A 56,479-nucleotide genomic window follows, 5' to 3' on the forward strand; every position below is an offset into this window, starting at 1 on the left:
TCGGCACCGTCGCGATGCACGACTTCAGCCACGACGCCGTCCGGCGCATCACCGGCGACACCGCCTACCCGCCCATCGAGCTGGGCGAGGGCGTGCGCCTGGCCACCGGCGACTCCTTCATCGAGGACGGACTGACCCGCGGCCGCCTCGCCGCAGAGGCCGACCTGTGCGACATGGAGGGCTACGCCGTCGCCTTCGTCGCCCGCCGCTTCGGCGTGCCGGTGGAGCTGGTGAAGATCGTCAGCGACTCCGCCGACGAGGCCGCCGGCTCCCGCTGGACCGAGGCCGCCGCGTCGTGCTCCCGCATCCTCGCCGAGCACATCCGGTGAGCGCGGCATCGCCGGCCGCGTCCGCCGGCCCCTCGGGGGAGGCCCGCCGGCTGACCCGCGTCGCCCTGGGGCTGGCGCTGTTCACCATCGCCTACAACGTCGCCGAGGGCGCCCTGTCCGTCTGGTTCGGCCGCGGAGACGGCCTGTCCGTCATGGTCGGCTTCGGCTTGGACAGCTTCATCGAGTCGCTCTTCGCGGTCCTCGTCGCCCTGCGCCTGGCGGGGCGCCTGCGCGGCGACGGCGGCGGGGCCGGGGAGATCCGGGAGCGCCGCACCCTGCGCGCCGTCGCCGTCACCTTCTGGCTGCTCGCGGCGTGGCTGGTCTGGGAGGGCGTCTCCGGGCTCGTGGTCGGCGAGGTCCCGGAGCGGTCGTGGCCGTCCGTCGCGGTGCTCGTCGCGTCGCTCGCCGGCATGCCCGTCCTGTGGCGGGCGAAGGTCACGGTCGGCAGGCGCCTCGGCGGCGACCCGCTCATCCTGTCCGACGCGGCGGAGACGCGGATCTGCCTGCTCATGACCGGCTCGGCGCTGATCGGCATCGTCGCCTTCGAGCTCACGGGCTGGGGCGGCTTCGCGTCGCTGGCCTCGCTGGCCATCGCCGTCATCGCCGTGCAGGAGGGCCGGGAGGCCTGGGAGGGCGAGCTCGCCGAGGAGGACGGGGACGACGGCTGACCGCGCCCCGTCCCGGTGCCTCCGCAGCCGCGGCGGGGCCCGCCGGGGCGATCGCCGCGGCCGGACGGGCCGCCGCCCCGGGCCCCGTCAGGGCAGCGGCAGCAGCGCCGCCAGCTCCGGCGTCCAGCCGTCGACGACGACGCGCCCGCCGCCGTAGTCCGCCGTCTCCGGCGTCACCCGGTGGTGCTCCACGGGGAAGGGGCCCGAGTCGTCGACGCCGCCCACGCGGGCGTAGCCGCAGCGCCGGCCGACGGCGAGGGATGCCGCGTTGTCCGGGTGGGCGCTGAACCACAGCTCCTCCGCCCCGAGGTGGTCGAACGCCAGCGCCATCGCCGCCCGGCGCATCGCCGTGCCCAGGCCCCGGCCGTGGAACCCGGCGAGCAGGTAGGAGCCGGTCTCCAGGAACCGCCGGCCCCCGCGGGAGGCGACCCGCAGGTCGATGGCCCCGGCGACCTCCCCGCCGGTGACGGCGGCCAGGCCGAGCGTCCAGTCCGGGGTGCCGGGCGACGCCGCCATGGCGAGCATGTGCCGGGCCGACTGGGCGGCGGTGCCCTCCAGCCACGGGAACGCCCACGCCACGTCCGGATCCGGGAAGACCGTGGCGGTGCCGCGGGTGCGGCGGATGAGCTCGGCGCCGGTCTCCGGCGTCATCGGGGCCAGCCGCAGTGCGCCGGAGGCGATGGTCAGGCCGGACGGCGGCCAGATGTCGGAGGGCAGCATGCGGACAGCGTAGCGGCGCCCGGCTAGTCGGCCACCAGCGTCTCGAGCGTGAACTCCGGATGCTCTTTCTCGATGAAGGACAGCTTCCACTTGTCGCCGAACAGGGCGATGAGCGCCCCGTCGGAGCGGGTGAAGATCTCCACGCCGCGCTGCTTCGACAGCTCCGGCACCGACTCCGCGTCGGTGCGGCGGGCCACGGAGTACGGCACCGGCTCGGTCACCGTCTCGACGTTGTACTCGTTCTGCATCCGGGCCTGCATGACCTCGAACTGCATCGGGCCGACCGCCGCCATCACCGGGGCGGCGTCGCCGCGGGCGTCGTTGCGCAGCACCTGCACCACGCCCTCCGCGTCCAGCTGGTCGATGGCCTTGCGGAACTGCTTGTACTTGCCCAGCGACTTCGCCCGCAGCGTGCGGAAGTGCTCCGGCGCGAACGACGGCATCGGGCGGAACTGCACCTTGCGGCCCGCGTAGATGGTGTCGCCCGGCGCCAGCGACCCGGCGTTGACCAGGCCGACGATGTCGCCCGGGTACGCCGTCTCCACCGTCGAGCGGGTGCGGCCGAAGACCGTCAGCGCGTACTTCGTCGAGAAGCTGCGGCCCGACTGGGCGTGCGTGACCTGCATGCCGCGGTCGAACTCGCCGGAGACGACGCGCATGAACGCCAGCTTGTCGCGGTGGTGGGCGTCCATGCCCGCCTGGACCTTGAACACCACGCCGGAGAACGCGTCGGTGGGCTCGCGGACCTCGTCGATGGCCGTCGTGGACTCCTCCACCGCCTTCGGGTCGGACTCGCGGGCCGCCGGCGCCGGCGCCAGCGCGCACAGCGTGTCCAGGATCTGGTGGACGCCCCAGTTCAGCATCGCCGACGCGAAGATGACCGGGGAGGTGTCGCCCGCCAGGTACAGCTCCTGGTCGTGGTCGGCCGCGTCCGCGGACAGCAGCTCCGACTCCTCGACCGCCGTCTCCCACGCGTCGCCCTGCTCCGCCGCCGCGGCATCCGGATCCAGGTGCGTCTCCTCCGCGATGGTGGAGCCGCCGGCGGTGCGCTCGAAGCGGATGAACTCCTCCGCCGCCCCGTCCTCGCCGCGGCGCAGCAGGCCGCGGAAGTCGCCGGCCTCGCCGACCGGCCAGAACAGCGGCGTCGGCTGCAGGCCGATCTCCGAGACGATCTCGTCCATCAGCTCCAGCGGCGCCTTGCCCGGGCGGTCCCACTTGTTGATGACGGTGACGATCGGGATGCCGTTGGACTTGCACACGCGGAACAGCTTCAGCGTCTGCGGCTCCAGGCCCTTCGCGCCGTCGACCAGCATCACCGCCGCGTCGACGGCGGTGAGGACGCGGTAGGTGTCCTCCGAGAAGTCCGCGTGGCCGGGGGTGTCGACGAGGTTGATCATGTACGGCTCGCCGTCGTGGCCCTCCGGCGCGTACTCGAACTGCAGCGCCGACGACGCGATGGAGATGCCGCGGTCCTTCTCCATGTCCATCCAGTCGGACACGGTGGCCTTGCGGCCGGCCTTGCCGTGGACGGCGCCGGCCTCGGAGATGACGTGCGCGTGCAGCGCCAGCGCCTCCGTCAGCGTCGACTTGCCGGCGTCCGGGTGGGCGATGACGGCGAACGTGCGGCGGCGGGCGGCCTCGTCGGCGAGCGTGCTCATGGGGTCCTTACGGCTGCGGGGATGGTGCCGTCCAAGGATAGCCCCCGCGCCGGGCGGCCCCGCCTGCGCGTCCGGGGTCGCGCCGCGGGCGTTCCCCGCGCCGGGCCCCGCCGCCGCGCCGGGCCCGGGCGCCGTGCTGGCCGTCGCGGTCCGATCCGGTGCGCCGCACGTCACGGCGTCCGGTCCCGCGCGCGCCGCCGCGGGTAAGGGCATCCTGGGTACTCTCCGAAGGTATGGCAGATTTCGTCGACGAGCGCGGCATGGGGGAGGCCCGCGGCACCGTCGCCCGCAGGCTCCTGACGGCACTGGAGCTGGAGGGCCTGCTCCGTGAACCGCTTGACGACGCCTGGCGCGCCCGCGTCGCCGCCGACCCCGCCGCCGCGCTGCGCGACCTGGCCGGGGCGGGGATGCTCCGCGGCGATCTCGGCAACCTCGACCGCTGCGCCCGCGAAATCGCCGACGGGGTCGGGGGCCTTGCCCGCGCCCGGGCCGGGCTCCGCGCACGCTGGGCCGATGAGGTGGAGCGGCGCCCGTCGTCACGCGATGGGGCGGATGCGGACCGGCCCTTCGCCGCCCTCGTCGACCGCCTGCGCGCCCGCTGCGCGCCGGGCGACGGCGGTGCCCCCGCGCTGCTGTCGCGTTTCGAGCAGATCGTCTGCGAGGGCCACCCCGCGCACCCGTCGGCGAAGACGTCGCTGGGCCTCGGGGACTCCGCCCGCGACGTCCTGCCGGAGTGGACCGAGCGCTTCGACCTGCGATTCCTCGCCCTCGACCGGGAGCTGGCCGACGCCCGCGGCGACGACGTCCTCGACGCCCTGCGCGCCGAGTCCCCGGCGATGGGGGAGGCGCTGGCCGCGGAGCTCGCCCGCCGCGGCCTGGGCGGCCACGTCGTCGTGCCCGTCCACCCGTGGCAGCTGGAGCACGTCATCCGCGGCGAGTTCGGCGCCGAGCTTGCCGACGGCAGCCTCGTCGTCCTCGACGCGACCGCCCCCGCGGAACCCGGCATGTCCGTCCGCACGGTCCGCGCCACCGGCCCCGACGGCGCGTCCGTCCACGTGAAGCTGGCGCTGGAGGCGCAGCTGACCGGCGCGGTGCGCGGCATCTCCGCCGGCGCCGTCGCGGGTCCCGTCGTCGCCCGCGCGCTGGAGCGCATCCTCCGCGTCGACTCCGGCCTCGTGCCCCGCACCCCGGAGGACGCCCCGGCCTTCGCCGCCGCCGCGGACCTCGCCGCCGTGCGCTTCCGGGCGGACGACGGCATCCGCGCGCACTGCCTCGGCGCCGTCGTCCGCCGCGACCCCGCCGTGGGCCTGCCGGACGGCGACGTCGCCCTGCCGGCCGCCGCGCTGCAGGCCCGCGACCCGGTCACCGGCCGCATCGTGCTGGACATGGCGCTGGACGACGCGGCCGCCGCGGCGGTGGCCTCCGGCCTGCGCATGTCGCGTGACGACGTCGTCCGCGCCTGGTTCGACGCCCTCGCCGAGGTCCTCGTCGTCCCTGCGGTGTCACTGCTGGCGCGGTGGGGTGCGGCGCTGGAGCCGCACCCCCAGAACGTCGTACTCGTGCTGAGGGGCGGGGTGCCCGTCCGCGCCGTCGTCCGCGACTTCGGCGGCGCCCGCCTGCTGGACGACGGCCGCGCGATGACGTGGGCCGGCGCCGAGCCCGGCCTGGCCGATCTGCGGTCGACGGCGCTGGTGGCGCGGGACGTGGACGCCGTCGCCGACAAGACCTCCTACCCGCTGCTGGTGAACCTCCTCGGCGGTCTCGCGCGCGCCCTGTCGGCGGCGGAGGAGGACCGGGCGGCGGCCGCGGCGGGCGACCGGGCGGCGGGCTCCGCGGACGTGGCGGCGTCCGCGGCCGCCGGCGCGCCCGCACCCGGCCTGCGCGACGACGCCGGCGAGATTCCCGATCCCGATCCCCGCATCCTCGAACCCGTTGCCCTGCGCCTCGTCGCCGAGGCGGGCCGCTGCGGCCGCGACCGGCCGGACTCCGGCATCCCGGTCGCCGGCGCCGTCTTCGAGCGCGTCCTCCACCACGACCTGCCCCGCAAGCGCGTCCTGGCCATGCGCCTGTCCGGCGCCGTCACGGAGCAGGCCTACGTCCGCGTCCCCAACGTGCTGTCGCACGCCGCCGACCGGGCGCTGGCGGCCATCGCCGCCGAGATCGAGGTCGCCGCGCCGCGGGCGCTCGACGAGGTCCGCTCCCGCCTCGCGGAGGCCGCCGCCGCCGAGGACGTCTCCCGTGCCGAGGTCCACCTGCTCGAGGCGGATCTGAGGAACTCCGCGGGCAACCTGGCCAGGGCGGAGATCGTCGCAAAGCACCGCCTGGAGGCGATGCGGCGCCGCGCCGCGATCCTCGGCCTCGGCGCCGGCGCGTGGGACGTGCTGCGCCTCGCGCCGCGCGGGCTGGCCGCCGCGACCGCCGATTCGCTCGCCGTCGCCGGCCACAACATCCACCCGATGGCGAAGCTGCGGCGCGGCTTCGACGACGGCGACAACGCCGCCTGGGCGCCCGAATCCGGGCAGGTCGCGGAGCTGCGCCTCATCGGCGTCGCCCCCGGCCTGCTGGAGCGCTCCGGCGTCGGCGACCTCGCCGGCCGCTTCGCCGCCGCCTTCCCGGAGCACGTCTCCCTCGCCCGCGCCGAGCTCACCGCGGAGGTCGTCGCCGACGACGGCGCCCGCCTGCTGCCCGCCGCCGCGCCCTCCCCGGAGCCGGAGGACCCCGCCGACCGCGACTGGACCATCCTCGCCGTCCACCCCTGGCAGTACGACCACGTCATCGTCCCCGCCTTCGCCGCCGAGCTGCGCGAGGGCCTGCTGCGGCCCGTCCGCGACGTGACGCTCGCCGTGCGGCCCACGACGTCGCTGCGCACGATGGTGCCGCACGCCCCGTCGGCGGACGGCACCCGGCCGTTCGTGAAGGTGCCGCTCGACGTCACCGTCACCTCCACGCGGCGGTACATCTCTCGGCAGTCGGCGCTGGGCACCCCGGCGGTCGCGCGGCTGGTCGCCGAGCTCGTCGCCGACGGGCCCGCCGCCGGCCGCGTCGCCGTGCTGCCGGAGCTCGCCGGCACCACCTTCCGCACCGCCCCCGGCGAGTCCGACGAGCGCGCCCGCGGCCTCTGCCTGCTCATGCGCGCCGGCGCCGGCTCCGTGCTCGACGACGGCGACGTCGCCGTCGGCGCATCCGCCCTCCGCGGCCGCCCCGACGGCGCCGCGAGCCCGCTGGCGGACCTCGCCGGCGACGCCCCGGAGGCCTTCCTGCGCGCCTACGCCCGCGACCTGCTCGGCGCCGTGCTGCCGGTGCTGTGGGGCTCCGGCATCGCGCTGGAGGCGCACCTGCAGAACACCATGGTCCGCGTCGGGGGAGTGGCCGGGGCGTCCGGCCCCGGCGCCCGGCCGGTCTACCGCGGCCTGGTGCTGCGCGACTTCTCCGGGCTGCGCATCCACCGCGGCCGCCTCGCCGCCGCCGGTCGGGCGCTGCCGGCGCGGGAGGGCTCCGTCACCGTCACCGACGACGTCGGCGAGCTGCGCGACAAGGCCCACTACGCCTCGGTGTTCGGCAACCTCGACGGCATCGTCGAGGAGCTGGTGGCCGCCCGCGGCGTTGACCGCGGCCGCGCCCACCGCATCCTGCGTGAGGTGGCGGAGGAGATCATCGGCGGCTTCGGCGGGGGCATCCCCGACGGCGACGTCGACGCGCTGCTGGCGCCGACGCTGCACCGCAAGGCCTTCGTCGCCATGGCGGCCGCCGGCGGCGGCGACCGCTACGTCGACGTGCCGAACCCGCTGGCGGACCCGGCCCGCTAGCCCCCGTGGACCTGGTTCTGCGCGGCCTCCAGGCCGTGCAGGCCCAGCAGCTCCGCGGCGTCGGCGGCGTCGTCCACCCAGAACGGCAGGTCGTCGCGCCGCTCCTTCGCGCTGAAGTCCCGCAGCACGTAGTCCGCCGGGTCCTGCCGCCCCGGCGGCCGGCCGATGCCGACGCGAACCCGCAGGTAGTCCCGCGTCCCCAGCGACTTCGAGATGGACCGCAGCCCGTTGTGGCCGCCCTCCCCGCCGCCGCGCTTGAGGCGGATGACGCCGGGGTCGAGGTCCAGCTCGTCGTGCACCACGACGACGTCCTCCGGCTTCACGCCGAAGAACCTCGCCAGCCCCGCCACCGGCCCGCCGGAGACGTTCATGTACGTCCGCGGCTTCGCCAGGATGACCTGTCGCTCCCGGTCCCCGGACCCCCACCGGGTCTGCACGATCTCCGCGTTCGACCGCTTGTGGGCGGAGAACGTCGACGGCATCGGCAGCGTCCGGCCCGCCAGCTCGTCGACCACCATGTGGCCGATGTTGTGGCGGTTGCCGGCGTACTTCGGGCCCGGGTTGCCCAGGCCCACCACGAGGAGGGGGGATGCGCTCATGGCCCCCATCGTCGCACACCCCGGCCCGCCCGCCGCGCGCGCCGGGTGCGGCGGGCGCGTGCGGGGCGGGTCCCGTCGTCAGGCAACCCCGTGCGTGACGACGGCCCCCGCGCCCCGGGGTGACCGGGACGCGGGGGCCGCGCCGTGCACGTGGAGTGCGGGGGAGTGGACTACTCCTCGTCGTCGCCCTCGGTCTCCTCGTCCGGCAGCTCGTCCTCGCCCATGCCCTCGACGTCGGCGTCGACGTCGCCGGCCGGGTCCTCCTCCGGCTCGACCAGGTTGAAGACCAGCAGCTCGGCGTCGTCGGTGAGCTCGATGCCCTCCGGCAGGGTGATCTCGCCGGCGGTGATCTGGGTGCCCTGCTCCAGGCCCTCGACGGAGACCTCGATCTCCTCCGGGATGGACAGGACCGGCGCGAGCACCAGGATGGTGTCCGCGTCCTGCATGACCAGGGTCTCCGGGGCCGGCTCGCCGACGTGGACGACCGGGACCTCGACCTCGACCTTCTCGCCGCGCTTGATGGCCAGGAGGTCGACGTGGTCGAACTCCAGGGTCAGCGGGTTCTGGTCCAGCATCTTCACCATGGAGAGCTGCTTCTCACCCTCGATGGAGAACTCGATGATGGAGTTCACGCCGTGGTGGCGGATGATGGAGTTGAACTCCAGCTGGTCGACGGCGATGTGCAGCGGGGACTCGAGGTCGCCGCCGTAGATGACGGCCGGGATGAGGCCGGCGCGGCGGGCGCGGCGGGAGGCGCCCTTGCCGAACTCGGTGCGGACCTGGGCGTCCAGGGACTGGATGTTGGGCTTGGCCATTGTCTGACTCCTAGCTTTCGATGGTGTTCGGGAGTCGATCACGTGCCGTGGAATGTGGCGTCGCGTCGATAACGGGGCCGTTTCAGGCCACCCTCGCCGAGACATGACGGTCCGACGATACCCGGTCGGTGGCGTCGAGGGAAATCCCGGCTCGGCGGACGTCGAAGGGGCGCCCGCCACCGTTGGGGCCGGCACAAGGTTATGCGGGAGGGGTTAACGCGCTTTAGCGGGATCAACGCCACGAAATCGGTGCCAAAAGCCCAGGAGCCGTGTTGCGTTGATCCCGCTAAACCGCATTAACCCCCTGCTGGAGGCGCCTGCTGGAGGTTTGCGCTGGGGGCTGGGCGTGCGCCGGCCGGTCGGGTGATGGGTCTGGTGTGCGCCGGGATGGGCGGTCGCCGGATCGTCGCCGGGCTCGGATGGTGGGGGAAGTGGCGGGCCGGGAGGTTTTTGGGAGGGGGGGGAGCTCCGAGAAGTCGTCCGGAGCCGAGCCGGGTTCGCCGAAAGGTTATGCCGGAGGGGTTAACGCGCTTTAGCGGCCCGGATGCGACAAAAACCGCGGCAAAAGCCCAGGAAGCGGATCGCGTTTAGGCCGCTAAACTGCATTAACCTCTGTCATGGGCCCTTCAATCACGGCTGGAGGTGGGGGAGCCAGGGGGCCGCGGAGCCCCCGGACACGGGACGGCCCCCGTCGCGGCGGGGAGCCGCGACGGGGGGCCGTCGTCACGCCCGGTGCACCCCGGGGCGTTTCCGTGGCGCGGCGGCCGGGACCTCGGGCCCGGGGGACGCCGCGCGGAGAGCGCTACGCCTGGCCCTCGAAGAGGGTGGTGACGGAGCCGTTCTCGAAGATCTCGTGGATCGTCTGCGCCAGCAGCGGGGCGATGGGCAGCACCGTGAGGTTGTCCCAGCCCTCGGCGTCCTGCGGCAGCGTGTCGGTCGCGATGACCTCCTTCGCACCGCACTGCGACAGGCGCTCGCGGGCCGGGCCCGAGAACACGCCGTGCGTCGTGGCGATGATGACGTCCTTCGCGCCGGCCTCGCGCAGCACGCCGACCGCGCCGGCGATGGTGCCGCCGGTGTCGATCATGTCGTCGATGAGCACGCAGGTGCGGCCCTCGACGTCGCCGACGACGCGGTTGGCGACGACCTCGTTGGCGACGTCGACGCTGCGGGTCTTGTGCACGAACGCCATCGGGGCGTCACCCAGCGTGTTCGCGTACTTCTCGGCGACCTTCACGCGGCCGGCGTCCGGGGACACGACGCAGATGTCGTCCAGCGGGTAGTTGTCCCGGATGTGCTGCGTCAGGATCGGCATCGCGTGCATGTGATCCACCGGGCCGTCGAAGAAGCCCTGGATCTGATCCGTGTGCAGGTCGACGCTGACGATGCGGTCCGCGCCCGCGCACTTCAGCAGGTCGGCGACCAGGCGGGCGGAGATCGGCTCGCGGCCGCGGTGCTTCTTGTCCTGGCGCGCGTACGGGAAGAACGGCAGGATCGCCGTGATGCGCTTGGCGGAGCCGCGCTTCAGGGCGTCGATCATGATGAGCTGCTCCATCAGCCACTTGTTCAGCGGCTGCGGGTGGGACTGCAGCACGAAGGCGTCGCAGCCTCGCACCGACTCCTCGAAGCGGACGAAGATCTCGCCGTTCGCGAAGTCGCGGGCGGTCATCGGGGTCAGCTCGACGCCGAGCTCCCTCGCCACCGCCTCGCCCAGCTCCGGGTGCGCGCGCCCGGAGAAGAGCATGAGGTTCTTCTGGTTGTCGATCCACTCGCCGGTCATCGGTTGCCGTCGCCTTCCTCGTCGGTCGCCGTGTTCGCCGCTGCCGCCGCCTCGGCGGCCGCGGTGCCGGGCCGCTTGCGCTCGACCCAGCCCTCGATGTTCCGCTGCCGGCCCGCGCTGACGGCCAGCGCGCCCGGCGGAACGTCGTCCTTGATGACTGTACCCGCACCGGAGTACGCGCCATCACCGACGGTCACGGGGGCGATGAACATCGTGTCCGAGCCGGTGCGGCAGTGGCTGCCGATGGTGGTGCGGTGCTTGTTCACGCCGTCGTAGTTCACGAAGACGGAGGAGGCGCCGATGTTGGAGTGCTCGCCGACGGTCGCGTCGCCGATGTACGTCAGGTGCGGCACCTTCGAGCCGCGGCCGATCTCCGCGTTCTTCGCCTCGACGAAGCCGCCGAGCTTGCCGTCCTCGCCGAGCTTCGTGCCTGGTCGGATGTAGGTGAACGGGCCGACCTGAGCCCCGGCGCCGATCTCCGACTCCGAGCCGTGGGTGCGGACGACGGACGCGCCCTCGCCGACGGTCATGTCCGTCAGCGTGGTGTCCGGGCCGACGGTCGCGCCGTCGGCGATGCGGGTGCGGCCGAGCAGCTGCGTGCCCGGGAGGATGGTGACGTCGCGGCCGATCTCCACGTCGACGTCGATCCACGTGGTGGCCGGGTCGACGATGGTGGCGCCGCCGCGCATGTGCTTCTCCAGCACCCGGTCGTTGAGGACGCGGCCGAGGCGGGCCAGCTGCACGCGGTCGTTGACGCCGGCGACGCGCTCGGCGTCGGTGATGCGGTGGGCGCGGACGACGCGGTCGGCCTCACGGGCGATGCCGATGACGTCGGTCAGGTACAGCTCGCCCTGGGCGTTGTCGGACTTCAGCTGCGTCAGCGCGTGGCGCAGCGTGGCGGCGTCGAAGGCGTAGACGCCGGAGTTGACCTCCGTGATCTCCCGCTCGTCGTCGGTGGCGTCCTTCTCCTCGACGATGCGCAGCACCTCGCCGTCGGCGTTGCGGACGATGCGGCCGTAGCCGTGCGGGTCCTCCGCCGTGGAGGTCAGCACCGTCACCGCGGCGCGCGGCTTGCGGTCGTGCTCCTCGACGAGGTTCGCCAGCGTCTCCGCGTCCAGCAGCGGCACGTCGGAGGTCGTGACGACGACGGTGCCCTCGAACTCCGCCAGGGCCGGGTCGTCGAACGCGCACTGCACCGCGTGGCCGGTGCCGTTCTGCTCCTCCTGGTGGGCGATGATGACGCCGTCGGGCAGCGCCCCCTCGCCGTCGCGCTCGCCGACGCCGGAGACCCAGCCGGACACGGCGTCGATGACCTTCTCGCGCTGGTGACCGACGACGACGGCGATGTCGGCCGCGCCGAGGCCGTGCGCCGCGTGCAGCGCGTGCTCCAGCATCGTGCGGCCCCCGATGGCGTGCAGCATCTTCGGGGTCTCCGACTTCATGCGGGTTCCGGCGCCGGCGGCCAGGATGACGACCGCGGTGGCGGTGCCGTTGGTCATGGGGCAACTCCTCGTTCGGGTTCGGTTGCCCCGCACGTTACCCGTCCTCGCCCGCGCGGTCGGAGACCTCCGGCAGCGCCGCGGCGGCGAGGACGCCGGCGCCGCCCATGACGGCGAGCAGGAGCAGGGCCCATGCCGCGCCCAGCGTCGCCAGGGCGCCGGAGACGAGGCCGGTGACCAGCAGGATGCCGCCCATCGCCGTGTTGGCGACGGCGACGCGGTCGGTCCGGTCGTCGCCGGAGGCCATGTCGACGACGTAGGTCTTCCTGGCGACGCGCACCCCCGTGTGCGCGAGGGCGAGCAGGAAGTAGGCCGCGGGCAGCGCCCAGCCCGCCGCGCCCGGCGCCCACAGGGCGACGGCGAGCGCGGTGAGGATGATGGCGGAGCCGATGCCGGAGCCCCAGATCATGGTCCTGCGGGAGGAGACGTCGGAGAGCCTGCCGGAGACCTGGCCGCCGAGCAGCGCCGCGACGCCGGACGCGAGGATGAAGGAGCCGAGGCCGGACAGCGCGGAGGCCCCGGACTGCGCGGACAGGGTCACGAGGAACGCGGGGGCGAGGGCCGTGACCAGCAGCAGGGATCGGACCACGATGAAGCGGCGGAAGCCCCGGTCCCCGCGGATCATCCGCCATGTGTCGCGGGCCCATTCCCCGGCGGACTGGTCCTCCGGCTCCGCCGCGGGTTCGTCGACCGTGGCGAAGGCCCACGCTCCGAGCAGCCATGCGGCGCCGGCCGAGGCGAGGAGGATCTCCAAGGTCGATTCGGGCAGTTCGCCGCCCCCGAAGACGCGGATGGCGAGGCCGACGGTGACGGCGGCGATGCCGCCGAGCGTCGTCGACAGGCCCGTGACCCAGCCGCGGGAGCCCTTCGAGATGATGCGCCCCTGCACGTCCTTCGAGCTGATGGAGCACAGGGCCCTGCCGAGGGAGAACAGGGCGAGGGCCGCGAGGATCGCGACGCCTGCGGCGACGCCGTCGAGGAGCGCGGCCGCCGCCGCCATCGCGACGCACATGAGCGCCTGCGCGGCGGCGCCGGCGACCCAGACGGCGCGGCGGCGGGGCCGGCGCTTGATCCAGGGGGTCAGCGCGGCCTGCGGCAGCATCGATCCGGATTCGCGGATGGGCACGATCAGGCCGATGAGGAGACCCGGCACCCCGAGCTGGTGAAACAGCCAGGGCAGCACGGTCTTCGCGTTCACCATCTGGTCGCCGGCGTTCTGCAGGCCGTTGGCGGCCGCGATCCTCCACCGGTCGGCGCGCGAGTCCGTCATGCTCCCCCGCCAGGACTCGAACCTGGAATGCCTGAACCAAAATCAGGAGTGTTGCCATTACACCACGGGGGACCGGCCGCGGCGGCGGTCCCCGGGGCGGTGGGCCGCCGCTCCCGGCGCTCGCCGGACCAGTGCGCCATCCTAGTTCACGTGCGGGCGCGGACGGTGCGGCACTCGCCGTCGTTGCAGGTGCGCGCGGGCCCCCGGATACTGGCGTCATGTACCCGCCCCACGAGGACCCGGCCGCGCGGATGCGCCGGGAGGCCCGCCGCTCCGGGCAGCTGCTGTACCTCATCTGGGTGCTCGGGATGTGCGTGACGACGGCCGCCGCCCTCGCCGCGCGCATCGCCGGCGGCCAGACTGGCTGGATGATGGTCATCATCGTGATGACGTCGCCGCTCATCCTCGTCGGCGCCATCGTGCTGGGGCTGCCGCTGCTGGCGTCGACGCCGGCGACGGCCGCGGCGCCGCGGCGGGTGCGGCTGCCGATGTACGGGGCGTTCGCCGGGTGGTTCGTCGCGCTGTGGGTGCCGCCGGACTTCGGTGACGCGCCGCCGGCGCACTGGACGGAGGGCCGTATGCCGCTGCTGCGGGTCTTCGGCGACGACGGCTCCAACGTGGCGGCGCTGGTGCTGTTCGTCGCCGGTCTGGCGGCGTTCGCCGTCTGCTGGGCGGTGATGTGCTGGCGCGGCGCCGACGGCCCGGGCCGCATGGCGCGGGGGAGGGGGCCGGGGCCGGCCCCCGGTCCGCAGCAGGGGCCGGCCGGCCCGCCGCCAGGTCCGGCCCCCGGTCCGCAGCAGGGCCCGCCGGCCGGCCCGTGGCAGGGGCCGGGGCAGGGCGGCTAGGCGCCGCGGCCGCCCCGCCGCGGGGTCCCCGGGGGTCTTGCGGGGCCGCGCGGGCGCCCGGATACTGGCGGCATGAAGGCGCCCCACCCGGATCCCTCCGGGCAGCTGCGCCGGAGGGCCGGCCGCATCGGCCTTCTCATGTACGCCTTCTGGGTGCTCGGGGTGTGCCTCGCGTCGGCCGCCGCCGTCGTCCTGCGGATCCTCGACGGCTCCGCGGGCTTCGTCATGTTCATGTTCCTCCTGGTGTCGCCGTTCGTCCCGATTGGCGCCGTCGCGTTGGGGCTGCCGCTGCTGGGCATGACGCCGAGGTCCGCGTCCTCCCTGCACCGCGTGATCCTGGCGATGTGCACGTCGCTCCTGGGGTGGGGCCTCGCGCTCTGGGCGGTGCCGGACGGCGACCTCGCCCCGCCGCCGGACCATCGGGTCGAGCGGGTGGCTGTCCTGTGGCTGCTCAGCGAGGAAGACGCGGTCATGGCGACGGGGCTGGTCGTCCTCGTCGGCCTGGTGGCGTTCGCCGTCGGCTGGCTCGTGATGTGCTGGTTCGCCGTGGACATCCCGGGTCGCCGGGCGGAGCGGAGGAGGGCGGAGGCGGCCTGGAAGGGCGCGGGAGCGCAGCCCCGGCCGGACGGCCCCGGCGATTCCGCCGGCCCGTTCCCGTACACGCCGCCGGGCCCGTCCGCCTAGCCCCGCCGCCCCTCCCGTCCGGGCCGGCCGCGCCCGCCCCGGGGGCGGCCAACCCGGCCCGGCGCCGTGGCCGAACGGTTAGGCTCCGGAACATGGAACCGGGACAGGACACACGCCGGCGCCGGATGAGCGGACCGGCGCGCCGCCGCCAGCTCATGGACGTGGCCCGCTCGACGTTCGCGGAGCGCGGCTTCGAGGGCACGGCGATGGAGGAGATCGCGGCCCGGGCGGGGGTGTCGAAGCCGGTGGTGTACGAGCACTTCGGGACGAAGGACGCGCTGTACCGGGCGGTCGCCGACGAGGAGACGGCGCGGCTGGAGGCCATCATCGGCGAGTCGATGGAGGGGGCGAGGGCGCGGCTGCGCATCGAGAAGGCGGTGCTGGCGCTGCTGACGTACGTCGAGGAGCACGCGGACGGGTTCACGATCCTCGCCCGCGATCCGGTGACGGCGGGCGGGTACGCGACGCTGCTGGGCCTGGCGACGGGCCGGGTGTCGCACATCCTCGGCGCCGCCTTCGATCGCGCGGGGCTGGATCCGCGGGATGCGGAGCTGTACTCGAATGCGCTGGTGGGGATGGTGGCGCAGACGGCGCAGTGGTGGCTGGACGAGCGCGTCGCGGCCGCGGACGCCGGCGGCCCGGCCGACGAGGCGTCGGTCCAGCGCGACCGCGAGCAGGTCGCGGCGCACATCGTGAACCTGTGCTGGAACGGCCTGGCGGGGATGGAGCGGGAGCCGCGGCTGCGCGGCGTCGCGGCGGAGCGCCTGCCGGACGAGGGGGTGCGCCTCGGCGCGGGCAGCGCCGCGGATCCGGCGGACGACGCGCGCGTGGGCCGCTGACCGCGTCCGCGGCGCGGGTGCGCGCCGCGTCGCCGTCGTTCGCGTGACGACGGCCGCCGCCCCGGCCCGGCGCCCGTGTCGGGGGCGGCGATAGACTGCCCGGCGTGACTCCCCGAACCCCGGCCCCGCTCGCGGGCCTCGCCCAGGTCGTCGCCACGGATCCGCAGCTCCAGGGGGTGCTCGCCCACGTCGGCGAGCCCCATCTGGCCATGACGGGCGATGACCGGGTGCGGCCCTTCCTCGTCGCGACGCTGTCGGAGCGCGTCCCCGTGCTGGCGGTGACGGCGACGGGCCGCGAGGCGGAGGACCTGGCGGCGGAGCTGACCGGGATGCTGGGGGACAAGGTGGCGCTGTTCCCGTCGTGGGAGACGCTGCCGCACGAGCGGCTGTCGCCGGCGGTGGACACGGTGGCGCGGCGGCGCGAGGCGCTGGCGGGCGTCGCCGCGGGTCGGGTGCGCGTCGTCGTCGCGGCGACGCGATCGCTGGTGCAGCCGGTGCTGGCCGACGGGGTGGAGCCGATCGTGCTGGAGGTCGACGCGGAGACGCCGGACCTGCCGGCGCGGCTGGAGGCGTTCGGTTACTCGCACGTCGACATGGTCGGCCGGCGCGGCCAGTTCGCGGTGCGCGGCGGCATCGTCGACGTGTTCCCGGCGACGGCGGAGAACCCGGTGCGCGTGGAGCTGTGGGGCGACGAGGTGACGGATCTGCGCGCCTTCTCCGTCGGCGACCAGCGCACGATCGACGAGGTGGAGCTGGGGCGCGTCGAGGTGCACGCGGCGCGCGCCCTGCTGCTGGACGAGCCGGTGCGGAGGCGCGCGGCGGAGCTGGCGGCGGAGCGCTCCGGCGACGTGCAGGAGATGCTGGTGCGCATCTCGGAGGGGCAGTGGGTCGACGGCATGGAGGCCCTCATCCCGCTGCTGACGGACGTGCCGCTGCGGCCGCTGCCGGAGCTGATGCCGGAGGGCGCGCACACGGTGCTGTTCGGGCCGGAGCGCATCCGCTCCCGCGCGGCGGATCTCATCGTGACGGGCGAGGAGTTCATGTCGGCGGCGTGGGAGACGGCGGCGATGGGCGGCGCGGCCCCCATCCCGGCGGACGGGCTGGAGGCGTCGGCGTACCGGACGCTGGACGAGGTGCGGCATGAGCCGTGGTGGACCATCGCCCCGCCCGGCATGGTCGGCGCGGACGGCGCGGGCGACGTGCTGCCGCTGACGCACGAGCCGTGCCCGGCGCCGCGCGGCGACCTGAAGGCCATCGGCGCGATGATGGCGTCGCTGCGCGACTCGACGGTGGCGGGGGAGCGCATCGCCTACGTGGCGCCGACGCCGGCGGGCGTGCGCCGCCAGGCGGAGCGGTTCCGCGAGGCGGGCATCGCGTGCCGCACGGCGACGGGGCCGGAGCACCCGGAGCCGGGCCGCATCACCCTGTACCAGGGCGTCAACCACGGCGGCCTGGTGTTCCCGCGCGTGCCGGGCGGGCAGCTGACGGTCATCTCGGAGGCGGACGTCACGGGCAACCGCGTCGCCGACATCGGGGCGGGGCGCCGGAAGCCGGCGAAGCGCCGCAACCGCGTCGATCCGCTGGCGCTGCAGGCCGGCGACTACGTCGTGCACGACACCCACGGCATCGCGCGGTTCGTGAAGCTGACGGAGCGCACCATCGGCACGGGCGCCGACCAGGCGCGCCGCGAGTACGTGGTGCTGGAGTACGCGCCGTCGAAGCGCGGCGGCCCGCCGGATCAGCTGTTCGTGCCCATGGAGTCGCTGGACCAGCTGACCCGCTACGTCGGCGGGGAGACGCCGCACCTGTCGAAGATGGGCGGCTCCGACTGGAAGTCCACCAAGCGCAAGGCGCGGGGCGCGGTCCGGGAGATCGCGGAGGAGCTGGTGAAGCTGTACGCGGAGCGCCAGGCGTCTCCGGGCCACGCGTTCGCCGCCGACAGCCCGTGGCAGCACGAGATGGAGGACAACTTCCCGTACACGGAGACCGAGGACCAGCTGCGGGCCATCGACGAGGTGAAGGCCGACATGGAGTCGGCGACCCCGATGGACCGCGTGCTCATCGGCGACGTCGGCTACGGCAAGACCGAGGTCGCGGTGCGCGCTGCGTTCAAGGCCGTGCAGGACGGCCGGCAGGTGGCGGTGCTGGTGCCGACGACGCTGCTGGCGCAGCAGCACATGTCGACGTTCACCGAGCGCATGGACGGCTTCCCGGTCACCATCCGCAGCCTGTCGCGCTTCACGACGCGGGCGGAGGCGAAGGAGATCCTCCGGGGCCTGGCCGAGGGCGAGGTCGACATCGTCATCGGCACCCACCGCCTGCTGCAGACGGGCGTGCAGTGGCACATGCTCGGCCTGGTCATCGTCGACGAGGAGCAGCGCTTCGGCGTGGAGCACAAGGAGCACATCAAGGCGCTGCGCAACCACGTCGACGTGCTGACGATGTCGGCGACGCCGATCCCGCGCACGCTGGAGATGTCGATGGCGGGCATCCGCGAGATGAGCCAGATCCTCACCCCGCCGGAGGACCGCCACCCGGTGCTGACCTACGTCGGCGCGCAGGACGACAAGCAGGTCGCCGCGGCCATCCGCCGCGAGCTGCTGCGCGACGGCCAGGTGTTCTACCTGCACAACAGGGTCAAGAGCATCGACCGCGCCGCCGCGCGCATCCGCGACCTGGTGCCGGAGGCCCGCGTCGTCGTCGCGCACGGCCAGATGAACGAGGACCAGCTGGAGCGCACCGTCGCCGGCTTCTGGAACCGCGAGTACGACGTGCTGGTGTGCACGACCATCGTGGAGACGGGCCTGGACATCGCGAACGCGAACACCCTCATCGTGGAGGACGCGCACCACATGGGCCTGGCGCAGCTGCACCAGCTGCGCGGCCGCGTCGGCCGGTCCCGCGAGCGCGCCTACGCCTACTTCCTCTACCCGGCGGACCACACGCTGACGGAGAACTCCTACGACCGGCTGGCGACGATCGCGGCGAACAACGAGCTGGGCGCCGGCATGGCCGTCGCCATGAAGGACCTGGAGATGCGCGGCGCCGGCAACGTGCTGGGCGCGGAGCAGTCGGGCCACATCGCCGGCGTCGGCTTCGACATGTACGTCCGCCTCGTCGGCGAGGCCGTCGCGGCGCTGAAGTCCGCGGTCGACGGCGAGCCGGTCGACGGCGGCTCCGACGAGCCGAAGGAGGTCCGCATCGACCTGCCGGTCGACGCGAACATCCCGGCGTCCTACGTCTCCTCGGAGCGCCTGCGCCTGGAGGCGTACCGCAAGTTCGCGGAGGCCCGCGGCTTCGACGACGTCGACGCGGTGCTGGAGGAGCTCGTCGACCGCTACGGTGAGCCGCCCGTGGAGGTCGTACGCCTGGCGGCGATGAGCCGCCTGCGCCTCATCTGCCGCGAGTTCGGCGTCCGCGAGATCACGGCGACCGGCGCGAGCATCTCCGTCAAGCCGATGGAGCTCGCCGACTCCAAGCAGGTGCGCCTCAAGCGCCTGCATCCGGGGTCGACGTACCGCGCCGCGTCGGGGACGGTGTCGGTGCCCGCGCCGGGCGCCGGCCGCCGCATGGGCGCCAAGCCCGTGCGCGACGTGGAGCTGGTGCAGTGGGTCGCGGACTTCCTCACCGGCATGGCCGGCGTCCCGGTCATTGACGTCACGGCGGGCGCCGGGGATTCGGCGAAGGCCGGGGGCGCGGACGCGGGCGTGGCCGGGTCCGGGGCGGCCGCCGGCGCCGCCCGAGGGGCCTCCCGCGGCGCTTCCCGCGGCGGCTCCGGGCGTGCCCCGCGCGGCGGTTCGGGCGCCCGTTCGGGAGGGTCCCGCCGTCGCCGATAGGTTCGCCGTGGCAATCTAGGGGGAGGCCGGGCCGCCCGCCCGGCGCCTCATCCGGCGGAAAGGACGGACGGACGATGTCGATCATCCATCTCGACCCCAGGTTCCCCACGGCGATCCCCCTGGGCGCGGCGGGGCTGCTCACCGGCGACGTGAGCTACACCGAGGAGGTCCCCATCCGCGTGCGCTGGGCCATCGCCGACGCCGGCGGGCACAGCGTCTCCCGCGCCGAGGTGCTGATCACGACCGACCTGGACAACGACGACGTCGTCGACCGCCTCGACGCCGGCGAGGAGCTCATCTCCGTCGGCCTCGCCGACGCGCCGGACCCCGCGCCGGAGGAGCCGGCCGACACCCCCGCAGAGGCCGAGCCGGCCGCGGGCGCCTCCGCGGACACGTTCGCGGCCGTCGCGCCGGGCGCCGACGGCACCGCCCCGGCGGCCGCCGCGGAGCGTGACGACGCGACCCCCGCCGCCGCGGCCCCCGCGGCCGGCGGCGCCCTCCCGGAGCTGGAGGAGGCCGTCGAGCTGATGGCCCGCGCCCGCCGCCGCGGCGAGTGGGAGGCGAAGCAGACGCACCGCTCCCTGCTGCCGTACCTGCTGGAGGAGACCTTCGAGTTCGCCGACGCCGTCGAGGACGGGGGCGACGTCCTCGGCGAGCTGGCCGACCTGCTGCTGCAGGTCCTGTTCCACGCCGAGATCGCGGAGGGCTTCGACATCGGCGACGTCGCCCGCGCGTTCACGGACAAGCTCCGCGCCCGCTCGCCGTACCTGTTCGAACCGGAGGACTCCCGCAGCTGGCCGGTCCCCGCCGACGAGCAGGACGCCGCGTGGAACGCGGGCCGCACGGCGCCGCGATCCGCCCCGGCGCGCTCCCTGCCGGCGCTGGCGCTGGCGCAGGAGGTCATCGGCCGGGCCCGCGCCGCGGGCGTGCCCGACTCCCAGATCCCGGCCGACCTGATGTGCCCGACGCCGGGCCTGGAGCTCGGCGACTCCTGCGAGGCCCGCACCCGGGCCGTCGCCCGCGAGTTCCTGGCGCAGCTGGAGGAGGCGCAGCGCCTGGCCGCCGGCGACGTCGCCGACGGCGCGGACTACGACGACTACGGCGACGCCGCCGACGCGGCGGACCTCGCCGACGACGACGCGGGCTTCGCCCGCCCGGCCGGCGACGGCGCGGACGTCGGAGTCCGCCCGGGCGACGCCGACGACGCCCACGGCTTCGCGCTGGACGAGCCGTTCGACGACGACCGTCGTTAAGCGGCTCCTGCGCCGCCCGGCACCTTCCGGCACGCACCGTCACCTCCCGGTACCTTCCGGCACCCGCCCGGAGCCCGCATCTCCCGGCGCCGACCCGCCGGCGACCCGCCGCACCGGCGCGAATCGGAGCTGCGGCGGTCCTCCCGTAGGATGGGGCGCCATGCATGCGAGCCGACGCCCCCCGAACGCCCGACGACAGCCCACGTCGTCGGGCTGCGGCTGTCTGGCGACGACGGCGGTCGCGGTCATCGCGATCATCGTCCTCATCGGCGCTGCGGCCATGTTCGCGGGCCCGATCAGCTCGCCCTTCGACCGGCGCCCGATCCCCGACGACGTGCCGCCGGCCGCCGCGGAGCCGGCCCCGCGCGTCGACGTGAACGCCCCGGGCCGCCCCGCCGATCAGCTGGCGCAGTGGGCGGCGCCGATCGCGCAGTCGACGGGCATCCCGGAGCAGTCGGTCCGCGCCTACGGCCTCGCGGAGGTCATCGCGGAGCAGCGCCACCCGGGCTGCGGCCTGTCGTGGAACACGCTGGCGGGCATCGGCCACGTCGAGACGCGCCACGGCACCTACGGCGGCAACTGGCTGGACCGGCCGATGCTCGACGAGCGCGGCATCGCGACGCCGGCGATCACGGGCGTGCCGCTCGACGGCTCCCCGGGCCTGGCGGCGGTCAAGGACACCGACGGCGGCATCCTCGACGGCGACCGCGAGTGGGACCGCGCGGTCGGCCCCATGCAGTTCATCCCGGAGTCGTGGAACACCTACGGCATGGACGCCTCCGGCGACGGCGTCGCCGACCCGCACCAGATCGACGACGCGGCGGCCGCGGCGGCGAACCTGCTGTGCTCCGGTGGGCGGGATCTGCGGACGCCGGAGGGCTGGGCGACGGCCATCCGGTCCTACAACCAGTCCGACGAGTACCTGCGCGACGTCCGCGACGCGGCGGCGAACTACGCCCTGGGGCAGGGGGCCTGACGGGGACGGCGAAAACCGCGTCGCGCGGCCGGGCGGGCGACCGGCCGCCGTGCGCGCGGGCGCCTGACCGGCGGCGGCGCGGGCGGCGGCCCGGGGGGAGCGCCGCGGGGTTGCGCCGGCGGCGGCGAGGGCGGCGGAATCGTGCCACAATCGAGGGCAAGTGCGCCGGAAAGGTTCCGGCCGGAAAGGTGACGAATGGCTGCCCCCATCATCGGACTGAACGCCCTGGAGATCCTGGATTCCCGCGGCAACCCGACCGTCGAGGTCGAGGTCGCCCTGGAGGACGGCTCGATCGGCCGCGCCGCCGTGCCCTCCGGCGCGTCGACCGGCGAGCACGAGGCCTACGAGAAGCGCGACGGCGGCGACCGTTACCTGGGCAAGGGCGTCGAGGAGGCCGTGGAGAACGTCCTCGGCCCGATCCAGGACGAGCTGGTCGGCTCCTTCGCCGATGATCAGCGCCTGATCGACCGCGCGATGATCGATCTGGACGGCACCCCGAACAAGAAGAACCTCGGCGCGAACGCCATCCTGGGCGTCTCCATGGCCGTCGCGAAGGCCGCCGCGGCCTCCGCCGAGCTGGAGCTGTACCAGTACGTCGGCGGCCCGAACGCCCACGTCCTGCCGGTGCCGATGATGAACATCCTCAACGGCGGCGCGCACGCCGACTCCGGCGTCGACGTCCAGGAGTTCATGATCGCCCCGGTCGGCGCGGAGTCCTTCCGCGAGGCGCTGCGCATCGGCGCGGAGGTCTACCACTCCCTGAAGAAGGTCATCAAGGACAAGGGTCTGTCGACGGGCCTGGGCGACGAGGGCGGCTTCGCGCCGTCCGCCGAGTCCACCGAGGCCGCGCTGGACCTCATCGTCGAGGCCATCGAGGCGGCGGGCTACAAGCTGGGCGAGGAGGTCGCGCTGGCGCTCGACGTCGCGTCCTCCGAGTTCTACGAGGACGGCCACTACAACTTCGAGGGCGGCCAGCACACGCCGGAGGAGATGGCGGCGGTCTACGAGAAGCTCGTCGACAAGTACAACATCGTCTCCATCGAGGATCCGCTGGACGAGAACGACTGGGACGGCTGGGTCGAGCTGACCAAGCGCATCGGCGACAAGGTGCAGCTGGTCGGCGACGACTTCTTCGTCACCAACCCGGCCCGCCTGAAGGAGGGCATCGCGAAGGGCGCCGCGAACGCCCTGCTGGTGAAGGTCAACCAGATCGGCACCTTGTCCGAGACCTTCGAGGCCGTCGCCCTGGCGCACAACAACGGCTACAAGTCGATGATGTCCCACCGCTCCGGCGAGACCGAGGACACCACCATCGCCGACCTGGCCGTCGCCCTGAACTGCGGCCAGATCAAGACCGGCGCGCCGGCCCGCTCCGAGCGCGTCGCGAAGTACAACCGCCTGCTGCGCATCGAGGCGCAGCTGGGCGACGCCGCGGTCTACGCCGGCCGCGACGCCTTCCCGCGCATGAAGTAGCGCACCGCCGCCGGGCCCCGCGCCCGGCGCCGCCACGGGGCCGGGTCCGCCGCATCGCGCGTCGGGCCCGGCCCCTCCGCATGTCCGCGCACCGCGCACGCCCCGCGTGACGACGGCCGCCGCCCGGGTCCGCGCGCCGGGTGCGGCGCCGCGCGTTCCCGGCACCTCCGCGTGACGACGGCCGCCGCGCCCCGTCCGCGCGCCGGGTCGGGCGCGGTGCGCGCGGGGCTGTAGGATCCACGGTCATGGAGGACGGGAACGCGGGACGCGGACGGACGAGCGGGGCGGCGCAGCTGACGCCGGGCCAGATCGTCGTCATCGTGCTGCTGATGCTGTTCCTCGTCGTCACGCTCATCATCCCGCTGCGCGCCTGGTCCGAGCAGCGCACGCTGCTGGCGGAGTCGCAGGCGAACATCGCCCGGCTCGAGGGCCGGGAGCGGGATCTGACGCGGGAGATCGAGCAGGCGCACGACGAGGCGTGGGTGCGGGAGCAGGCCCGCGTCCGCCTCGGCGTCACGGAGCCGGGGGAGACCCCGTACCGGCTCATCGATCCGGGCATGGAGGGCTCCCGCCCCGACGTGCCGGGCGTGGCGGAGACCCCGGAGCCGGACCCGTGGTGGTCGCTGCTGTGGGAGTCCATCGCGCGCCCGCCGGAGCCCGTCGACTAGGCTTTCCGCGTCGACAGGCGGCGCATCCCGCCGCGCCGGCGGCGTCGGCCGACCCCGCGCCGGGGGAGGGCGCGCCGCCCCATCGCCCGCCCGCGTCCGCGCGGCGGGCGCACACCGCCGACCCAGCCACCCAGGAGGTGCCCGCACGTGACCGTCTCCGACGACGATCTCGCCGTCATCGCAGAGCAGCTCGGCCGCTCGCCCCGCGGCGTGCTCGCGATCCCGTACCGCTGCCCGGACGGCGCCCCCGGCGTCGTGAAGACGGCGCCGAAGCTGCCGGACGGCACGCCGTTCCCGACGCTGTACTACCTGACGGACCCGCGCCTGACGGCGGAGGCGTCCCGGCTGGAGGTCGCCGGCGTGATGCGCGCGATGACCCGCCGCCTGGAGGAGGACGGGGAGCTGTCCGCCGACTACCTCGCGGCGCACGAGCACTACCTGGCGCAGCGCAACGCCATCGAGGACCTGGGCACCGACTTCTCCGGCGGCGGCATGCCGGACCGGGTGAAGTGCCTGCACGTCCTCATGGCCTACGCGCTGGCGGAGGGCCCGGGCCGCTTCCGCCTGGGCACCGAGACCGTGGCGCTGGCGGCGGAGGGCACGGGCCTGCGCGGCACCGCCATCCCGGAGGACTGGCCGACGTGCGCCGACCTCGGCATCTCCCGGGAGGAGATGGAGGAGCGGCCGGAGGACGGCCGGTGACCCGGTACGCGGCGGTCGACTGCGGCACCAATTCGATCCGCCTGCTGGTCAGCGACGTCGCCGAGGTCGGCGGGGTCCTGGAGTTCACCGAGCTGCACCGCCTCATGGAGATCGTGCGCCTGGGGCAGGGCGTCGACGCCACCGGCGAGTTCGCCCCGGAGGCGCTGGAGCGCGTCCGCGGCGCCCTGGGCCGCTTCGTCGAGGTCATGAAGGCAGAGCGGGTGGAGGCCGTGCGCATGGTCGCGACGTCGGCGTCCCGCGACGCCGGCAACCGCGACGAGTTCTTCGCGCTGACGGAGGAGGCGCTGGCGCCGTGGGGCGCCCGCGCGGAGGTCATCGACGGCGCCGAGGAGGCGTCGCTGAGCTTCCGCGGCGCGGTCGACGATCTGCCGGCGGCGTCCGGCCCGTTCGCCGTCATCGACGTCGGCGGCGGTTCGACGGAGGTCATCGTCGGCGATCACGACGGCACGGTCCACGGCTCCCTGTCGGTGCCGATGGGCAGCGTCCGCCTGACGGAGCGGTTCCTGCGCTCCGACCCGGCGGCGCCGGAGGAGATCGACGCGGCCCGCGCGTACGTCGCGGAGCTGGAGGAGGCCATCCGGGCGGAGGTGCCGGTCGGCACGGCCCGTACGGTCGTCGGCTGCGCGGGCACGTTCACGACGCTGTCGGCGCTGGCGCAGGGCCTGGAGACCTACGACCCGTCGGCCATCCACCTGTCGACGCTGCGCTTCGACGCGCTGCGCTCGCTGGGCCGCTCCGTGCTGGAGACCGACGCCCATGCGCTGGCGGCCAACCCGGTCGTGCACTCCGGCCGCGCCGACGTGTTCGCCGGCGGCGTGGTGTGCGTGGAGGCGATGATGGACCTGTTCGGCGGCGTCGCCGAGGAGTTCCGCATCAGCGAGAAGGACATCCTCGACGGCATCGTCGCCGGCCTGGTCGACGCGCGGCGCCGCCGCTGACGGACCGCGCCCGGGTCGCCGCGGTCGCGCGTCCGCGTGACGACGGCACCCGCGCCGCGGCCGTCCGCGGGCCCCGGCCCGCGACCCCGCCCGGCATGGTCCGGGCACCCCGCCCGGCCCCGCCGGGCGCCGGCCCCCGTAGCCCAACTGGCAGAGGCGGCGGACTTAAAATCCGCGAGTTGCGAGTTCGACTCTCGCCGGGGGCGCCGAACGCGGCGACGGCCCCGCCCCCTTCGTCGGGGGCGGGGCCGTCGTCATGCGCGGCGGGCGCGGCCGCCGCGCGGGTCCCGTCGTCACGCGAACACGCGGGCACCTGCCCGCGGCGACGCGCGCGACCGCTACGGCAGGATGCCGAACTTCTTGCCCAGCGTCAGCGCGGTGCTGAACGTCTTGGCGTAGGTGGAGCGCTCCAGGAACGGGAAGGAGATGGGGGACAGGCGCTGGACGGCCACCGTCTGGGACTCGGTGTACTTCAGCAGGCCGTGCTCGCCCTGGCGGCGGCCGGCGCCGGACTTCTTGAAGCCGCCCATCGGCGCGTCGACGGACGCGAAGGACGCGGCGAAGCCGTCGTTGACGTTGACGGAGCCGGCCTCGATGCGCGGGGCGAGCTCGCGGGCGCGCTTCGGGGAGGTCCACAGGGAGGCGTTGAGGCCGTAGTCGGAGTCGTTGGCGCGCTCGATGCCCTCCTCCACGTCGCGGACGCGGTGCAGGACGACGACGGGGCCGAAGACCTCCTCGGTCAGCACCGGGGTGCCCTCCGGCACGTCGGCCAGGATGGTCGGCTCGTAGAACAGGGGGCCCAGGTCCGGGCGGGCGCGGCCGCCGGCCAGGACGGTGGCGCCGGCCTCGCGGGCGCCGTCGACGTAGCCGGCGACGACGTCGAACTGGCCCTTCGACTGCAGGCAGCCCATCTCGACGTCCCAGCCGTAGCCGGCGCCGAGCGTCATGGCCTTGGTGCGGTCGGTGAACTCCGCGGTGAACTCGTCCCACACGGCGTCGGCGACGTAGATGCGCTCGATGGACACGCACAGGTGGCCCGAGTTGGTGAACGACGCGATGATGGCGCCCTGCGCGGCCTTCTTCGGGTCGGCGTCCTCCGCGACGATGAGGGCGTTCTTGCCGCCGAGCTCAGCGGAGAAGTCGATGAGCCGCTCGCCGGCCTGCGACGCCAGCTGCGCTCCGGTCTCGGAGGAGCCGGTGAACATGAGGTAGTCGGCGTGGCCGACGATGCCCTGGCCGACGACGGCGCCCGGGCCGGGCACGACGCGGAACAGGTCGCGCGGCAGGCCCGCGCGGTACAGCAGCTCCACCGCGAGCAGCGCGGTGTACGGGGTGGTGGAGTCGGGCTTGGCGACGACGCCGTTGCCCGCCGCCAGCGCCGCCACCGCGTCGGAGACGGCGAGGGTCAGCGGGTAGTTCCACGGGCTGATGACGCCGACGACGCCCTTCGGGTGATGGTGCACCGTGGTGTGGGTGAGCACCGGCAGGGCGCCGTGGGCGCGCTTCGGGGCCAGCATCTTCTCCGCCTTGTTGCCGTAGTAGCGGGCGGTGATGGCGGTGTGGACGAGCTCCTCGAACGCGGAGGCGCGGGACTTGCCGGTCTCCGCCTGGATGACGTCGAGGACGAGGTCCTGGTGGGTCATCAGCAGGTTGTGGAAGCGGTGCAGGATCTCGCGGCGCTGCTTGTGCCCGACGCGGGCCCAGGACTTCTGGGCGCGGCGGGCCTCGGCGAAGGCGCGCTCGACGTCGTCGGCGTCGCCGACGGGGACGGTGCCGATGACTTCGCCGGTGAAGGGGCTGACGACGTCGCGGTCGCCGGCCGTGCCGGACACCGCCGCGAGGGCGTTGAGCCGCTCGGCGACGCCGCCGGCCAGGGGGTTGCGGATGGGGGCGGACGTGGGGGTCGCGGTGGTGGTCATGTGCGGCAGGCTACCGCAGGCGCGTGCGCCGTCGCCGCGGTTTTCCGGCGTTCGTTCCCCGGGAATAGTTTTCCCGGCATGCGCGTGCACCGGTTCGGGCCGGGGCGGCCCCCGGTTCGCGCCCGGTGCGGGCGCGGGGTCGCGCGCCGCGTGCGGGATTGCGGAGGGCGCGGGGCATCGCCGTCCGTGTGACGACGTCCCCGCCGCGGCCCTAGTCCGCCGACCAGCCCAGGCGCCGGTTGTGGTCGGGGTCGCCGGGGTGGGCGCGCCGGCCGTAGGCGTAGTCGTCGTCGCCCTCGTGGCCGTCGACGTCGCCGTAGCGCTGCTCGGGGTCGTCGCCCCACGGGCGGTCGTCGTCGACGCCGACGTCCGGCTTCTCCTCCGCCAGGCGCTCGTCGAGGCTGTCGTGCGGGTCGGCTCCGCGCCAGTGCTCCGGGGCGTCCATGACGTAGTTCTCGCCGTCGGAGGTGATGACGTCGCCGTCGAGGCCCTCGGAGCCGTCCAGGGTGGTCTCGTCGAAATCGCCGGTCGTGTCGGCGTCGTAGTCGCCGCTCATCGTCTCCTCCTCGGGGGCTGCGCCGGCACGCCGGCCAGCGTCGTCGTCAGGTCCCCTCCATCGTATGACCCGGCCCCGTGCGGGCGGAAAGGAACGCCGGGCGAGGGGCCCGCGGGTGCCTCGGACGGGGGAGGGCGGGGCCGTCGGGGCACGGATGGATGAAGGACCGCCGGCCGGGGAACAATCGGGCCGCGATCGCCGTTACAGTGTTGACGAGAGAAGAAACCACCCCGATCACGGCACGCGGAGGACGCGGACGCCGCCATGAAAGGACGACGAGACCGAGTGCGACAGAGCAGCAACCCGGCCTTCAGCTCGCTGACGCAGACCGTCGAGCGCGAGCGCCGCGCCGGCTACCAGGACCCCTACGCCGCCGAGTACGGCCAGTACGGCCAGCCCGCCCAGCAGGCCCCGGCCCGCCAGGAGCGCCCGATGACCGTCGACGACGTGGTGTCGAAGACCGGCATCACGCTCGCGGTCATCATCGTCGCGGCGGCGATCAACTTCTTCATCTACAACTCGGTGAGCCCGGGCCTCGGCGCCATCCTCACCATCGTCGGCGCCATCGGCGGCCTCATCACCGTGCTGGTGTCCGCCTTCGCCAAGAAGTACGGCTCCGCGCTGGTGACCCTGCTGTACGCGGCCTTCGAGGGCCTGTTCGTCGGCGGCGTCAGCTTCATGTTCGCGGGCACCCAGATCGGCGGCGCCGGCGGCTTCGGCCTCATCGTCCAGGCCGTCATCGGCACCCTGGGCGTCTTCGCCGGCATGCTGTTCGTCTACAAGACGGGCGCCATCAAGGTCACCGCGAAGTTCACCCGCTTCATGACCGCCGCGCTCATCGGCGTGATGGTGCTGGTCTTCGGCAACCTGCTGCTGTCGCTGTTCATGGGCATCAGCCCGCTGCGCGACGGAGGCCCGCTGGCCATCGTCTTCTCCCTGGTCTGCATCGCGCTGGCCGCGTTCAGCTTCCTGCTGGACTTCGACCAGGCCGACAAGCTGGTCCGCGCCCAGGCCCCGGCCAGCTACGCCTGGGGCGTCGCCCTCGGCCTGGCCGTCACCCTGGTCTGGCTCTACATCGAGATCCTGCGCCTGCTGTCCTACTTCAACCGCGACTGACGCGGGCGGCCCCGCGCATCCGCGGGGCCCGGGCCGGCCGACCGGCCCGCACACGGTAGGACCCCCTCCCGGGAATCCCGGGAGGGGGTCCTTTCCGCGTGCGGTGGGGAGGGGACTAGCCCTCGAAGTTCTCGTCGTACGGCTCGGCCTTGACCAGCGTCACGGAGACCTCGTCGCCGGCCGGGGACTTGTAGGTGCGGGTCTCGCCCTCCTTGGCGCCGAACAGCGCCTTGCCCAGCGGGGAGTCCGTGGAGTAGGTCTCCAGGTCCGGGTTGGAGGAGTCGGCGCCGCGGGTGCCGATGAGGAAGGTCTCCTTGTCGTCCTCGTCGCCGTCGTAGTAGACGTGCACGACGGTGCCGACCAGGGCGACGCCGGACTCCTGCGGGACGTCGCCGACGGTGGCGCGCTGCAGCAGGTCCTCGAGGTGGCGGATGCGGGCCTCCTCCTGGCCCTGCTGCTCGCGGGCGGCGTCGTAGCCCGCGTTCTCCTTGAGGTCGCCCTCCTCGCGGCGCTCGTTGATCTCGGCGGCGATGACGGGGCGGTTCTCGTACAGGGCGTCCAGCTCGGCCTTGAGCTTGTCGTAGGACTCCTGCGTCAGCCACGGGTTCTTGGAATCGGCCATGTGACAGCCCTCCTGCGGTCGTGTCGTCTCGGCCCGCCCCGGGAGCCGTCGGGCGGGGGCGGGGGTGGAGTGAATGCGAAAAACGGCCCGTTCGGGCCGTGAACGCGGCAAGGATAGCACGGTCCCGGAAAGCATCCGGGAACCGGGTTCACCCGCGCCGGAGCGTGTCCGGCACGTCGGTGGAGCAGCCGTAGACCTTGCCGGCCACGGCCTGCTCGCGGGTCTCGATGGGCACGTCGATGCGCACCGTCGGCTCGCCGCCGGCGGGGACCAGGACGTCGCGGCGGCCGACCTCGGCGAGGTCGTAGTTCATCGCGTAGATGACGCAGTACGACTCCCTGGCGGGATCCTGGCGGGTGACGTCGAGGGTGAAGATGAAGATGTCGTCCTCGCGGCCCTCCTCCCGGCTCCAGCCGGCGGGGCTGCCCGTGACGTCGGGCTCGGAGACGCGGCTCATCTGCACGATCACGTACGCGACGCAGACGACCAGCAGGATCGCCACGCCGATGATGATGAGCTTGCCGGTGGGGCGGCGGTTCGTGTCGCCGTACCGCTCCCGCAGGACGGCGGGATCGCCGTCGCCCGGATCGTTGACGTTCGCCATGTCCCCCACCCTATCCGAATGTGCCCGGGGGCAATTCCGCCGGGGCCCCGTCCCGGGGCGGCGCCGGTGGCCCGGCGGGAGCCGGGTCCGTACCCGGGCCGGATGCGCCGCCGTGCATGGTCCGCGTGCGGCCCGGGTGCGGTCCGGCGGGGGTGCGGCCGTTACACTGAGGTGCGATGCCGAAGGAGGTTCCATGGGATTCCGGCTGATGGCGGTGCACGCCCACCCCGACGACGAGTCGAGCAAGGGCGCCGCGACGATGGCGCGCTACGCCGCCGAGGGCCACGACGTGATGGTCGTGACCTGCACGGGCGGCGAGCGCGGATCGATCCTCAACCCGGCGATGGATCGGCCCGAGGTCGAGGCCGACCTCGTCTCCGTCCGCGTCGCCGAGATGGAGGCCGCGGCCGAGGCGCTGGGCGTGGACCACCGGTGGCTGGGCTTCGTCGACTCCGGGCTGCCGCAGGGCAACCCGATCCCGGTGCTGCCGGACGGGTGCTTCGCCCGCCAGCGGATCGACGTGGCGGTGCGGCCGCTCATCCAGGTCATCCGCGAGTTCCGCCCGCACGTGCTCATCACGTACGACGAGAACGGCGGCTACCCGCACCCGGACCACATCCTGACCCACATCATCTCCCTGCGCGCCTGGAACGAGGCCGCGACGGACGCGTACCCCGAGCTGGGCGAGCCGTGGGAGGTGCAGAAGATGTACTACACCCACGGGTTCGTGCGGGCGCGCCTGCTGGAGATGGACCGCTGGTACCGCCGCCGCGGCGAGGACTCCCCGCTGGGGGAGGCGCTGCAGCGCTGGCGCGGCACGGGCGACATCATGACGCGCGTGACGACGCAGGTGCGGTGCGACGACTGGTTCGAGGCCCGCGACCGGGCCCTGCTGGCCCACGCCACCCAGATCGACCCGAATGGCCCGTTCTTCGCCGTGCCCATCGAGGTGCAGCGCGAGGTCTGGCCGACGGAGGAGTTCGAGCTGGCCCGCACCCGCGTGCGCACCACCCTGCCCGAGGACGACCTGTTCGCCGGCGTGGTGCCGGACGACGAGCGCGAGAAGGACAACGCCTGACATGTACGAGATCGTCGACTTCCTGGCCCAGAACCCGGTCGGCCCCCGCGGCGCCGACTTCGGCAAGGCGTCGCCCATCGGCCTGCTCATCCTGGTGGTGCTGCTGGTGTGCGTCCTCGCCGCCGGCTGGGACCTGACCCGCCGCCTGAAGCGGATGCGCCTGCGCCGCGAGTTCGCGGAGGCCCATGACATGGATCCGTTCGACGTCGCCGCCGTCGACGAGGCGATGGCGAGGGAGCTGGAGGAGGGGCGCACGCCGCGCTCGGCCTCCCCCGGGACGGTGGACGAGTCCCTCGGCGAATTGCGCGACCGCCGCGAACGTGGTTAAGGTCACAACCATGCGCACCCGGCGATTTTATTTTGAGGGGGCTCCGGCCGTGACCCCCTGATTCGCCGCGCGCACGACCGGAGCCGAAGGCAGCACCCGATGTTCGGGGGCTGCCTTTTCGCGTACCCGGTCACGCCGGCCCTCCGGCCCCGGGCCCGCGCCCGCCGCGCCCGGTCCCACCGGACACCCGACCACCCACCCCAGAAAGGCGCCCCATGGCACCGCAGACGTCCCTCGCCAACCCCGCCTCGACGACCAACCGGCGCGTCGCCCGCTTCCACTCCCTGCCCACCCCCGCCGAGCTGATGGCCCGCCTGCCGCTGGGCCCCGGCCACGCCGACGCGGTGGAGCGGGCGCGCACGGAGATCGCGGAGATCATCGCCAACGAGGACGACCGGCTGCTGGTCGTCGTCGGCCCCTGCTCCGTCCACGACCCGGAGGCGGCGCTGGACTACGCCCGCCGCCTGAAGGCCGTCGCCGACGAGCTGTCGGACGACCTCCTCGTCGTCATGCGCGTGTACTTCGAGAAGCCGCGCACGACGGTCGGCTGGAAGGGCCTCATCAACGACCCGCGCATGGACGGCTCGTTCCACATCACGGAGGGCCTGGGCATCGCCCGCCGCCTGCTCACCGACGTGCTGGAGATCGGCCTGCCCGTCGGCTGCGAGTTCCTCGAGCCGAACTCCCCGCAGTACATCTCCGACGCGGTGGCGTGGGGCGCCATCGGCGCGCGCACCACGGAGTCGCAGGTGCACCGGCAGCTGGCCTCCGGCCTGTCGATGCCGATCGGCTTCAAGAACGGCACCGACGGCAACATCCAGGTCGCCGTCGACTCGCTCGTCTCCGCGTCGAACCCGCACGTGTTCTTCGGCATGGACGACGACGGCCGCGGCGCGGTCGTGGAGACGGCGGGCAACAACAACTGCCACATCATCCTGCGCGGCGGCACCGGCGGGCCGAACTACGGCGAGGAGCACGTGGCGGAGGCCGTCGGCAAGCTGGAGAAGGCGGGCATGCCGGCGTCGCTGATGGTCGACGCCTCCCACGCGAACTCCGGCAAGTCGGAGGTCCGCCAGGCGGAGGTCGTCGCGGAGCTCGCCGACCGCATCGCCGCCGGCGACGACGTCATCGACGGCGTGATGATGGAGTCCTTCCTCGTCGCCGGCGCCCAGAAGGCGGACAACGGCCGCGAGGGCCTCACCTACGGCCAGTCCGTCACCGACGCGTGCATGTCGTGGGAGACCACGGACGACCTGCTGCGGCGGCTGGCGGAGGCGGTGCGGCGGCGCCGTGCGGCGCGGTCCGTCGACTAGCATCGGCGGCGTGAACCCCCTCAGCCGCCTCGCCTACCCCCTCTACGAGCGGAGGCTCGCCCGCCAGCTCGACGGCGCCGCGAAGCCCCGCCACGTCGCCGTGATGTGCGACGGCAACCGGCGCTGGGCCCGCGAGGCCGGCTTCACCGACGTGGTCCACGGCCACCGCGTCGGCGCCCGCCGTATCGCCGATCTGGTGCGGTGGTGCTCGGAGGAGGGCGTGGAGCTGGTCACCGTCTACCTGCTGTCGACGGAGAACCTCGGCCGGGAGGCCGACGAGCTGGGACCGCTGCTGGACATCATCGCCGACGTCGCCGACGAGCTGGCGGAGCTGTCCGTCGGCCCCCGCCTGCGGGTCGTCGGCCACCTGGAGCTGCTGCCGGAGGAGATGGCGGAGCGGCTGCGCGGCGACGAGGCCGCGACGGCGGGCAACGACGGCATCGAGGTCAACATCGCGGTCGGCTACGGCGGCCGGCAGGAGATCGTCGACGCGGTGCGCCGGGTGCTGGACGCCGCGGCGGCGGACGGCGCGGAGCCGGCGGAGATGTCCGCGGCGGTGACCGTCGACTCCATCGGCGCGAACCTCTACACCTCGGGCCAGCCGGACCCGGACCTGGTCATCCGCACCTCGGGGGAGCAGCGGCTGTCGGGTTTCCTGCTGTGGCAGTCGGCGTACTCGGAGATCTGGTTCACCGACACGTACTGGCCGGCGTTCCGCCGCACGGACTTCCTCCGCGCGCTGCGCGATTTCACGCGCCGCTCGCGGCGCTTCGGCAAGTAGCCGCGGGGTCGCCGTCGTCACGCGCGCGCGGGTGCGCGGATGGTGCGTGACGACGGCTCCCGCGCGCGGCGCGGGCGCCGCCATGCGGCGCGGCCCGGGCCTACAGCTTGCGCATGCGCACCCGGTCGACGGAGTGATCCGGGCCCTTGCGCAGCACCAGGGAGGCGCGGACGCGGGTGGGCAGGATGTTCTCCATGAGGTTCGGCTGGTTGACGGTCTGCCAGATGCGGCGGGCCTCGTCGGCCGCGCGGGCGTCGTCCAGCTCCGCGTAGTGCGCGAAGTGGGCGCCGGGGGCGCGGAACGCCGTCTGCCGCAGCTTGAGGAAGCGCTCGATGTACCAGCGCTCGATGTCATCCTTGCGCGCGTCGACGTAGACGGAGAAGTCGAACAGGTCCGACACCATGAGCATGGGGCCGGTCTGCAGGACGTTGAGGCCCTCGAGGATGAGGATGTCGGGGCGGTCGACGACGTCGTACTCGTCCGGCACCCGGTCGTAGCGGGTGTGGGAGTAGACGGGGGCGCGGACCTCGCGGGCGCCGGACTTCACGGCGGTGAGGAAGCGCATGAGCGCCCGCTGGTCGTAGGACTCCGGGAAGCCCTTGCGGTGCATGATGCCGCGGCGGTTGAGCTCCGCCGACGGCAGCAGGAAGCCGTCGGTGGTGATGAGGTCCACGCGCGGGCCGGACTCCCAGCGCTCCAGCAGCACCTGCAGCAGGCGCGCGGTGGTGGACTTGCCGACGGCCACCGAGCCGGCGACGCCGATGACGAACGGGATCGGCGTGTGCTCGCCGTCGAGGAACGCGGCGCTCAGCTTGTTGAGCTCCCGGTGCGCCTGCACGCGCAGGTAGATGAGGCGCGACAGGGGCAGGTAGACCTCCGCGACCTCGTGCAGGTCGATGTTCTCGCCGATGCCGCGGAGGCGCTCGACCTCCTCCTCGGTGAGGACCTGCGGCATGGACTGGCGCAGGCGCCGCCACTGGGAGCGGTCGAACTCGAGGTACGCGCTCGGTGCCTGGGGGCGGGACATGGGCCCCATTGTGCCCGCACCCGCGATTCCGGCGGCAACCGGGTCCGAAACGGTCGCGCCGCGCGCACCCCCGATGTATGTTCCTGCGCATGAACGCAAATGGTGGAGAAGTCGGGCGCGGGGCCGGCCCCGGCGACGGGAACGGCGGCGCCCGCGGCACCGGCGGCAGCGGCGGCGACGCGGGGCGCGGGCGCCTCGGCGAGGTCGCCGGGGCCTTCGGCGTCCTCGGCCTGACGTCCTTCGGCGGGCCGACCGCGCATCTGGGCTATTTCCGCGACGAGTTCGTCGGCCGCCGCCGGTGGCTCGCCGACCGCGACTACGCCGACGTCGTCGCCCTCTGCCAGTTCCTCCCCGGCCCCGCCTCCTCCCAGGTGGGCATGGCCCTGGGCTGGCGCCGCGCCGGGCTGCCCGGCATGCTCGCGGCCTTCCTCCTGTTCACCCTGCCGTCGGCCGTCGTGCTGGCCCTGGCGGCCTGGGGCGTCACCGCCCTCGGCGACGTCTCGGGCCCCGTCGCGGGGCTGAAGGCCGCGGCCGTCGCCGTCGTCGCCATCGCCCTGCGCGGCATGGTCGGGTCGCTGGTCACCGGCCGCGTCACCGCCGCGCTGGCCGTCGGCGCGCTCGCGCTCATGCTGCTGGTCCCGGACGGGTGGGGGACGTGGGCGCAGATCGCGGCCATCGTCGCCGCCGGCGCCGTTGGCGCGGCGCTGCTCACGAACCGGCGCGACGGCGGGGACGACGCCGGGGACGACCGCCACGTCGCATTCCGCGTGCCCGCCTGGCCCTCCGTCGCCGCCGGCGTCGCCTTCGCCGCCGGCCTCGCGTGGTCGTTCCTACCCGGCGACTGGGGCGTCTACTACCGCACCGGCGCCCTGGTCTTCGGCGGCGGCCACGTCGTCCTGCCGCTGCTGGAGGACGGCGTCGTGCCGCACCTCGTCTCGCCCGACGACTTCCTGGCGGGCTACGGCCTGGCGCAGGCGGTGCCGGGGCCGCTGTTCACCTTCGCCTCCTACCTCGGCGCCCTCCACGGCGGTCCGCTGGGCGCGGTGCTGGCGACTGTCCTCATCTTCCTGCCGTCGATGCTGCTGCTCGTCGCGCTCATGCCGCTGTGGGCCCGCCTGGCGTCGGCTCCGGCGGCCCGCGGGGCGGTGGCGGGCGCCGGCGCGGCCGTCGTCGGGCTGCTCGGCGCGGCGTTCTACGACCCGGTGTGGACCGCCGGCGTCACCTCCCCGGCCACGTTCGTCGTGGCGGTCGCGTCGCTGGCGGCGCTGACGGTGTTCCGCGCCCCGGCGTGGGCGGTGGTGCCGGGGGCGGGGCTGGTGGGGTGGGCCCTGCCCTGACCGGGGTATCCTGGTGGCCGTCAACACTGCTCCTCACCGAAAGGTAGTGCCCGGCCGATGACCGTGAACCCCGGCGACGACGTCCGTTACCAGTCCCTCCTGGACCTCGACCCCGATGTCGCGCAGGCGATGGCCGGCGAGCTCGCCCGGCAGCGCGACACCCTGGAGATGATCGCCTCCGAGAACTTCGTCCCCCGCGCCGTCCTGCAGGCGCAGGGCTCGGTGCTGACCAACAAGTACGCGGAGGGCTACCCGGGCCGCCGCTACTACGGCGGCTGCGAGAACGTCGACGTGGTGGAGGACATCGCCCGCGACCGCGCCAAGGAGCTGTTCGGCGCCGAGTTCGCCAACGTCCAGCCGCACGCCGGCGCCCAGGCCAACGCCGCGGTGCTGCACGCCCTCATCAACGCGGGCGACAAGATCATGGGCCTGAACCTGGCCCACGGCGGCCACCTGACGCACGGCATGAAGATCAACTTCTCCGGCAAGCTGTACGAGGTCGCCGCGTACGGGGTCGACGAGTCGACCATGCGCATCGACATGGACAAGGTCCGCGAACAGGCGCTGGAGGAGAAGCCGGACGTCATCATCGCCGGCTGGTCCGCCTACCCGCGCCACCTGGACTTCGACGCGTTCCGCTCCATCGCCGACGAGGTCGGCGCGAAGCTGTGGACCGACATGGCCCACTTCGCGGGCCTCGTCGCCGCCGGCCTGCACCCGTCCCCGGTGCCGGCCTCCGACGTCGTCTCCACCACCGTCCACAAGACCCTGGGCGGCCCCCGCTCCGGCATGATCCTGGCCAAGCAGGACTACGCCAAGAAGCTGAACTCCGCGGTCTTCCCGGGCCAGCAGGGCGGCCCGCTCATGCACGCCGTCGCCGCGAAGGCCGTCGCGCTGAAGATCGCCGGCACGGAGCAGTTCAAGGAGCGGCAGGAGCGCACCCTCGAGGGCGCCCGCATCCTCGCCGAGCGCCTGACCGCCGCCGACGCCCGCGAGGCCGGCGTCGACGTGCTCACCGGCGGCACCGACGTCCACCTCGTCCTGGTGGACCTGCGCAACTCCGCGATGAACGGCCAGGAGGCCGAGGACCTGCTGCACGAGGTCGGCATCACCGTCAACCGCAACGCCGTGCCGTTCGACCCGCGCCCGCCGATGGTCACCTCCGGCCTGCGCATCGGCACCCCGGCGCTGGCCACCCGCGGCTTCGACACCGCCGCCTTCACCGAGGTCGCCGACATCATCGGCACCGCGCTGGCGGCCGGCAAGGGCGCCGACGTGGACGCGCTGCGCGCCCGCGTCGCCAAGCTCGCCGCGGACTACCCGCTGTACGAGGGCCTCGAGGACTGGACCCTGGTCTAGGCCCCGCACGACGACGGCCCCGCGCCTCCCCGGAAGGGGGAGGGGCGGGGCCGCGGTCATGGGGCCGGGCGGGAGCCGTCGTCACGCGCGATGCGCGGGGTGACCCGCGCGATGCGTGACGACGGCAGCCGCCGCGGCTACCCGTCGCCGAGCGCGGCGGAGGCGCGTGCGACGGGGGCGGAGGAGCCCTTCGCCTTGCGCGTCGCCGGCCACAGCTTCCGGCCGACCAGCGCGATGACGATGCCGGCGACGGCGCTCATGACGATCGCGCCGCCCGGGCGGACGTCGACGGTGTACGACACCGACAGGCCGATGGTCATGTGCACGACGCCGAGGATGACCGACAGCGTCATCGCCTGGCGGTAGCTGCGGCACACCACCAGGGCGGTCGCCACCGGCAGCACCATCAGGGAGACGACCAGCAGCGCGCCGACGACCTTCGACGCCAGCGCCACGGTCACCGCCGCCAGCGCCGTGAAGATGGCGTTGACGACCGTCGTGTTCGTGCCCGACAGCTTCGCCAGCGTCGGGTCGACCGCGATGTCCAGGTGGCTGCCGTAGAACATCACCGACGTCACCAGCACCAGCACGAACACGACGATGGTGGCCCACACGTCGGCCGTCGTCACCGCCGTGATGGAGCCGAACAGGTACGAGTCGAACGTGCGGCCCGACGGCGCCAGGTCGGACAGCAGCACCGCCACGCCGAGGCCCGCCGACAGCGTCACCGCCGTCGCCATGTCGCCGTACTGCGGCCACTTCTTGCGGATCGCCTCGATGAGGAAGGCGCCCAGCACCGCGGTGATGATGGCGCCGGTGACCGGGTTGAACCCGGCGATGATGCCCAGCGCCACGCCGGCCAGTGACGTGTGTGACAGGGCGTCCGACATCATCGACGTCCGCCGGTTGACCATCACCACGCCGATGAGCGGGATGGCGACGGACAGCATCAGGCCGACCAGGAAGGTGCGGCGCACGAACTCGAATTCAACGAGCAGGGACAGCATCGGTGAGCTTTCCTTCCTCCATGCGGTAGGCGACGGACACGTCGAGGTGATCGGAGACGGTCGTCACGTCGTGCGTGACGACGACGATGGACATCCCGTACTCCCGCCCGAGATCGCGCAGGAGGTCGAGGAACCCGGCGCGGCTGTCCTTGTCGACGCCGGCCGTCGGCTCGTCGAGGACGAGGACCTTCGGCTCCGCCAGCAGCGCGCGCGTGATCATGACGCGCTGCTGCAGACCGCCCGACAGCTCGCCGAACGGAACGTCCAGGTAGTCCTCCAGGCCCATGTCCCGGAACTTCTCCTCCGTCAGCTTCAGGTGCCGCTTCCGCGGCACGCGGATGGGGCCGAAGTCGCGGGCCAGGCCCTGCACCGCCAGCTCGCGGGAGGTGATGGGGAACGAGATCTTCGCCATCACGTTGGCCTGCGGGACGTAGCCGACGTGCTTCAGGCCGCGGCGGCCGCCGACCTTCTGGCCCATCACGGTCAGCTCGCCGCCGTCGCGGGGCAGCTGGCCGATGAGGACCTTCAGCAGCGTCGACTTGCCGCAGCCGTTCTCGCCGGTCAGCAGCACCGTCTCGCCCGGCTCGACGCGCAGGTCGATGCCGCGGAGGACGGGGAAGCGGCCGTAGGAGAATGTGACGTCGCGGGCCAGGATGACGGGCTCGCCGCCGGGGGCCGCGGCCGGGGCGGCCGCGGCGTCGTCCGAGGTGATGGCGGTTGCGCCGGTGTCGGTGGTCATGTCGTGGTCGTCCGTGCCTTCCGTCGGTGTCGGGCTAGTGGATGGATTCATGGAGGTTCCTGAGGTTCATCTCGAGGTACGCGAGGTAGCCCTGCTCGTACATGCCGTCGCCCGGGGCGACGTGCTCCATCGACGCCAGCGGCAGCATGCGGCCGCCGACCTCGTCGACGATGGTGCGGGTGCCCGGGTCCTCGGCGCCGAACTCGTAGTAGACGACCTCGATGCCGGTGTCGCGCACGAAGCGGATGGCGCTGACGAGGGAGAAGAGGCTCGGCGCCTCGTGCGTCGTCAGTCCCTGGAGGCTGCGCGCCTGCAGGCCGAAGTCGCGGGCGAGGTAGGAGAAGGCGTTGTGGCTGACGATGAAGTCGCGCCGCTCCGCCGGCTCGAACTTCTCCTTGTATTCGGCCTGGAGCTTCGTGAGCTTGTTGACGACCTTGAACTTGTTCTTCTTGATGTCGCGCTCGTGGTCCGGGAACTGATCGCGCAGCGTGCCCTCGATGGCGTTGCAGTAGCGCTTGGCGTTGATGACGGACATCCAGGAGTGCGGGTCGAAGGTGATCTCGTCCGTGCCGGTCGAGGACCCGTCGATGACGGGCGTCGTCGGGACGATGCTCCCGCCCTCGTCGACGATGTCGTAGCTCAGGATCTCCTGGGAGACGCGGTCGGCGGCCAGGTACCAGTTCGCCGTCCCCTCGGGGACGCGGAAGCTCACGACGCCGGACTCGTGGCCCATGTCGATGTCGAGGACCTCGCCGTCGACCAGATCGACGTTCTCCTTCTGCGCCACCGGCGTGCCCTGCACGCCCATGACGTCGCGGCCCATCTGCACCAGATCATCCTGGGAGGTGTCCGGGTCGGCGGTGAAGAACGCCGCGCGCATGCTCTTCTCGTGCGTGTGGCCGAACACCAGGCGGTAGGACGCGCCCGGCTGCAGCGGGGCGGACGCGAGGTACTGGAACTCGCCGATCGCGGCGGCGCCCTTGTAGGTGATGAGCTCGACGTAGTCGCTGAGCTGCAGCACCGGCAGGTCCGGCAGGTTCTCGCGGACCTGCGGCAGCCACGCCTCCATGTTGGCGCCGTTGACGACGAGGAGGTCGGCCCGGGCCAGCGCCTGCATGGACTTCGGCGACGGCTCCCACATGTGCGGGTCCTGCCCGGCGGGCATGAAGGAGCGGACGTCGAAGCCGTCGCCGGCGACGGACTCCACGAGGCTGCGGATGGGGTAGAAGGACGCGAAGATGACGGGGCGGCCGTCGGCCCCGGGTTCGGGGGCGTCGTCGCCCCGGGTTCCGCAGGAGACCAGGGCCCCTGCGGTCGCGGCGGCGAGTGCGGCGAGGAACGTTCTGCGGGTGTGCATGCCTGCCTGTCGTGGTCTGTGGGGGTTGCGGGCCCGGGCCGCCGGGCGGGCGGGGGACCGGGCCCGATGATCGCCGAGGCCGGCGGGGCCGGGCAGAGCCGCGGCCGCCGCCGGCGTCGCCGGTGCGATTAGTGGTGGTGGTGGAAGAGGGTCTCGGCGATCTGCTCGTCGGTCGCCTCGCCGGCCGGGATGAAGGTCGGGAACCAGCCCTCGTCGGCGTTCATGGCCTCCTCGATGGTGTCGCCGTAGCGCATGTGGAAGTGCGCCAGGGTCTCCTCGCCGTGCAGCGGCATCAGCAGGACGTACTTGTGCGGGGCGCCCTCGCCGCCCTCGAAGATGAACCAGGTGAACTCGTGCTCGTCGGTCTTGACGTCCTTGGACTCGACGAACGTGTACTCGACGCCCTCGGAGGCGGAGGCGCCCTCGACGCCGTCGACGGAGTCGACGAAGTTGATCTTGTCGTCGCCGATGACGAGGCCGGCGAAGTCGGCCTTGCGGGCCTCCTCGACCTCGGCCAGGACCTGGTCCACGGTCTCGCCGTGCTCCTTCGCGGCCTCCTCTGCGAACGGCTTCATCTTGTCGGTCTTGGCGTAGGCGCCGAGGGAGATCCAGTTGCCGTCCCAGTCGGCGAGGCTGGCCTTGTCCTCGGACTTCGACTCGGAGGTCTCCTCCGAGCCGGTGGCCTTGTCGGCGGCGCTCGCGGCGGCCGAGGTGGCCTCGCCCGCGGCCTCGGCGGCGGCGGAGGTGGCGTTGCCGGCGACCTCGCCGGCCTTGTCGGCGGTGTCGGAGCAGCCGGCGGCGAACATGGCCAGGGCGGCCATGCCGGCGACGGCCATGCGGCGGGTGCGGACGGTGAACATACGTGCCTCCGTGGAGTTCGGGATGTGGTTTTCCTGGCCTCTCGGCCAACGACTTGGTTATAGCCGATTAAGGATGCTCTTGTCAAAGGGTGAAATCACGGTTTCGGAAAGGCGTTTGCAAGTCTGCGTACCTACGTAAACGGAAAAGTGAAACGGCGTCTGAAAATATTTCCACTTGCCGTTGAATGGGTGATGTGGCCCCAAATGGCCGGGGGTGTGTGCACCCGTTGCGACCTGGGGTGTTCCGGTTTTCCGGTGTGCCGTTGCGCGTGTGCGGAAATGCTGCTCGAGGTGACGTCCGGCATTCCGGGAAATGCGCGCATGCGCACGCGTCCGTTCGTATTGCTTCCCCCGTTAGGGGGTGCTTTATCTGCGCTGAGAGCTGCATCACGTTCGCCGGAGGGGGACGTGGCGGGTGGGGGCCGTCGTCGGCGGTACCGTCGACGTCATGGGAAACGTCACCACCGCATTCGACGCGGGCCTGCTCACCATCCGCATCGACCGCCCGGAGGGCCACAACTCGCTCAGCCGCGACCTGCGCGCGGAGCTCACCGCCGCGTTCCGCGACGCGGCGGAGCGATGCGACGCCGCCGATGACGCGGAGCTCGTCCGCGCCGTCCTCCTCGCCGGGGGGAAGAAGGTCTTCTGCGCCGGGCAGGACCTCAAGGAGCACCTGGAGGACGTGCGGTCGGGCGCGGGCATGACCAAGGTCGAGGACGAGTACAACCCGATGATCGACGCGCTGAACGCCATCCCGGTGCCGGTCGTCGCCTCCGTCAACGGCGCCGCCGCCGGCGCCGGCTGGTCCATCGCCCTCAACTGCGACTTCCGCGTCGCCGCCGCCTCCGCCACCTTCAAGGCCGCGTTCCCGTCCATCGGCCTGGCCAACGACTGCGGCATGTCCCACCTGCTCCCGGCCGTCGTCGGCCCCGCGAAGGCCCTGGAGCTGCTGTTCGCCGACGAGGCGGTGCCCGCCGCCCGCGCCCTGGAGCTCGGGCTGGTCACCGCCGTCGCCGAGGGTGACGACGCCGACGCGGAGGCCGAGGCGTTCGCGCGGAAGCTGGCCGCCGGCCCGACCCGCTCCTACCGCGAGATCAAGGCGCTGGTGAAGGACGCCTCGGCCGTCTCCGCCATCGCGGCGCGCGAGGCGGAGGCGCAGAAGCGCCTGGTCGCCTCGGCGGACCACGCCGAGGCCGTGCAGGCGTTCCTCGGCAAGCGCCGCCCGGAGTTCACCGGCCGCTGACGGAGGCCCGCGACGCACGCGACGGCGGCCCCGCCCCCGGGAAGGGGACGGGGGCCGCCGTCGTCACGCATCCGGCGCCGCGGATGCGGGGGAGGGCTACGCCAGGGCGCCCATCGGGTCCCAGGCGGGCAGCGCGGTGACGTCGCCGCCGAGCGCGTCGCGGTACTCCGCGGGCAGGGCCCGCGGGTGGACGGCGATCTCGAAGACGTACTCGTCGAACCACGAGTCGTTCATGGTCCAGAAGCCCTTGTCGGCGTTCTCGTCGCCCCAGGAGTTCTCCACGCGCCAGCGGTTGACGGTGCGGGCGTCGTCGGCGACGTCGACGCCGGTCAGCACCATCGCGTGGGTCATGAGGGACTCGGCGGACTCCAGGCGGGTGCGCTTGTCCATCGACATGTCGACGCCGTAGACGCCCTCGTAGTCGATGAGGCGGGCGTCCCAGAAGCCGCGCTCCGTGTCGCACTGCTCCTCGGTGTCGCAGCCGAACCACACGGCGCGGCCGGCGACGATGGTGTCGCGCGCGGCGTCGCGCAGCACGTCCATCGGGGCGTTGAGGTAGGTGACCGGGGCGCCGCCGACGACGTTGCCCAGGTACTCCACCGTGTACAGCTTCCCGTACTCGGTGCGCGGATCGTTGACGACGCAGACGTACTCGCCGAGGTCGCGCGGCAGGTAGCGCTCCGCGAACTGCAGCGGGGTGAACTCTCCGCCGCGGTGGAAGCGGCCCTCCTTCGTGCGGTACTGCCAGGTGAAGCGCTCCGGCGGGGTGCCCAGGTGGACCTCCAGGATGCGGTGGACGTCGGACAGGGCGGCCTCGCGGGCGCCCTCCTCGCCGGCGCGGACGCGCAGCGCGGCGCGGCGCAGCACGGTCTCCAGGTCGCGGTTCATCGAGGCGGTGCAGGAGCTGGAGAACGTCTCCGGCATCGCGTACTTCGGCACGACGCCGTACTTCTCCACCAGCGCCACGAACATGTTCCACTGGCCGCCGTCGTCGATCGGCATGGCCAGCAGGTGGTCGACCGTGCGGTCGTCCAGCGGCCGGTCGGCGAGCTCCGCCATGGCGCACAGGAAGTGGTTGGCCTTCTCCAGCTTGTCCCAGTAGTGGACGTAGGCCTGGGAGAACTCCAGGTCGGCGATGCCGGTCTCCGCCATGACGGGGCCGCGGAGGCTGTTGAGGCCGGCGAAGATCCAGCAGCGCCCGGAGCGCTTCTGGTTCGCGGCGGCCCAGCCGTCGACCTTGTGGCTGACGGACGTGTCCATGCCGGTGACGACGGCGCGGTCGAGCGCCACCTTCGTCACCGACGTGGCGGCGATCGCGTTGCGGACGACGGAGCGGGCGCGGTCGGCGCGCGCCTCCTCGCCCAGGGCGGCGACGGCGGCGGGGTCCAGGGCCCCGGCCGCGTCGAAGAGGTTTCCGGATGCGGTTGCGGTCATGTGCAGGGCTCCTTCCTAGGCCATCAGGTCGTACGGGGGCAGGGTGCGCGGCTCGGCGTCGAGCGCCGGCAGCAGGTGCTCCGGCACGTGCCGGCGGGGCACCACCACCTGGAAGACGTTGGCGGCGAACCAGGACGGCGACATCGTGCCGTAGCCCTTGCCCGCGACCTCCTCCTTCTCCCGGTTCTTCGTGCCCCAGGAGTTCTCCACGCGCCAGGCGCGGACGGCGCCGTCCTCCCGGTCGACGCCGGTGAACGCCATGCCGTGGCTCGGCAGGGAATCGCGGGTGGTGAAGCGTTCGGCGAGGGTGGAGGAGGTGTCGATGCCGTAGACGTCGTCGAGGCGCATCAGGCCCTCGTCCCACACGCCGAGGTCGCGCGGGAAGCCGCGCATGACGTCGCAGGCGAACCAGACGGGCTCGCCGGCGTCGAGGGACGCCAGCGCCGCGGCCTCCAGGTCGGCGGTCTCCGCGGAGACGTAGACCAGGCCCTCCTCGCCCCACACGTTGCCCCAGTGGTCGAGGCGCCAGCGGGTGCCCGGCTCGTGGCCCTCGCGCGGGTCGACGGCCAGCGCGACCCACTCGTCCAGGTCGGACGGCAGGTGGCGGGCGGCGAACTCCTGCGGGGTGATCTCGCCGGTGGACCGGTAGGCCTTGTCCTTGTCCAGGTAGCGCCAGGTGAAGGTCTCCGGCGGGACGCCCAGGTGGGCGGTGGCGACGCGGTGGGCGTCGCGGACGCCCTCCTCGATGTGCCGGTCGACGGCGGCGTCGTCGCCCTCCGCGCGGGCGGCGACGATGAGGGCGGCGCGGCGGCGCAGCACCGTCGCCAGGGCCCGGTTGAGGTCGCGGGTGCGGTCGGCGGACTCGGTGCCGGGGAAGACCTCCTTCGGCATGGCGCCGTACTTGCGCACCAGGTTGGCGAAGTACGGGAACCAGGCGCCGTCGCCGCCGGCGTTCTCCAGGACGAAGCGCAGGGAGCGGTCGTCCATCGCGGCGTGCGGGTCGGAGAGGTCGAGGTCGAGCTCCGCGACGGTGCGCAGCACGAAGTTGGCGCGCTCCACCTTGTCGTGGAACTGCAGGTGCGCCTCGGAGAACTCGAACTCCCCGAGGTTGAGGCACTTCGCCGCGGCGTGCCGGAACACGTTGAACGCGGCGAACATCCAGCACCGGCCGGTCTGGTGCTGGTCGGTCACCCCCAGTTCGTCGATCTTCGTCGCGGTCGCGGGGGCCAGGGCGGTGACGGCGTCGCGGTCGACGGCGACGGCGTCCACGCCCGCCGCCGTGACGGCGTTGCGGGCGACGCGCAGCGCCGGGTCCGCGGCGGCGTCGCGCAGCCCGGCGAGCGTCTGCTCGGTCAGCGGTTCGAAAAATGCCATGGGATCGTTATACGCGGCGCCCCGGCGGCCGCGGGCCGGGTCCCGCGAGATGCTCCGGCGCGCATGCGACGGCGCCCCGCCTCCCGGTGGGGGAGGCGGGGCGCCGCGGCCGGTCCCCGGCGAGGGCCGGGGAGGGGGTTATCAGGCGAAGCCGCCCTTGCCCAGGCGACGGCCGATGATCTCCTTCATGATCTCGTTGGTGCCGCCGTAGATGGTCTGCACCTTGGAGTCGAGGTAGTGGGTGGAGATCGGGTACTCGAGCATGAAGCCGTAGCCGCCGAACAGCTGGAGGCAGCGGGTGACGATGTCCTGCTGCTCCTCGGTGGTCCAGAACTTCGCCATGGAGGCGCCGATCTCGTCGAGCTTGCCGGCGTTGTGGGCCATGACGGCCTGGTCGACGAACGCCTGCAGGGCGGTGACGCGGGTGGCGATGTCGGCCAGGAAGTGCGCGTGGACCTGGTGGTCGATCAGGCGGCGGCCGAAGGTCTCGCGCTCCTGGGCGTAGTTGTAGGCCAGGGTCCAGGCGCGGCGGGAGGTGGCGACGGAGCCGACGGCCAGGGTCAGGCGCTCGTGGGCCAGGTTGGTGCGGAGGTAGCCGAACGCGGCGCCCTCCTCGCCCAGCAGGTTGGAGGCCGGGACGCGGACGTTGTCGAAGTGCAGCTCCGCGGTGTCCTGGGCCTTCAGGCCGACCTTCTGCAGCGGGCCGGTCTTGGTGTAGCCCTCGAGGTCGGAGTCGACGACGAACATGGAGACGCCGGCGCGGCCCTTGGACGGGTCGGTGACGGCGGCGACCAGCGCGAAGTCGGAGAGGATGCCGTTGGAGATGAAGGTCTTGGAGCCGTTGAGGATCCAGTCGTCGCCGTCCTTCTTGGCGAAGGTGCGCATGCCGGCGAGGTCGGAGCCGGCGCCCGGCTCGGTCATGGCGAGGCAGCCGATGAGGTCGCCTGCGTTCATCGGGGCGAGGTAGCGCTGCTTCAGGTCCTCGGAGGCGAACTTCGCCAGGTACGGGGCGACGAGGTCGTTGAGGGTGCCGAAGGACACGACGATGGAGCCGCAGTCCGCGTTGGTCAGCTCCTCGTTGAGGACCTGGTTGTAGCGGAAGTCCATCTCGCCGCCGCCGCCGTACTCCTCCGGCGTGGACATGCCGATGAGGCCGAGCTCGCCGGCCTTCTTGAACACCTCGCGGTCGGGCTTGCCCTCCTTGTGCCAGCGCTCGACGTTCGGGGTGATCTCCTTCTCGACGAAGCCGCGGACCATCTCGCGGAACATGTCGTGCTCTTCCTCGAAGTGGGTGCGGGGCAGGAAGTCCTTCATGGTGTGCCTTTCCTCTGCATCTCGTGCGTGGGTGGTCGCGGTACGCGCGCGCGGATCATGGGCGCGCGCGGGCCGGCGCAGGCCGGCGGCGGCCGGTCTGAAACCAGTATGCCCTTATATGTGACCGGTCTCACGGGTTCCCGTCAAGTCACGCCCCCGGCGGGGTGCCCGGCGTCTCCCCCCGGGGGCGATTCCGGGCCACCCCCGCGCAGGCTCCACCGGCTAAGTGAGGCAACGCTAAGCAAAATGCCCGCGAACCTGCGCTGATGCTGCCGTACGAGGCTGTTTCTGCAGTTCGGGGGCGGGGGTGATTTACGGAATAATGATTGTTTCTAATTGACCGGGGCCCCGGATCGGCGCCTATCATCGGGCTCAGTGGTCAACTGCCACGCAGTCACAAGAGCAACCTCCAATTGCACACGCGGCCCAGGCGGCGTCCCCGGAACCCGGGGACGTCGCCTGAGCTGATCGTGGGGGAGGGGCCGCCGCGCGCGCCCGCCGTCCCCGTTGCCGCCGCCCCCGATCTCCGCCGTGCGCGACGACGCCCTCCGCCCCGGCCCGGTGCCGGATACGGAGGGCGTCGTCGTCCGCGGCGCGCGGCGCGGCGGCCGCGGGGCGCGCCTAGTGCGCGGACCAGTGCGCGGCGAGCACCGCGTTGGCCAGGTCCGCCTGCTCGACGGTGACGAGGTGCTTCGCGGGGGAGATCGTCGTCATGCGGGAGCCGTCCATGCGCTCGTGGATGCCGCGGACGACGTCGACGGCGGTGGAGGTGTCCTGCTCGCCGGCGACGACCAGCGTCGCCAGGCGGATGCGCTCCTCGACGCCCGCCAGCGCCTCCCGCGAGTCGAAGCCCGCGATGGCGCGGCAGCAGCCCGCGTATCCGGCGTCGTCGGTGGCGCGGATGCCGTCGGCGTAGGTCGCCGGCAGCTCCGGGGTGCGGGCGAAGCACGCGTCGGTGAACCAGTTGCCGACGACGGTCTCCGCCAGCGCGCCCGTGCCCTCCTTCGCCACCAGCTCCGCCTTGTCCAGCCACGCCTGCTCCTCCCCGAACTTCGGCGCGGTCGACAGCAGCGTCAGCGACCGGACGCGATCCGGGTGGGTCAGGGCCAGCGTCTGGGCGACGGCGCCGCCGAGCGACAGTCCGGCGACGTGGGCGGCGTCGACGCGCAGGTCGTCGAGCAGCTCGACGACGTCGCCCGCCAGCTCCTCCATCGTGTACGGGCCCTCCGGGGCCGGGGACTCGCCGTGGCCGCGCAGATCGGCGGCGATGATGCGGAAGTGGTCGCCGAGGACCCGGATCTGCGGGGCCCACATGCCGCGGGTGGCGCCGAGCGAACCCAGCAGGACCACCGCCGGGGCGCCCTCGGGGCCGTGGACGTCGTGCGCGAGCTTCATGTCGTGTTCTCCTCGTCCCTCCCCGTCGCGGGGAGCGTCGTCAAGCGTCTTCCGGTGGATATGCGGCGCGGGCCGCGCGCGGGCCGCGGTGCGCGGCGCCGGCGGGGGCCGTCGTCACGCGAGGCGGGGCCTCAGCCGCGGTCGTTGACCGCGCGGGCCTGCTCGGAGGTGGCGCCGGCGCGCTTCTCCTCCGCGCGGGCCGCCTCCTCGCGCTGCTTCGCCATCGACTCGCGGGCGGCGGCGAGCCACTCCGGCTGGTCGGCGAGCAGCTCCTTGATCTGCTCCGTCGTCAGGGGCTCGTCCATGTCCGCCTTCTTCAGGGCGGTGATGGTGATGCCCAGGCGGCGGGCGACCTCCGGCCGCGGATGCGGGCCGGTGCGCCGCAGCTCCGCCAGCCACTCCGGGGGATTGGCCTGCAGATCGACGAACTGCTCGTGGGTCAGGTCGGACTCCCGGAACTCCTCCGGGGCCGCGGGGAGGTAGATGCCCAGCTTCTTGGCCGCTGTCAGGGGTTTCATGGGGGCCACGGTAGCAGCGCCGCCTACGCTGGGGTCATGTCCGACGAGTCCCCCGCCCCGCTGCGCGTCGCCTTCGTCCCCGGCGTCATGCCCGCCAAGTGGTTCCGCCGGTGGCGCGACCGCGTCGACGTGCCGCTGGCCGAGCTGCCCGCCGACGACCCCGTCGCCCTCGTCGCCGCCGGGGAGGCCGACATGGCGCTGGCCCGCGACCCGCGCGACGACGACGCGATGCACGCCATCGAGCTGTACCGCGAGGCCCCCGGCGTCGCCGTCTCCCGCGACCACGTCGCCGCCGTGCTGCCCGACGGCGAGGTCGTCGACCGCGCCGAGCTGGACGACGACCTCGTGCTGCTCGACTCCGCCGACCCCGCCGCCGTCCGCGAGATGCTGCCCGTCGTCGCGTCGAACGCCGGCATCCTCTTCGCCCCGCGGCCGCTGCTGCACGTCCTCGGCGGCCGCGCCATCGTCGACCGCGAGGTCTCCGGGGACCTGGACGTCCGAACCCGCATCGCCCTGACGTGGCCGAAGGAGCATGACGACGAGGTGCGGCAGGAGTTCGCCGGCATCGTCCGCGGCCGCCGCGCCGGCTCCAACCGCGGGGCGCTCGCGGGGGAGGAGGCGCAGGAGAAGCCGAAGCGGACGGCGCGGGAGAAGGCGCTGGCGAAGCAGGAGCGGCGGGCCCGGGCGGCCGGAGGGAAGGGAGGTGCCGGCGGTTCCGGCGGGGGCCGGGGCGGCTCGGGCCGCGGAGGCGCGGGCCGGGGAGCGAAGGGCGGCGGCCGCGGCGGCCGCTCGGGCGGCGGCCGGGGCCGGCGGCGCTGAGCCGGCCGGAACCCCGACGATCCGGCGCCGGACACCCCGAAGGGTTTTCATCGCTCACATCTATGCGAAGTTACGCTATTGATAAATCTTCGTGATTGCATTAATCCTCCGGGAGGTGCATCCTTGGGTAGTTGAATTTTTCGACGAACCGCGTGAACGCACATCGCACATTGGAGGAACACCGAATGCGCACCACCATCGCCCGCTCCGCCACCGCCGTCGTCCTGGGCGCCGGCCTGGCCCTCGGCCTGGCCGCCTGCTCCGACGACGCCAAGAACGCCGCGGAGACCGTCGCCGCCACCGCCACCGAGGGCGCGGCCGAGGCCACCTCGGCCGTCGAGGGCGCCGTCGAGGGCGCGACCGGCGGTGCCGCCGCCGGCGAGACCGTCGACATCGAGGGCAAGCAGGTCCCGAAGAACCTGGCCGACAAGTACAACGCCGCCGGCGGCGCCGCCGCCCTCGGCGCGCTGCAGGAGGTCACCGACGAGGGCGGCTCCAAGGTCGCCATCTTCGAGAACGCCCGCATCTACGACATCGACGGCAACCCCGTCATCGTCAAGGGCGAGATCCTGAACCACTGGCTCGAGCGCGGCGGCGTCGAGTCCGACCTGGGCAAGCCGCTCTACGACGAGACCGAGATCGCCGAGGGCTGGAAGCAGGAGTTCCAGAACGGCTTCATGTCCTGGACCCACAACGGCGACCACCAGTTCTTCGAGACCGTCGAGCTGAACCAGGGCGCCGCCCCGGCCGAGGGCGAGCAGGCCCCGGCTCCGGCCGAGGGCGAGCAGGCCCCGGCTCCGGCCGAGGGCGAGCAGGCCCCGGCCGAGGCCCCGCAGCAGTAGCGGAAGCGCCGCACCCGGGTCCGCGCCGCGGATCCCGGGCCACGGCATCGCCCGGCCCCGCGCCGGGCGCCATGACGGCGGGTCCGCCCCGATTCCCGAGGGGGATCGGGGCGGGCCCGCCGTCGTCATGCCCGCCTCCTCCCGATCCGCTCCCGATTCGCGCAATGCCTTTGTGGGAGCGGGCCCGATGGGGGACACTGGAGCGCATGAGCGACGATTCGAAGCCCGGCGTCATCATCCGCCATCTGGAGGAGGCGGATTACCCCCAGGTCCAGGAGATCTACGAGATCGGCCTGGACACCGGCCACGCCTCGTGGGAGCACTCGGCTCCGGAGTGGGAGGAGTTCCGGCGGCAGAAGCGCCTCGAGCTCTGCTACGTCGCGGTCCCGGAGGACGACCGCGACCGGATCCTCGCGTGGGCGTCGGCGTCGCAGGTGTCGAAGCGCGACATCTTCCGCGGCGTCATCGAGGACTCCATCTACGTCCACCCGGACGGGCAGGGCATGGGCCTGGCGGGCAAGCTGCTGGCGCACCTGATGTCGGAGGCGACGGAGGTCGGCTGCTGGTCGGTGCACTCGTGGGTGTTCCCCGAGAACGTGGGCTCCCGCAAGCTGCACGAGAAGCTCGGCTTCCGCGAGGTCGGCGTCTACCACCACATGGCGAAGATGACCTACGGCCCGATGGCCGGCCAGTGGCGCGACGTCATCATCCTGGAGAAGCTGCTGGAGAAGCCGGAGGAGCGGGCGGAGAAGCGCGCCCTCGACGAGGCGGAGGCCGCCGGCGACCCGGTGCGCCCCGTCCTCGAGCGGCTGGACTCCGCCGAGGGGCAGGTCGGCGCCTGATCGCCGTGTCCGCGTGACGACGGCCCCCGCGCGGCTCCCGTGACGGGAGCCGCGCGGGGGCCGTCGCAACGCGCATGACCCGTGCCCGCACCCGCGTACCGGGCGTGGCGGGCGCCGCGGGCGGCGGGCGCTACTCCACGGTCTCGCTGAGCACGTCCTCGCGGACGAACGAGAGGATGATCGCGGCGACGGCGAACAGCGGGGCCATGAGCAGGAACACCGGCGTGAACGCGTCGTTGTAGCTGATCATCACGATGTCGCGGAGGGCCGGCTCCATCGTCGACAGCATGTCCGGCGTCAGCGAGCGGGCCATCGCCGGGTTGAACGACGGGCCGATCGCCTCCGACAGCCGCGCCATCAGCGCGCCGAGGAACACGGAGCCGACGACCGCGGCGCCCGTCGCCCCGCCGATCTGGCGGAAGAAGTTGTTGCCCGCGGTCGCGGTGCCGACGACGCGCAGCGGGAAGCTGTTCTGGACGATGAGCACCAGCACCTGCATCGCCAGGCCCATGCCGAAGCCCAGGCCGAACAGGCACAGGCCGACCAGCCACAGCGGGTCGTCGTGCGACAGGCGCGACAGCGGCAGCATCATCAGCGCCGCGATCGCCATGCCGGTGACGGGGTACCACTTGTAGTGGCCCGTGCGGGCGATGATCCAGCCGACCGTGATGGACGTCAGCAGCATGCCCGCCATCATCGGCGTCATCATCAGGCCCGCGGACATCGGCGTCATCGCGTGCGACATCTGCAGGTAGGTGGGCACGTACGCCATGAGGCCGAACATGCCGACGCCCAGCAGCAGGCCGCCGCCGGTGGTGCACAGGAAGTTCCGGTTGGCGAACAGCGCCAGCGGCAGGATGGGGTTCGCCGCGCGCTGCTCCAGCAGGATGAACGCGCCGACGGCGATGAACGTGACGCCGAACAGGCCGAGGATCTCCGGCGAGCCCCACGGGTGCATCCGCCCGCCCCACGTCACCGCGAGGATGAGCGAGGACGCGGCGGCCGCCAGGGCGACGGTGCCGAGGTAGTCGAAGTCGTGGACCGTCTCCCGCTTGCGCAGGTGCAGGAATCGCCACGTGCCCAGCAGGACGAGGATGCCCAGCGGGATGTTCATCCACAGCGCCCACCGCCAGCCGGGCCCGGCGGTGAACACGCCGCCGAGCACCGGGCCGGCCACCGAGCAGAAGCCGAAGACGGCGCCGATGTAGCCCATGTACTTGCCGCGGACGCGGGCGGGGATGATCTCCGCCGTGATGGCCTGCGACGTCACCATCAGCGTGCCGGCGGCGATGCCCTGCAGCGTGCGGGCGACGATGAGCATGGTCATGCCCTGCGCCGCGCCGCCGAGCGCGGAGCCGACCGTGAACACGGTGATGCCGACGGTGAACAGGATCTTGCGGCCGACCATGTCGCCCGCCTTGCCGGCGACCGGCATGGCGATGGTCTGCGCCAGCAGGAACGCGGTGATGACCCAGCTCATGTGCTCGACGCCGCCGAGGTCGCCGACGATGGTCGGCAGCGCGGTGGCGAAGATCATCTGGCCCAGCGCCGACATGAGCATGCCGAGCATGAGCACGCCGAAGACGACGTTGACGCGCACGTCGACGTTCTCCCCGGCGGGGACGGCGGCCGAGCCCGGGGTGCGGGTCGCCGCGGAGGTCGTGGTGGGGCGGCTCATCGGTCCTCCTCCTTCCGCCCGCCCTCCGGCGCCGCCGCGAGGAACCGCGTGATGCGGGAGACGGCGTCGTGCAGCGGGGAGCCGTCGACGACGGTGTCGCGGAACATCGCGTCGTTGAGCGCGGCGCGCAGTAGCGACACGACGATGACCGCCTCCTCCGCCGCGGGGATGTCCCGCAGGCGGCGGGCGGCGGGGTCGGCCGCCAGCCGGTCGGCGACGGCGTGGCCGACCGCGGCCACGCCGTCCTCGAACACCGCCAGCCAGGCCTTCGCCAGGCGCGGGTCGGCGGCGACGATGGCGCGGCGGCGCTCCCGCATCCGGCGGTGCCGGGCGCGGGGGTCGTCGAGGTCGCCGTCGCCCTCGGGCGGCTCCAGGAGGTTGTCCTCCAGCATCGACAGCAGGTCCGCCAGGGGGTCGGTGCCGCGGCCGTCGCGGACGCCCGCGATCTGGTCGGCGGACAGCGACGTCCCGCCGCCGCCGAAGATCGCGGCGTCCTTCGACGTGAAGTAGTTGAAGAAGGTGCGGCGGCTGATCTCCGCGGCGGCGCACACGTCCTCGACCGTCACGGAGTCGTAGCCGCGCTCCAGGACCAGCGTCGTCGCCGCGTCCTCCACGAGGCGCCGGGTGACGCGCCTCCTGCGTTCGCGCAGTCCGCAGGACGGGGTCTCCGCCCGCGGATCGGGATCATTGATTGCCATGGGTGCAAGTTTACACCCCGTGCAAAAACGGGGGGGGGATCGGGCACGCGCCGCGGCGCGGGGAGGGGAACCGCGCCGCGGCGGTCGCCGTCGTCACGCACCGCGCGCGCACCGCACGACGCGTGACGACGGCGACCCGCCGGCCCCGCGCCCTACTCCGGCACCGACTCCGTCGCGCCGGCCCACTGGTTGATGCCGCGGTCGACGGCGTGGACGTCGATGGCCGCGAGCTCGTCGTCCGAGAAGGAGAGGTTCTCCAGCGCCCGCGCGTTCTCCTCCAGCTGCGCCACGGAGCTCGCGCCGATGAGCGCCGACGTCACCTCCGGGCGGCGCAGCACCCACGCGATGGCCATCTGCGCCAGCGACTGCCCGCGATCGGCGGCGATGGCCGCCAGCTCCCGCGTCGCCGCCCGCACGTCGTCGTCCAGGAAATCGCGGCTCATCTTGCCCGCGCCCAGCCGCGAATCCGCCGGGACGTCGGTCGCGTACCGGTCCGTCAGCAGGCCCTGCGCCAGCGCGGAGAACGCGATGACGCCCATGCCCTCCTCCCGGCACGCGTCCAGCAGCCCGTCCTCGATCCACCGGTTGTACATGGAGTAGCTCGGCTGGTGGATGACCAGCGGCGTCCCCAGCTCCCGCGCAATCGCCTGCGCGCGCCGCGTCAGGGCGGGGGAGTAGGAGCTCACGCCCGCGTACAAGGCGCGGCCCGAGCGCACGATGTGGTCCAGCGCGCCGATCGTCTCCTCCAGCGGCGTCTCCGGATCCGGGCGGTGGTGGTAGAAGACGTCGACGTAGTCCAGCCCCAGCCGGCGCAGCGACGCGTCGCACGAGCCCACCAGGTACTTCCGCGACCCGCCGAAGCCGTACGGCCCGTCCTGCATCCGCCAGCCCGCCTTCGAGCTGATGACCAGCTCCTCCCGGTGCGCGGCGAAGTCCTCGCGCAGGATGCGGCCGGCGTTCTCCTCCGCCGACCCCGGCGGCGGGCCGTAGTTGTTCGCCAGGTCGAAGTGGGTGACGCCCAGGTCGAACGCTTTGCGCAGGATCGCCCGCTGGTCCTCCAGCGGGCGGTCGCCGCCGAAGTTGTGCCACAGCCCCAGCGTCAGCGCGGGCAGCTTCAGCCCGGAGGCGCCGCAGCGGCGGTAGGTCATCGTGTCGTAGCGGTCGTCGGCGGCCTTGTACGTGTCGGGATGGCTCATGCGCCCATCGTCCTCCCGCGCCGCGGAAACCTCCACCGCGGTTCGCCGCGAATTGCCCCGGGGTTCACCGGGCGGCCATATCACGCTCATGGCATTTGCACGCCCGCCCCCTAGCGTCGGGGTGGACCGGATCGAGGAGGACGAACCACCGTGCACACGCCCACCGCCCACCGAATCTACGTCCTGGACACGTCGGTGCTGCTCGCCGACCCCCGGGCCCTGACCCGCTTCGCGGAGCACGCCGTCGTGCTGCCGCTCACCGTGCTCAACGAGCTGGAGGCCAAGCGCCACCACCCCGAACTCGGCTGGCTGGCCAGGTCGTCGCTGCGCTTCCTCGACGAGCTGCGCGTCGTCCACGGCCGCCTCGACCTGCCCGTGCCCGTCACGGGGGAGGGCGGGACGCTGCGCGTCGAGCTCAACCACGTCGACCCGGCCCGCCTGCCCTCCGGCATGCGGGCCGATTCCAATGATCACCGCATCCTGGCCTGCGCCCTCAACCTCGCCGCGGAGGGCGAGGACGTGGTCCTGGTGACCAAGGACGTGCCGCTGCGGGTCAAGGCCGGCGTCGTCGGCCTGCCGGCCGACGAGTACCAGGCGCAGAACGTGCCCTCCACCGGCTACACCGGCATGGCGCGCGTCGAATGCGACGGCGGGGTCGTCGACTCCCTCTACGCCCGCGGGGAGATCGACGGCGACGGGCTGCACGTCGCCGGCGGCGGCCCCGTCGCGGACCTGCCGGTCAACTGCGGCCTGCGGCTGCAGGCCCCGACCGGCCAGTCGGCGCTGGGCCGGGTGCGCCCGGGCGGCGTCGTCACGCTCGTCGACGGCGACCGGCAGGCCTTCGGCGTCACCGCCCGCTCCGCGGAGCAGCGCGTCGCCCTGGACCTGCTGCTGGACGACGAGGTCGGCATCGTCAGCCTCGGCGGCCGCGCCGGCACCGGCAAGTCCGCCCTCGCCCTGTGCGCGGGCCTGGAGGCCGTGCTGGAGCGCGGCCGCCACCGCCGCATCGTCGTCTTCCGCCCCCTCTACGCCGTCGGCGGCCAGTCGCTGGGCTACCTGCCGGGCGACGAGGACGAGAAGATGAACCCCTGGGCCCAGGCCGTCTACGACACCCTCGACGGGCTGGTCTCCGAGAACGTGATGGAGGAGGTCCGCGCCCGCGGGCTGCTCGAGGTGCTGCCGCTGACCCACATCCGCGGCCGCAGCCTCCACGACGCGTTCGTCATCGTCGACGAGGCGCAGTCGCTGGAGCGCACCGTGCTGCTCACCGTCCTGTCCCGCCTGGGCCGCAACTCCCGCGTCGTCCTCGCCCACGACGTCGCCCAGCGCGACAACCTCCGCGTCGGCCGCCACGACGGCGTCGCCGCCGTCGTCGAGAAGCTCAAGGGCCACGATCTATTCGGCCACGTCACCCTGCAGCGCTCCGAGCGCTCCCGCATCGCGGAGCTGGTCACCGGCCTGCTGAAGGCGGAGGAGCCCGCCGCCCTCGGCCGCTCCGACGTCCCCGCCCGCCACGCCTGACGCCGCGGCCGCGTGACCGCTGTCGCGCGGCCCCGGGCCGCGCCCGCCTCCGCGGGTTTGCGTGACGACGTCCGCCGCCCCGGTCGCGCGCCGGGCGCGCGCACGGCGACGGCCCCCGCGGGTCCGCGCACGGCGACGGCCCCCGCCACCCGGGGGGCACCGGGTGGCGGGGGCCGTCGCCACGCATCGGGGCGGTGGGCCGCCCCGGGCCGGGAACCCGCGC

The 56,479-nt window shown here is 73.4% G+C and carries 49 protein-coding genes and 2 tRNA genes (1 of these 51 only partly in view); 26 read left to right on the forward strand and 25 right to left on the reverse strand.

The window, feature by feature from the left end:
• A protein-coding gene (locus QQS41_RS07760; RefSeq protein ID WP_448852138.1) for a nucleosidase crosses the window boundary here: on the forward strand, nt 1–329 show its 3' portion. The gene continues 241 nt to the left of window position 1, outside the view; the window shows 329 of its 570 coding nt (coding positions 242–570); its start codon lies off the left edge, out of view; it ends in the stop codon at nt 327–329.
• On the forward strand, nt 326–997 hold the full coding sequence (locus QQS41_RS07765; protein ID WP_448852139.1) for a cation transporter: 672 nt from the start codon (nt 326–328) through the stop codon (nt 995–997). The genes QQS41_RS07760 and QQS41_RS07765 overlap by 4 nt, the downstream gene beginning before the upstream one ends.
• A gap of 87 nt (nt 998–1,084) precedes the next feature.
• On the opposite strand, the gene QQS41_RS07770 is transcribed toward QQS41_RS07765, so the two are convergent.
• Nucleotides 1,085–1,717, reverse strand: coding sequence for a GNAT family N-acetyltransferase (locus QQS41_RS07770; RefSeq protein ID WP_448852140.1), 633 nt, complete (start codon nt 1,715–1,717; stop codon nt 1,085–1,087).
• Nucleotides 1,718–1,740: 23 nt separating this feature from the next.
• Nucleotides 1,741–3,375: a peptide chain release factor 3 gene (locus QQS41_RS07775; protein WP_448852141.1), complete on the reverse strand. Its 1,635-nt coding sequence runs from the start codon at nt 3,373–3,375 to the stop codon at nt 1,741–1,743.
• Between the two features lie 233 nt (nt 3,376–3,608).
• Between QQS41_RS07775 and QQS41_RS07780 the strand changes: the two genes are divergently transcribed.
• Nucleotides 3,609–7,181 carry an IucA/IucC family protein gene (locus tag QQS41_RS07780; RefSeq protein WP_448852142.1) on the forward strand — a complete coding sequence of 1,191 codons (3,573 nt, stop codon included), beginning with the start codon at nt 3,609–3,611 and terminating at the stop codon, nt 7,179–7,181.
• Here QQS41_RS07780 and pth read toward each other — a convergent pair.
• From pth to QQS41_RS07810, 6 genes are all read right to left on the reverse strand, one after another.
• A complete protein-coding gene (pth, locus tag QQS41_RS07785; RefSeq protein ID WP_448852143.1) occupies nt 7,178–7,780 on the reverse strand; it encodes an aminoacyl-tRNA hydrolase in 603 nt (200 codons plus the stop codon). The genes QQS41_RS07780 and pth overlap by 4 nt on opposite strands.
• A gap of 170 nt (nt 7,781–7,950) precedes the next feature.
• Nucleotides 7,951–8,595, reverse strand: a complete 645-nt coding sequence (locus QQS41_RS07790) for a 50S ribosomal protein L25/general stress protein Ctc (RefSeq protein WP_448852144.1) — start codon at nt 8,593–8,595, stop codon at nt 7,951–7,953.
• A gap of 802 nt (nt 8,596–9,397) precedes the next feature.
• Nucleotides 9,398–10,375: a ribose-phosphate diphosphokinase gene (locus QQS41_RS07795; protein ID WP_448852145.1), complete on the reverse strand. Its 978-nt coding sequence runs from the start codon at nt 10,373–10,375 to the stop codon at nt 9,398–9,400.
• Nucleotides 10,372–11,874, reverse strand: coding sequence for a bifunctional UDP-N-acetylglucosamine diphosphorylase/glucosamine-1-phosphate N-acetyltransferase GlmU (gene glmU / locus QQS41_RS07800; protein WP_448852146.1), 1,503 nt, complete (start codon nt 11,872–11,874; stop codon nt 10,372–10,374). Before glmU ends, QQS41_RS07795 begins: the two co-directional genes overlap by 4 nt.
• 37 nt (nt 11,875–11,911) lie before the next feature.
• Nucleotides 11,912–13,144: an MFS transporter gene (locus QQS41_RS07805; protein ID WP_448852147.1), complete on the reverse strand. Its 1,233-nt coding sequence runs from the start codon at nt 13,142–13,144 to the stop codon at nt 11,912–11,914.
• 1 nt (nt 13,145) lies between these two features.
• A tRNA-Gln gene (locus QQS41_RS07810) sits at nt 13,146–13,216 on the reverse strand.
• 146 nt (nt 13,217–13,362) lie between these two features.
• Here QQS41_RS07810 and QQS41_RS07815 point away from each other — a divergent pair.
• From QQS41_RS07815 to QQS41_RS07865, 11 genes are all read left to right on the forward strand, one after another.
• Entirely contained in the window at nt 13,363–13,989 is a 627-nt protein-coding gene (locus QQS41_RS07815) for a hypothetical protein (RefSeq protein WP_448852148.1), read from the forward strand.
• Nucleotides 13,990–14,061: 72 nt separating this feature from the next.
• Nucleotides 14,062–14,673 carry a hypothetical protein gene (locus QQS41_RS07820; RefSeq protein ID WP_448852149.1) on the forward strand — a complete coding sequence of 204 codons (612 nt, stop codon included), beginning with the start codon at nt 14,062–14,064 and terminating at the stop codon, nt 14,671–14,673.
• A 92-nt stretch (nt 14,674–14,765) separates the two neighbouring features.
• Nucleotides 14,766–15,512, forward strand: coding sequence for a TetR/AcrR family transcriptional regulator (locus QQS41_RS07825; protein ID WP_448852150.1), 747 nt, complete (start codon nt 14,766–14,768; stop codon nt 15,510–15,512).
• A gap of 95 nt (nt 15,513–15,607) precedes the next feature.
• Nucleotides 15,608–19,348 carry a transcription-repair coupling factor gene (mfd, locus tag QQS41_RS07830; RefSeq protein WP_448852543.1) on the forward strand — a complete coding sequence of 1,247 codons (3,741 nt, stop codon included), beginning with the start codon at nt 15,608–15,610 and terminating at the stop codon, nt 19,346–19,348.
• Between the two features lie 74 nt (nt 19,349–19,422).
• Nucleotides 19,423–20,601, forward strand: coding sequence for a MazG nucleotide pyrophosphohydrolase domain-containing protein (locus tag QQS41_RS07835; protein ID WP_448852151.1), 1,179 nt, complete (start codon nt 19,423–19,425; stop codon nt 20,599–20,601).
• 160 nt (nt 20,602–20,761) lie between these two features.
• Nucleotides 20,762–21,577: a lytic transglycosylase domain-containing protein gene (locus tag QQS41_RS07840; protein WP_448852152.1), complete on the forward strand. Its 816-nt coding sequence runs from the start codon at nt 20,762–20,764 to the stop codon at nt 21,575–21,577.
• Between the two features lie 195 nt (nt 21,578–21,772).
• Nucleotides 21,773–23,050, forward strand: a complete 1,278-nt coding sequence (eno, locus tag QQS41_RS07845; RefSeq protein ID WP_448852153.1) for a phosphopyruvate hydratase — start codon at nt 21,773–21,775, stop codon at nt 23,048–23,050.
• 245 nt (nt 23,051–23,295) lie between these two features.
• Complete coding sequence (locus tag QQS41_RS07850) at nt 23,296–23,718, forward strand: FtsB family cell division protein (RefSeq protein WP_448852154.1); 423 nt, start codon at nt 23,296–23,298, stop codon at nt 23,716–23,718.
• 147 nt (nt 23,719–23,865) lie between these two features.
• Entirely contained in the window at nt 23,866–24,420 is a 555-nt protein-coding gene (locus tag QQS41_RS07855; protein WP_448852155.1) for a DUF501 domain-containing protein, read from the forward strand.
• Complete coding sequence (locus tag QQS41_RS07860; RefSeq protein ID WP_448852156.1) at nt 24,417–25,379, forward strand: Ppx/GppA phosphatase family protein; 963 nt, start codon at nt 24,417–24,419, stop codon at nt 25,377–25,379. Before QQS41_RS07855 ends, QQS41_RS07860 begins: the two co-directional genes overlap by 4 nt.
• Nucleotides 25,380–25,511: 132 nt before the next feature.
• A tRNA-Leu gene (locus QQS41_RS07865) sits at nt 25,512–25,585 on the forward strand.
• 132 nt (nt 25,586–25,717) lie between these two features.
• Here QQS41_RS07865 and QQS41_RS07870 read toward each other — a convergent pair.
• Together QQS41_RS07870 and QQS41_RS07875 are read right to left on the reverse strand one after the other, a co-directional pair.
• Nucleotides 25,718–27,298, reverse strand: a complete 1,581-nt coding sequence (locus QQS41_RS07870) for a succinic semialdehyde dehydrogenase (protein WP_448852157.1) — start codon at nt 27,296–27,298, stop codon at nt 25,718–25,720.
• Nucleotides 27,299–27,509: 211 nt separating this feature from the next.
• On the reverse strand, nt 27,510–27,854 hold the full coding sequence (locus QQS41_RS07875; RefSeq protein WP_448852158.1) for a hypothetical protein: 345 nt from the start codon (nt 27,852–27,854) through the stop codon (nt 27,510–27,512).
• Between the two features lie 264 nt (nt 27,855–28,118).
• On the opposite strand from QQS41_RS07875, the gene QQS41_RS07880 reads away from it, so the two are divergent.
• Entirely contained in the window at nt 28,119–28,970 is an 852-nt protein-coding gene (locus tag QQS41_RS07880; RefSeq protein ID WP_448852159.1) for a Bax inhibitor-1/YccA family protein, read from the forward strand.
• A gap of 115 nt (nt 28,971–29,085) precedes the next feature.
• On the opposite strand, the gene greA is transcribed toward QQS41_RS07880, so the two are convergent.
• On the reverse strand, nt 29,086–29,592 hold the full coding sequence (greA, locus tag QQS41_RS07885) for a transcription elongation factor GreA (RefSeq protein ID WP_448852160.1): 507 nt from the start codon (nt 29,590–29,592) through the stop codon (nt 29,086–29,088).
• Nucleotides 29,593–29,740: 148 nt separating this feature from the next.
• A complete protein-coding gene (locus QQS41_RS07890; RefSeq protein ID WP_448852161.1) occupies nt 29,741–30,196 on the reverse strand; it encodes a DUF4307 domain-containing protein in 456 nt (151 codons plus the stop codon).
• A gap of 193 nt (nt 30,197–30,389) precedes the next feature.
• On the opposite strand from QQS41_RS07890, the gene mca reads away from it, so the two are divergent.
• The 4 genes from mca to QQS41_RS07910 all read left to right on the forward strand — a co-directional run bounded on the left by mca (nt 30,390) and on the right by QQS41_RS07910 (nt 33,696).
• Nucleotides 30,390–31,274 (forward strand): mycothiol conjugate amidase Mca, encoded by an 885-nt coding sequence (mca, locus tag QQS41_RS07895; RefSeq protein WP_448852162.1) that lies wholly within the window; start codon nt 30,390–30,392, stop codon nt 31,272–31,274.
• Nucleotide 31,275: 1 nt separating this feature from the next.
• The gene (locus tag QQS41_RS07900) at nt 31,276–31,602 is read left to right on the forward strand and encodes a hypothetical protein (RefSeq protein WP_448852163.1); all 327 of its coding nucleotides are present in this window, start codon (nt 31,276–31,278) and stop codon (nt 31,600–31,602) included.
• 215 nt (nt 31,603–31,817) lie between these two features.
• Complete coding sequence (locus tag QQS41_RS07905; protein WP_448852164.1) at nt 31,818–32,915, forward strand: 3-deoxy-7-phosphoheptulonate synthase; 1,098 nt, start codon at nt 31,818–31,820, stop codon at nt 32,913–32,915.
• A 1-nt stretch (nt 32,916) separates the two neighbouring features.
• Nucleotides 32,917–33,696, forward strand: a complete 780-nt coding sequence (locus QQS41_RS07910; protein ID WP_448852544.1) for an isoprenyl transferase — start codon at nt 32,917–32,919, stop codon at nt 33,694–33,696.
• Nucleotides 33,697–33,796: 100 nt separating this feature from the next.
• Here the strand turns inward: QQS41_RS07910 and coaA are convergent, their stop codons facing one another.
• Nucleotides 33,797–34,732: a type I pantothenate kinase gene (gene coaA / locus QQS41_RS07915; RefSeq protein WP_448852165.1), complete on the reverse strand. Its 936-nt coding sequence runs from the start codon at nt 34,730–34,732 to the stop codon at nt 33,797–33,799.
• 80 nt (nt 34,733–34,812) lie between these two features.
• Here coaA and chrA point away from each other — a divergent pair, with 80 nt between their 5' ends.
• Nucleotides 34,813–36,060 carry a chromate efflux transporter gene (gene chrA, locus QQS41_RS07920; protein WP_448852166.1) on the forward strand — a complete coding sequence of 416 codons (1,248 nt, stop codon included), beginning with the start codon at nt 34,813–34,815 and terminating at the stop codon, nt 36,058–36,060.
• A gap of 57 nt (nt 36,061–36,117) precedes the next feature.
• Nucleotides 36,118–37,419, forward strand: a complete 1,302-nt coding sequence (gene glyA / locus QQS41_RS07925) for a serine hydroxymethyltransferase (protein ID WP_448852167.1) — start codon at nt 36,118–36,120, stop codon at nt 37,417–37,419.
• A 137-nt stretch (nt 37,420–37,556) separates the two neighbouring features.
• Here the strand turns inward: glyA and QQS41_RS07930 are convergent, their stop codons facing one another.
• The 4 genes from QQS41_RS07930 to QQS41_RS07945 form a co-directional block, all read right to left on the reverse strand.
• Entirely contained in the window at nt 37,557–38,426 is an 870-nt protein-coding gene (locus QQS41_RS07930) for a metal ABC transporter permease (RefSeq protein ID WP_448852168.1), read from the reverse strand.
• Complete coding sequence (locus tag QQS41_RS07935) at nt 38,407–39,165, reverse strand: metal ABC transporter ATP-binding protein (protein ID WP_448852169.1); 759 nt, start codon at nt 39,163–39,165, stop codon at nt 38,407–38,409. Before QQS41_RS07935 ends, QQS41_RS07930 begins: the two co-directional genes overlap by 20 nt.
• Before the next feature lie 34 nt (nt 39,166–39,199).
• Nucleotides 39,200–40,522: a metal ABC transporter substrate-binding protein gene (locus QQS41_RS07940; RefSeq protein WP_448852170.1), complete on the reverse strand. Its 1,323-nt coding sequence runs from the start codon at nt 40,520–40,522 to the stop codon at nt 39,200–39,202.
• A gap of 128 nt (nt 40,523–40,650) precedes the next feature.
• Nucleotides 40,651–41,382 (reverse strand): ZinT/AdcA family metal-binding protein, encoded by a 732-nt coding sequence (locus QQS41_RS07945; RefSeq protein ID WP_448852171.1) that lies wholly within the window; start codon nt 41,380–41,382, stop codon nt 40,651–40,653.
• A gap of 448 nt (nt 41,383–41,830) precedes the next feature.
• On the opposite strand from QQS41_RS07945, the gene QQS41_RS07950 reads away from it, so the two are divergent.
• Nucleotides 41,831–42,625 (forward strand): enoyl-CoA hydratase-related protein, encoded by a 795-nt coding sequence (locus QQS41_RS07950; protein WP_448852172.1) that lies wholly within the window; start codon nt 41,831–41,833, stop codon nt 42,623–42,625.
• Between the two features lie 96 nt (nt 42,626–42,721).
• Here the strand turns inward: QQS41_RS07950 and QQS41_RS07955 are convergent, their stop codons facing one another.
• The 5 genes from QQS41_RS07955 to QQS41_RS07975 all read right to left on the reverse strand — a co-directional run bounded on the left by QQS41_RS07955 (nt 42,722) and on the right by QQS41_RS07975 (nt 48,660).
• Nucleotides 42,722–44,059, reverse strand: a complete 1,338-nt coding sequence (locus QQS41_RS07955) for an aminopeptidase C (protein ID WP_448852173.1) — start codon at nt 44,057–44,059, stop codon at nt 42,722–42,724.
• A gap of 15 nt (nt 44,060–44,074) precedes the next feature.
• Complete coding sequence (locus tag QQS41_RS07960; RefSeq protein ID WP_448852174.1) at nt 44,075–45,433, reverse strand: aminopeptidase C; 1,359 nt, start codon at nt 45,431–45,433, stop codon at nt 44,075–44,077.
• Between the two features lie 141 nt (nt 45,434–45,574).
• On the reverse strand, nt 45,575–46,747 hold the full coding sequence (locus tag QQS41_RS07965) for an acyl-CoA dehydrogenase family protein (RefSeq protein ID WP_448852175.1): 1,173 nt from the start codon (nt 46,745–46,747) through the stop codon (nt 45,575–45,577).
• A gap of 621 nt (nt 46,748–47,368) precedes the next feature.
• A complete protein-coding gene (locus QQS41_RS07970; RefSeq protein ID WP_448852176.1) occupies nt 47,369–48,142 on the reverse strand; it encodes an alpha/beta fold hydrolase in 774 nt (257 codons plus the stop codon).
• 131 nt (nt 48,143–48,273) lie between these two features.
• Nucleotides 48,274–48,660, reverse strand: a complete 387-nt coding sequence (locus tag QQS41_RS07975; protein ID WP_448852177.1) for a DUF5997 family protein — start codon at nt 48,658–48,660, stop codon at nt 48,274–48,276.
• A 36-nt stretch (nt 48,661–48,696) separates the two neighbouring features.
• Between QQS41_RS07975 and QQS41_RS07980 the strand changes: the two genes are divergently transcribed.
• The 3 genes from QQS41_RS07980 (at nt 48,697) to QQS41_RS07990 (ending at nt 51,163) form a co-directional block, all read left to right on the forward strand.
• Complete coding sequence (locus QQS41_RS07980; protein ID WP_448852178.1) at nt 48,697–49,479, forward strand: LysR family transcriptional regulator substrate-binding protein; 783 nt, start codon at nt 48,697–48,699, stop codon at nt 49,477–49,479.
• A 185-nt stretch (nt 49,480–49,664) separates the two neighbouring features.
• On the forward strand, nt 49,665–50,321 hold the full coding sequence (locus tag QQS41_RS07985) for an LGFP repeat-containing protein (protein ID WP_448852179.1): 657 nt from the start codon (nt 49,665–49,667) through the stop codon (nt 50,319–50,321).
• A 206-nt stretch (nt 50,322–50,527) separates the two neighbouring features.
• Nucleotides 50,528–51,163, forward strand: a complete 636-nt coding sequence (locus QQS41_RS07990) for an N-acetyltransferase family protein (RefSeq protein ID WP_448852180.1) — start codon at nt 50,528–50,530, stop codon at nt 51,161–51,163.
• A gap of 130 nt (nt 51,164–51,293) precedes the next feature.
• Here the strand turns inward: QQS41_RS07990 and QQS41_RS07995 are convergent, their stop codons facing one another.
• The 3 genes from QQS41_RS07995 to mgrA form a co-directional block, all read right to left on the reverse strand.
• Nucleotides 51,294–52,841, reverse strand: coding sequence for an MDR family MFS transporter (locus tag QQS41_RS07995; protein WP_448852181.1), 1,548 nt, complete (start codon nt 52,839–52,841; stop codon nt 51,294–51,296).
• Entirely contained in the window at nt 52,838–53,539 is a 702-nt protein-coding gene (locus QQS41_RS08000; protein WP_448852182.1) for a TetR/AcrR family transcriptional regulator, read from the reverse strand. Before QQS41_RS08000 ends, QQS41_RS07995 begins: the two co-directional genes overlap by 4 nt.
• 152 nt (nt 53,540–53,691) lie before the next feature.
• Entirely contained in the window at nt 53,692–54,735 is a 1,044-nt protein-coding gene (gene mgrA, locus QQS41_RS08005) for an L-glyceraldehyde 3-phosphate reductase (protein ID WP_448852183.1), read from the reverse strand.
• Nucleotides 54,736–54,885: 150 nt separating this feature from the next.
• Between mgrA and QQS41_RS08010 the strand changes: the two genes are divergently transcribed.
• Nucleotides 54,886–56,256: a PhoH family protein gene (locus tag QQS41_RS08010; RefSeq protein WP_448852184.1), complete on the forward strand. Its 1,371-nt coding sequence runs from the start codon at nt 54,886–54,888 to the stop codon at nt 56,254–56,256.
• Nucleotides 56,257–56,479 lie beyond the last annotated feature (223 nt).

It is taken from the genome of Corynebacterium sp. 335C (assembly GCF_053525695.1).

Coding starts and splice junctions, on each gene's coding strand:
- QQS41_RS07770 (WP_448852140.1), bottom strand. CDS start 1,717: ATGCTGCCCTCCGACATCTGGCCGCCGTCCGGCCTGACCATCGCCTCC.
- QQS41_RS07775 (WP_448852141.1), bottom strand. CDS start 3,375: ATGAGCACGCTCGCCGACGAGGCCGCCCGCCGCCGCACGTTCGCCGTC.
- QQS41_RS07780 (WP_448852142.1), top strand. CDS start 3,609: ATGGCAGATTTCGTCGACGAGCGCGGCATGGGGGAGGCCCGCGGCACC.
- pth (WP_448852143.1), bottom strand. CDS start 7,780: ATGAGCGCATCCCCCCTCCTCGTGGTGGGCCTGGGCAACCCGGGCCCG.
- QQS41_RS07790 (WP_448852144.1), bottom strand. CDS start 8,595: ATGGCCAAGCCCAACATCCAGTCCCTGGACGCCCAGGTCCGCACCGAG.
- QQS41_RS07795 (WP_448852145.1), bottom strand. CDS start 10,375: ATGACCGGCGAGTGGATCGACAACCAGAAGAACCTCATGCTCTTCTCC.
- glmU (WP_448852146.1), bottom strand. CDS start 11,874: ATGACCAACGGCACCGCCACCGCGGTCGTCATCCTGGCCGCCGGCGCC.
- QQS41_RS07805 (WP_448852147.1), bottom strand. CDS start 13,144: ATGACGGACTCGCGCGCCGACCGGTGGAGGATCGCGGCCGCCAACGGC.
- QQS41_RS07815 (WP_448852148.1), top strand. CDS start 13,363: ATGTACCCGCCCCACGAGGACCCGGCCGCGCGGATGCGCCGGGAGGCC.
- QQS41_RS07820 (WP_448852149.1), top strand. CDS start 14,062: ATGAAGGCGCCCCACCCGGATCCCTCCGGGCAGCTGCGCCGGAGGGCC.
- QQS41_RS07825 (WP_448852150.1), top strand. CDS start 14,766: ATGGAACCGGGACAGGACACACGCCGGCGCCGGATGAGCGGACCGGCG.
- QQS41_RS07835 (WP_448852151.1), top strand. CDS start 19,423: ATGTCGATCATCCATCTCGACCCCAGGTTCCCCACGGCGATCCCCCTG.
- QQS41_RS07840 (WP_448852152.1), top strand. CDS start 20,762: ATGCATGCGAGCCGACGCCCCCCGAACGCCCGACGACAGCCCACGTCG.
- eno (WP_448852153.1), top strand. CDS start 21,773: ATGGCTGCCCCCATCATCGGACTGAACGCCCTGGAGATCCTGGATTCC.
- QQS41_RS07850 (WP_448852154.1), top strand. CDS start 23,296: ATGGAGGACGGGAACGCGGGACGCGGACGGACGAGCGGGGCGGCGCAG.
- QQS41_RS07870 (WP_448852157.1), bottom strand. CDS start 27,298: ATGACCACCACCGCGACCCCCACGTCCGCCCCCATCCGCAACCCCCTG.
- QQS41_RS07875 (WP_448852158.1), bottom strand. CDS start 27,854: ATGAGCGGCGACTACGACGCCGACACGACCGGCGATTTCGACGAGACC.
- QQS41_RS07880 (WP_448852159.1), top strand. CDS start 28,119: ATGAAAGGACGACGAGACCGAGTGCGACAGAGCAGCAACCCGGCCTTC.
- greA (WP_448852160.1), bottom strand. CDS start 29,592: ATGGCCGATTCCAAGAACCCGTGGCTGACGCAGGAGTCCTACGACAAG.
- QQS41_RS07890 (WP_448852161.1), bottom strand. CDS start 30,196: ATGGCGAACGTCAACGATCCGGGCGACGGCGATCCCGCCGTCCTGCGG.
- mca (WP_448852162.1), top strand. CDS start 30,390: ATGGGATTCCGGCTGATGGCGGTGCACGCCCACCCCGACGACGAGTCG.
- QQS41_RS07900 (WP_448852163.1), top strand. CDS start 31,276: ATGTACGAGATCGTCGACTTCCTGGCCCAGAACCCGGTCGGCCCCCGC.
- QQS41_RS07905 (WP_448852164.1), top strand. CDS start 31,818: ATGGCACCGCAGACGTCCCTCGCCAACCCCGCCTCGACGACCAACCGG.
- coaA (WP_448852165.1), bottom strand. CDS start 34,732: ATGGGGCCCATGTCCCGCCCCCAGGCACCGAGCGCGTACCTCGAGTTC.
- chrA (WP_448852166.1), top strand. CDS start 34,813: ATGAACGCAAATGGTGGAGAAGTCGGGCGCGGGGCCGGCCCCGGCGAC.
- glyA (WP_448852167.1), top strand. CDS start 36,118: ATGACCGTGAACCCCGGCGACGACGTCCGTTACCAGTCCCTCCTGGAC.
- QQS41_RS07930 (WP_448852168.1), bottom strand. CDS start 38,426: ATGCTGTCCCTGCTCGTTGAATTCGAGTTCGTGCGCCGCACCTTCCTG.
- QQS41_RS07935 (WP_448852169.1), bottom strand. CDS start 39,165: ATGACCACCGACACCGGCGCAACCGCCATCACCTCGGACGACGCCGCG.
- QQS41_RS07940 (WP_448852170.1), bottom strand. CDS start 40,522: ATGCACACCCGCAGAACGTTCCTCGCCGCACTCGCCGCCGCGACCGCA.
- QQS41_RS07945 (WP_448852171.1), bottom strand. CDS start 41,382: ATGTTCACCGTCCGCACCCGCCGCATGGCCGTCGCCGGCATGGCCGCC.
- QQS41_RS07950 (WP_448852172.1), top strand. CDS start 41,831: ATGGGAAACGTCACCACCGCATTCGACGCGGGCCTGCTCACCATCCGC.
- QQS41_RS07955 (WP_448852173.1), bottom strand. CDS start 44,059: ATGACCGCAACCGCATCCGGAAACCTCTTCGACGCGGCCGGGGCCCTG.
- QQS41_RS07960 (WP_448852174.1), bottom strand. CDS start 45,433: ATGGCATTTTTCGAACCGCTGACCGAGCAGACGCTCGCCGGGCTGCGC.
- QQS41_RS07965 (WP_448852175.1), bottom strand. CDS start 46,747: ATGAAGGACTTCCTGCCCCGCACCCACTTCGAGGAAGAGCACGACATG.
- QQS41_RS07970 (WP_448852176.1), bottom strand. CDS start 48,142: ATGAAGCTCGCGCACGACGTCCACGGCCCCGAGGGCGCCCCGGCGGTG.
- QQS41_RS07975 (WP_448852177.1), bottom strand. CDS start 48,660: ATGAAACCCCTGACAGCGGCCAAGAAGCTGGGCATCTACCTCCCCGCG.
- QQS41_RS07980 (WP_448852178.1), top strand. CDS start 48,697: ATGTCCGACGAGTCCCCCGCCCCGCTGCGCGTCGCCTTCGTCCCCGGC.
- QQS41_RS07985 (WP_448852179.1), top strand. CDS start 49,665: ATGCGCACCACCATCGCCCGCTCCGCCACCGCCGTCGTCCTGGGCGCC.
- QQS41_RS07990 (WP_448852180.1), top strand. CDS start 50,528: ATGAGCGACGATTCGAAGCCCGGCGTCATCATCCGCCATCTGGAGGAG.
- QQS41_RS07995 (WP_448852181.1), bottom strand. CDS start 52,841: ATGAGCCGCCCCACCACGACCTCCGCGGCGACCCGCACCCCGGGCTCG.
- QQS41_RS08000 (WP_448852182.1), bottom strand. CDS start 53,539: ATGGCAATCAATGATCCCGATCCGCGGGCGGAGACCCCGTCCTGCGGA.
- mgrA (WP_448852183.1), bottom strand. CDS start 54,735: ATGAGCCATCCCGACACGTACAAGGCCGCCGACGACCGCTACGACACG.